The organism is Streptomyces sp. NPDC044003 (assembly GCF_056435185.1).
The window spans coordinates 335,160-392,432 of the sequence record NZ_JBWKFA010000003.1 but is presented as its reverse complement, the minus strand read 5'-3'; the positions used below and the strand labels follow the sequence as shown (position 1 = coordinate 392,432).

47 protein-coding genes, 1 tRNA gene, 6 pseudogenes and 2 riboswitches (2 of these 56 running past the window's edge) are annotated in these 57,273 nt (G+C 72.2%); of the genes and pseudogenes, 22 read left to right on the top strand and 32 right to left on the bottom strand.

Going from position 1 to position 57,273, the window contains the following annotated elements; genetic code table 11:
* From AC07AW_RS13870 to AC07AW_RS13860, 3 genes are all read left to right on the top strand, one after another.
* Nucleotides 1-3,022, top strand: partial view of a glycoside hydrolase family 2 TIM barrel-domain containing protein gene (locus AC07AW_RS13870; RefSeq protein ID WP_478815657.1) — the 3' portion only. 44 nt of this gene lie to the left of the window's left edge; only the last 3,022 of its 3,066 coding nucleotides appear in the window; its start codon lies off the left edge, out of view; the stop codon is at nt 3,020-3,022.
* Nucleotides 3,023-3,066: 44 nt separating this feature from the next.
* The gene (locus AC07AW_RS13865) at nt 3,067-5,604 is read left to right on the top strand and encodes a glycoside hydrolase family 3 protein (RefSeq protein WP_478815656.1); all 2,538 of its coding nucleotides are present in this window, start codon (nt 3,067-3,069) and stop codon (nt 5,602-5,604) included.
* 79 nt (nt 5,605-5,683) lie between these two features.
* Nucleotides 5,684-7,372, top strand: coding sequence for an FAD-binding dehydrogenase (locus AC07AW_RS13860; protein ID WP_478815655.1), 1,689 nt, complete (start codon nt 5,684-5,686; stop codon nt 7,370-7,372).
* A gap of 117 nt (nt 7,373-7,489) precedes the next feature.
* Here AC07AW_RS13860 and AC07AW_RS13855 read toward each other — a convergent pair whose 3' ends face one another.
* The 3 genes from AC07AW_RS13855 to AC07AW_RS13845 all read right to left on the bottom strand — a co-directional run bounded on the left by AC07AW_RS13855 (nt 7,490) and on the right by AC07AW_RS13845 (nt 9,125).
* Entirely contained in the window at nt 7,490-7,921 is a 432-nt protein-coding gene (locus AC07AW_RS13855; protein WP_478815654.1) for a spore germination protein GerW family protein, read from the bottom strand.
* A gap of 87 nt (nt 7,922-8,008) precedes the next feature.
* The gene (locus AC07AW_RS13850) at nt 8,009-8,344 is read right to left on the bottom strand and encodes a sulfurtransferase TusA family protein (protein WP_478815653.1); all 336 of its coding nucleotides are present in this window, start codon (nt 8,342-8,344) and stop codon (nt 8,009-8,011) included.
* 109 nt (nt 8,345-8,453) lie between these two features.
* Entirely contained in the window at nt 8,454-9,125 is a 672-nt protein-coding gene (locus tag AC07AW_RS13845; protein ID WP_478815652.1) for an ArsR/SmtB family transcription factor, read from the bottom strand.
* A 97-nt stretch (nt 9,126-9,222) separates the two neighbouring features.
* Between AC07AW_RS13845 and AC07AW_RS13840 the strand changes: the two genes are divergently transcribed.
* The 3 genes from AC07AW_RS13840 to AC07AW_RS13830 all read left to right on the top strand — a co-directional run bounded on the left by AC07AW_RS13840 (nt 9,223) and on the right by AC07AW_RS13830 (nt 13,425).
* Entirely contained in the window at nt 9,223-10,602 is a 1,380-nt protein-coding gene (locus tag AC07AW_RS13840) for an MBL fold metallo-hydrolase (protein ID WP_478815651.1), read from the top strand.
* Nucleotides 10,599-11,873, top strand: a complete 1,275-nt coding sequence (locus AC07AW_RS13835) for an MFS transporter (RefSeq protein ID WP_478815650.1) — start codon at nt 10,599-10,601, stop codon at nt 11,871-11,873. The genes AC07AW_RS13840 and AC07AW_RS13835 overlap by 4 nt, the downstream gene beginning before the upstream one ends.
* A 94-nt stretch (nt 11,874-11,967) precedes the next feature.
* Entirely contained in the window at nt 11,968-13,425 is a 1,458-nt protein-coding gene (locus AC07AW_RS13830; protein ID WP_478815649.1) for an NAD(P)/FAD-dependent oxidoreductase, read from the top strand.
* Nucleotides 13,426-13,468: 43 nt separating this feature from the next.
* On the opposite strand, the gene AC07AW_RS13825 is transcribed toward AC07AW_RS13830, so the two are convergent.
* A complete protein-coding gene (locus AC07AW_RS13825) occupies nt 13,469-14,956 on the bottom strand; it encodes a membrane-associated oxidoreductase (RefSeq protein ID WP_478815648.1) in 1,488 nt (495 codons plus the stop codon).
* Nucleotides 14,957-15,228: 272 nt separating this feature from the next.
* Here AC07AW_RS13825 and AC07AW_RS13820 point away from each other — a divergent pair, with 272 nt between their 5' ends.
* Nucleotides 15,229-16,068 (top strand): class I SAM-dependent methyltransferase, encoded by an 840-nt coding sequence (locus tag AC07AW_RS13820; RefSeq protein WP_478815647.1) that lies wholly within the window; start codon nt 15,229-15,231, stop codon nt 16,066-16,068.
* Nucleotides 16,069-16,296: 228 nt separating this feature from the next.
* On the opposite strand, the pseudogene AC07AW_RS13815 reads toward AC07AW_RS13820, so the two are convergent.
* Together AC07AW_RS13815 and AC07AW_RS13810 are read right to left on the bottom strand one after the other, a co-directional pair.
* Nucleotides 16,297-16,389: pseudogene (locus AC07AW_RS13815) on the bottom strand (hypothetical protein); the annotation flags it as partial.
* Nucleotides 16,390-16,433: 44 nt separating this feature from the next.
* Nucleotides 16,434-16,760, bottom strand: a complete 327-nt coding sequence (locus tag AC07AW_RS13810; protein ID WP_478815646.1) for an MFS transporter — start codon at nt 16,758-16,760, stop codon at nt 16,434-16,436.
* Between the two features lie 283 nt (nt 16,761-17,043).
* Between AC07AW_RS13810 and AC07AW_RS13805 the strand changes: the two genes are divergently transcribed.
* Nucleotides 17,044-17,117: transfer RNA gene (locus tag AC07AW_RS13805), tRNA-Ala, on the top strand.
* A 133-nt stretch (nt 17,118-17,250) separates the two neighbouring features.
* On the opposite strand, the gene AC07AW_RS13800 is transcribed toward AC07AW_RS13805, so the two are convergent.
* Nucleotides 17,251-18,270: a S66 peptidase family protein gene (locus AC07AW_RS13800; protein WP_478815645.1), complete on the bottom strand. Its 1,020-nt coding sequence runs from the start codon at nt 18,268-18,270 to the stop codon at nt 17,251-17,253.
* 31 nt (nt 18,271-18,301) lie between these two features.
* A pseudogene (locus AC07AW_RS13795) lies at nt 18,302-18,514 on the bottom strand (IS630 family transposase); the annotation flags it as partial.
* A 39-nt stretch (nt 18,515-18,553) separates the two neighbouring features.
* On the opposite strand from AC07AW_RS13795, the pseudogene AC07AW_RS13790 reads away from it, so the two are divergent.
* Nucleotides 18,554-18,857 (top strand): annotated as a pseudogene (locus tag AC07AW_RS13790) (transposase); the annotation flags it as partial.
* A gap of 90 nt (nt 18,858-18,947) precedes the next feature.
* Nucleotides 18,948-19,325: a nuclear transport factor 2 family protein gene (locus AC07AW_RS13785; RefSeq protein WP_274346434.1), complete on the top strand. Its 378-nt coding sequence runs from the start codon at nt 18,948-18,950 to the stop codon at nt 19,323-19,325.
* Between the two features lie 71 nt (nt 19,326-19,396).
* Here AC07AW_RS13785 and AC07AW_RS13780 read toward each other — a convergent pair.
* The 3 genes and pseudogenes from AC07AW_RS13780 to AC07AW_RS13770 form a co-directional block, all read right to left on the bottom strand.
* Nucleotides 19,397-20,303, bottom strand: a pseudogene (locus tag AC07AW_RS13780) (IS630 family transposase); the annotation flags it as partial.
* A 257-nt stretch (nt 20,304-20,560) separates the two neighbouring features.
* On the bottom strand, nt 20,561-20,815 hold the full coding sequence (locus tag AC07AW_RS13775; protein WP_478815644.1) for a hypothetical protein: 255 nt from the start codon (nt 20,813-20,815) through the stop codon (nt 20,561-20,563).
* Nucleotides 20,816-20,922: 107 nt separating this feature from the next.
* Nucleotides 20,923-21,633 (bottom strand): alpha/beta fold hydrolase, encoded by a 711-nt coding sequence (locus AC07AW_RS13770; RefSeq protein WP_478815643.1) that lies wholly within the window; start codon nt 21,631-21,633, stop codon nt 20,923-20,925.
* A gap of 128 nt (nt 21,634-21,761) precedes the next feature.
* Here AC07AW_RS13770 and AC07AW_RS13765 point away from each other — a divergent pair, with 128 nt between their 5' ends.
* Both AC07AW_RS13765 and AC07AW_RS13760 read left to right on the top strand, forming a co-directional pair.
* Complete coding sequence (locus AC07AW_RS13765) at nt 21,762-22,334, top strand: TetR/AcrR family transcriptional regulator (RefSeq protein WP_478815642.1); 573 nt, start codon at nt 21,762-21,764, stop codon at nt 22,332-22,334.
* Nucleotides 22,335-22,437: 103 nt separating this feature from the next.
* The gene (locus AC07AW_RS13760) at nt 22,438-22,692 is read left to right on the top strand and encodes a hexameric tyrosine-coordinated heme protein (protein WP_478815641.1); all 255 of its coding nucleotides are present in this window, start codon (nt 22,438-22,440) and stop codon (nt 22,690-22,692) included.
* 109 nt (nt 22,693-22,801) lie between these two features.
* On the opposite strand, the gene AC07AW_RS13755 is transcribed toward AC07AW_RS13760, so the two are convergent.
* From AC07AW_RS13755 to AC07AW_RS13740, 4 genes are all read right to left on the bottom strand, one after another.
* Nucleotides 22,802-23,089 (bottom strand): hexameric tyrosine-coordinated heme protein, encoded by a 288-nt coding sequence (locus tag AC07AW_RS13755; RefSeq protein WP_478815640.1) that lies wholly within the window; start codon nt 23,087-23,089, stop codon nt 22,802-22,804.
* Nucleotides 23,090-23,109: 20 nt separating this feature from the next.
* A complete protein-coding gene (locus AC07AW_RS13750) occupies nt 23,110-23,517 on the bottom strand; it encodes a tautomerase family protein (RefSeq protein WP_478815639.1) in 408 nt (135 codons plus the stop codon).
* A 23-nt stretch (nt 23,518-23,540) separates the two neighbouring features.
* Nucleotides 23,541-24,350 carry an MBL fold metallo-hydrolase gene (locus tag AC07AW_RS13745; RefSeq protein WP_478815638.1) on the bottom strand — a complete coding sequence of 270 codons (810 nt, stop codon included), beginning with the start codon at nt 24,348-24,350 and terminating at the stop codon, nt 23,541-23,543.
* 136 nt (nt 24,351-24,486) lie between these two features.
* Complete coding sequence (locus AC07AW_RS13740; protein ID WP_478815637.1) at nt 24,487-25,419, bottom strand: LysR family transcriptional regulator; 933 nt, start codon at nt 25,417-25,419, stop codon at nt 24,487-24,489.
* A gap of 342 nt (nt 25,420-25,761) precedes the next feature.
* On the opposite strand from AC07AW_RS13740, the gene AC07AW_RS13735 reads away from it, so the two are divergent.
* Entirely contained in the window at nt 25,762-26,904 is a 1,143-nt protein-coding gene (locus tag AC07AW_RS13735; RefSeq protein ID WP_478815636.1) for a DUF2254 family protein, read from the top strand.
* A 104-nt stretch (nt 26,905-27,008) separates the two neighbouring features.
* Here AC07AW_RS13735 and AC07AW_RS13730 read toward each other — a convergent pair whose 3' ends face one another.
* The 3 genes from AC07AW_RS13730 to ctaD all read right to left on the bottom strand — a co-directional run bounded on the left by AC07AW_RS13730 (nt 27,009) and on the right by ctaD (nt 30,727).
* Nucleotides 27,009-28,292 (bottom strand): globin domain-containing protein, encoded by a 1,284-nt coding sequence (locus AC07AW_RS13730; RefSeq protein WP_478815635.1) that lies wholly within the window; start codon nt 28,290-28,292, stop codon nt 27,009-27,011.
* 324 nt (nt 28,293-28,616) lie between these two features.
* Nucleotides 28,617-29,039: a hypothetical protein gene (locus AC07AW_RS13725; RefSeq protein WP_478815634.1), complete on the bottom strand. Its 423-nt coding sequence runs from the start codon at nt 29,037-29,039 to the stop codon at nt 28,617-28,619.
* Nucleotides 29,036-30,727: an aa3-type cytochrome oxidase subunit I gene (gene ctaD / locus AC07AW_RS13720; protein WP_478816235.1), complete on the bottom strand. Its 1,692-nt coding sequence runs from the start codon at nt 30,725-30,727 to the stop codon at nt 29,036-29,038. Before ctaD ends, AC07AW_RS13725 begins: the two co-directional genes overlap by 4 nt.
* A 331-nt stretch (nt 30,728-31,058) precedes the next feature.
* Here ctaD and AC07AW_RS13715 point away from each other — a divergent pair, with 331 nt between their 5' ends.
* Entirely contained in the window at nt 31,059-32,750 is a 1,692-nt protein-coding gene (locus tag AC07AW_RS13715) for a sensor histidine kinase (protein WP_478816234.1), read from the top strand.
* Between the two features lie 36 nt (nt 32,751-32,786).
* Here the strand turns inward: AC07AW_RS13715 and AC07AW_RS13710 are convergent, their stop codons facing one another.
* The 3 genes from AC07AW_RS13710 to AC07AW_RS13700 all read right to left on the bottom strand — a co-directional run bounded on the left by AC07AW_RS13710 (nt 32,787) and on the right by AC07AW_RS13700 (nt 34,979).
* Nucleotides 32,787-33,521, bottom strand: coding sequence for a response regulator (locus tag AC07AW_RS13710; RefSeq protein WP_478816233.1), 735 nt, complete (start codon nt 33,519-33,521; stop codon nt 32,787-32,789).
* A gap of 290 nt (nt 33,522-33,811) precedes the next feature.
* Nucleotides 33,812-34,453, bottom strand: coding sequence for a vitamin K epoxide reductase family protein (locus tag AC07AW_RS13705; RefSeq protein WP_478815633.1), 642 nt, complete (start codon nt 34,451-34,453; stop codon nt 33,812-33,814).
* Nucleotides 34,434-34,979: a hypothetical protein gene (locus AC07AW_RS13700; RefSeq protein ID WP_478815632.1), complete on the bottom strand. Its 546-nt coding sequence runs from the start codon at nt 34,977-34,979 to the stop codon at nt 34,434-34,436. Before AC07AW_RS13700 ends, AC07AW_RS13705 begins: the two co-directional genes overlap by 20 nt.
* Before the next feature lie 218 nt (nt 34,980-35,197).
* On the opposite strand from AC07AW_RS13700, the gene AC07AW_RS13695 reads away from it, so the two are divergent.
* Entirely contained in the window at nt 35,198-35,668 is a 471-nt protein-coding gene (locus AC07AW_RS13695; RefSeq protein ID WP_478815631.1) for a pyridoxamine 5'-phosphate oxidase family protein, read from the top strand.
* A gap of 149 nt (nt 35,669-35,817) precedes the next feature.
* Here AC07AW_RS13695 and hemG read toward each other — a convergent pair whose 3' ends face one another.
* Nucleotides 35,818-37,215 carry a protoporphyrinogen oxidase gene (gene hemG, locus AC07AW_RS13690; protein ID WP_478815630.1) on the bottom strand — a complete coding sequence of 466 codons (1,398 nt, stop codon included), beginning with the start codon at nt 37,213-37,215 and terminating at the stop codon, nt 35,818-35,820.
* Nucleotides 37,216-37,412: 197 nt separating this feature from the next.
* A riboswitch (cobalamin riboswitch) is annotated at nt 37,413-37,637 on the top strand.
* 51 nt (nt 37,638-37,688) lie between these two features.
* Here hemG and AC07AW_RS13685 point away from each other — a divergent pair.
* Entirely contained in the window at nt 37,689-38,132 is a 444-nt protein-coding gene (locus AC07AW_RS13685; RefSeq protein ID WP_478815629.1) for an acyl-CoA thioesterase, read from the top strand.
* Between the two features lie 12 nt (nt 38,133-38,144).
* Here the strand turns inward: AC07AW_RS13685 and AC07AW_RS13680 are convergent, their stop codons facing one another.
* Nucleotides 38,145-39,557: a short-chain fatty acyl-CoA regulator family protein gene (locus AC07AW_RS13680; protein ID WP_478815628.1), complete on the bottom strand. Its 1,413-nt coding sequence runs from the start codon at nt 39,555-39,557 to the stop codon at nt 38,145-38,147.
* A gap of 325 nt (nt 39,558-39,882) precedes the next feature.
* On the opposite strand from AC07AW_RS13680, the gene aceA reads away from it, so the two are divergent.
* The 6 genes and pseudogenes from aceA to AC07AW_RS13650 all read left to right on the top strand — a co-directional run.
* Complete coding sequence (aceA, locus tag AC07AW_RS13675; protein ID WP_478815627.1) at nt 39,883-41,178, top strand: isocitrate lyase; 1,296 nt, start codon at nt 39,883-39,885, stop codon at nt 41,176-41,178.
* A 118-nt stretch (nt 41,179-41,296) separates the two neighbouring features.
* A complete protein-coding gene (gene aceB, locus AC07AW_RS13670; protein WP_478815626.1) occupies nt 41,297-42,889 on the top strand; it encodes a malate synthase A in 1,593 nt (530 codons plus the stop codon).
* A complete protein-coding gene (locus tag AC07AW_RS13665; protein WP_478815625.1) occupies nt 42,886-43,776 on the top strand; it encodes a 3-hydroxybutyryl-CoA dehydrogenase in 891 nt (296 codons plus the stop codon). The genes aceB and AC07AW_RS13665 overlap by 4 nt, the downstream gene beginning before the upstream one ends.
* 171 nt (nt 43,777-43,947) lie before the next feature.
* A riboswitch (cobalamin riboswitch) is annotated at nt 43,948-44,172 on the top strand.
* 162 nt (nt 44,173-44,334) lie between these two features.
* Nucleotides 44,335-46,653: a 5-methyltetrahydropteroyltriglutamate--homocysteine S-methyltransferase gene (gene metE, locus AC07AW_RS13660; protein WP_478815624.1), complete on the top strand. Its 2,319-nt coding sequence runs from the start codon at nt 44,335-44,337 to the stop codon at nt 46,651-46,653.
* A 328-nt stretch (nt 46,654-46,981) separates the two neighbouring features.
* Entirely contained in the window at nt 46,982-47,152 is a 171-nt protein-coding gene (rpmF, locus tag AC07AW_RS13655; RefSeq protein ID WP_478815623.1) for a 50S ribosomal protein L32, read from the top strand.
* Nucleotides 47,153-47,154: 2 nt separating this feature from the next.
* Nucleotides 47,155-47,253: pseudogene (locus AC07AW_RS13650) on the top strand (GTP-binding protein); the annotation flags it as partial.
* Here AC07AW_RS13650 and AC07AW_RS13645 read toward each other — a convergent pair.
* From AC07AW_RS13645 to AC07AW_RS13605, 9 genes and pseudogenes are all read right to left on the bottom strand, one after another.
* Nucleotides 47,240-47,845 (bottom strand): hypothetical protein, encoded by a 606-nt coding sequence (locus AC07AW_RS13645; RefSeq protein WP_478815622.1) that lies wholly within the window; start codon nt 47,843-47,845, stop codon nt 47,240-47,242. The pseudogene AC07AW_RS13650 and the gene AC07AW_RS13645 overlap by 14 nt on opposite strands.
* A gap of 285 nt (nt 47,846-48,130) precedes the next feature.
* The gene (locus AC07AW_RS13640) at nt 48,131-50,356 is read right to left on the bottom strand and encodes an RICIN domain-containing protein (protein ID WP_478815621.1); all 2,226 of its coding nucleotides are present in this window, start codon (nt 50,354-50,356) and stop codon (nt 48,131-48,133) included.
* A gap of 110 nt (nt 50,357-50,466) precedes the next feature.
* Nucleotides 50,467-51,303, bottom strand: coding sequence for a class II fructose-bisphosphate aldolase (locus AC07AW_RS13635; protein WP_478816232.1), 837 nt, complete (start codon nt 51,301-51,303; stop codon nt 50,467-50,469).
* Nucleotides 51,304-51,480: 177 nt separating this feature from the next.
* Nucleotides 51,481-52,218, bottom strand: a pseudogene (locus AC07AW_RS13630) (1-phosphofructokinase family hexose kinase); the annotation flags it as partial.
* Nucleotides 52,215-53,195 (bottom strand): ROK family protein, encoded by a 981-nt coding sequence (locus AC07AW_RS13625; protein WP_478815620.1) that lies wholly within the window; start codon nt 53,193-53,195, stop codon nt 52,215-52,217. The gene AC07AW_RS13625 and the pseudogene AC07AW_RS13630, both read right to left, overlap by 4 nt.
* Entirely contained in the window at nt 53,188-54,153 is a 966-nt protein-coding gene (locus AC07AW_RS13620; RefSeq protein ID WP_478815619.1) for an SIS domain-containing protein, read from the bottom strand. The genes AC07AW_RS13625 and AC07AW_RS13620 overlap by 8 nt, the downstream gene beginning before the upstream one ends.
* A gap of 115 nt (nt 54,154-54,268) precedes the next feature.
* Complete coding sequence (locus tag AC07AW_RS13615) at nt 54,269-56,098, bottom strand: glycoside hydrolase family 35 protein (RefSeq protein WP_478815618.1); 1,830 nt, start codon at nt 56,096-56,098, stop codon at nt 54,269-54,271.
* On the bottom strand, nt 56,095-56,970 hold the full coding sequence (locus tag AC07AW_RS13610) for a carbohydrate ABC transporter permease (protein ID WP_478815617.1): 876 nt from the start codon (nt 56,968-56,970) through the stop codon (nt 56,095-56,097). Before AC07AW_RS13610 ends, AC07AW_RS13615 begins: the two co-directional genes overlap by 4 nt.
* A protein-coding gene (locus AC07AW_RS13605) for a carbohydrate ABC transporter permease (protein ID WP_478815616.1) crosses the window boundary here: on the bottom strand, nt 56,967-57,273 show its 3' portion. Its footprint extends 671 nt past the window's final position; the window shows 307 of its 978 coding nt (coding positions 672-978); its start codon lies off the right edge, out of view — the gene reads right to left on this strand; it ends in the stop codon at nt 56,967-56,969. The genes AC07AW_RS13610 and AC07AW_RS13605 overlap by 4 nt, the downstream gene beginning before the upstream one ends.

Genomic DNA, 57,273 nt, shown 5'->3' with positions numbered 1-57,273 from the left:
GACCGCGATCGGCCGTGAGCCGATGCACGCCCTCATCCACCACGACCGGGTGGACCTCGACGGGACCTGGGACTTCGAGCTCCTTCCGGCGCCGGACGCGACGCCGGCCGGACGGTGGCGCCCGCTGACGGTGCCCGGCGCCTGGACCATGCAGGACGTCGGCGACGCACCTCACTACACCAACGTCGCCATGCCGTTCGCGGGCCGGCCGCCGTACCCTCCGGCCGCCAACCCGACCGGCGTCCACCGGCGCACCTTCACCGTCCCCGGGCACTGGCACGGCGATCGTGTGGTGCTCCACGTCGGGGCCGCCGAGAGCGTGCTGCTCGTCCGCGTCAACGGCCACGAGATCGGCATGAGCAAGGACAGCCACCTCGCGGCCGAGTTCGACGTCACCGACGTCCTGCGGCACGGAGCGGAGGAGAACGAACTCGTCCTGACCGTCGTCAAGTTCTCCGACGCCGGCTACATCGAGGACCAGGACCAGTGGTGGCACGGCGGCATCACGCGCGGCGTCCACCTCTTCCGTACGCCGATGACCCGGCTGGCAGACGTCCGGGCCGTGGCCGACTTCGACGCCGCCACCGGTACGGGCCTGCTCTCCCTGACCGTCCACGTCGTCGACCGGGACGGGCCGCTCGCCGAAGGGCTGCGGCTGCGCGCGCGGATCGCCGACGCGGAGCGGACGGCGGACGTGCCCGTACGCAGCTCCCGCGTGCTGCCCGGCACCCTCCCGCTCTCTCCTGAACTGGCCGGTGCGACCGACGTGTTCGGCCTGTACAGCGCGCGGGCCGTCGGTCACGGCTTCCCCGAGGTACTGGAACCGCTGGCCCGCACGATGCTCTCCGCGATGTTCCCGGTGCCGGAGGGCAAGGTCGACATGGAGATCTCCCTCCCTGACGTCACTCCCTGGTCGGCGGAGCGGCCCGCTCTCCACTCCCTGACGGTCGAACTCCTCGACGCGGACGGGGAGATCATCGACTCCACCGTCCTCGACGTCGGCTTCCGCCGGGTCGAGATCTCCGGCAAGGACCTCCTCGTCAACGGCCGGCGCGTCTGGATCCAGGGCGTCAACCGGCACGACTTCCACCCGCGCACCGGCCGCACGCTCACCCGAGCCGAGATCGCCGCCGAGCTGCGCCTGCTGAAGCGGTACAACGTCAACGCGATCCGTACCGCCCACTACCCCAACCACCCCGACCTCCTCGAACTCGCCGACGCCTACGGCTTCTACGTCTTCGACGAGGCCGACATCGAGGCCCACGACTTCGCCTCGGAGCTGTGTGACAGCCCCCGCTACCTCGGCGCCTTCCTCGACCGCGTCTCCCGGATGGTGCTGCGCGACAAGAACCACCCGAGCGTCATCGCCTGGTCCCTGGGCAACGAGAGCGGCAGCGGCGTCAACCACGACGCGGCGGCCGCCTGGGTCCGGGGCTACGACCCGACCCGGCCGGTCCACTACGAGGGCGCCATCACCACCGACTGGTACGGCGGTCACCGGCAGACGGACATCGTCGCCCCCATGTACCCGACGGTCGACGCGATCCGGGCGTACGGACTCGACCCGCGCGCCGACCGGCCGCTGATCATGAGCGAGTACCAGCACGCCATGGGCAACTCCAACGGCTCCCTCGACGCCTACTGGCACACCATCCGCACCACGCCCGGCCTCCAGGGCGGCTTCGTGTGGGAGCTGTGGGACCACGGCCTCGACCCCGACGGCGACGGCCGCCACCGCTACGGCGGCGACTTCGGCGAGGAGATCCACGACGGCAACTTCTGCGTCGACGGCCTCCTCTTCCCCGACGGCACCCCGCATCCGGCGATGGAGGAGCTGCGCCATGTCTTCTCCCCCGTGACACCGACCGGCTACGACCTCGCCGCGGGCACGGTCGGGGTGCGCAACGAACGCGCCTTCGAGACCACGGCCGACCTGCGCTTCCACGCCCTCGTCGCGTCCACGGACGGCGACGGCCCCGCCCACCGGCTTGACGTGCCTCCGATCCTCCCCGGACACGGCGCGCGGATCCCCCTCCCCGAGGCGCTCGCCGACTCACTCCGGCACTCCCCCGCCGCCCTCGCCCTCCGGGTCGTCGTCTCCACGGACACGACGACCGAGTGGGCACCCGCCGACACGGAACTCGCCGTCCTCCAGCACGTCGTACGAGAGCCGGGCACTGCCGCCGTCGAGGCGCTCGCCCTCCCCCGTGACGCCTGGCCGGTCCCCCTGGACGTCGATGCGGACGGACTGCTCCGTCACCCCCTGCTCGTCTCCCCGCCCCGCCTCGCCTTGTGGCGGGCCCTCACCGACAACGACAAGTCCCGCTTCGTACGGGGCCGTCTGGAGGCCACCGGCCTGCACGCGCTCACCCGCACGGTCGAGGGGGTGGAGCGGGCCCCGGACGGATCGCGCGTCCGGATCACCGCCGCGTACACGAGCGCCACCGGCCACACCGTCCGGCACGAGCAGACCGTGGTCCGGGAGGACGACGGCGCTCTCCGTTTCGAGGAGCGCGTCGACATGCCGGCGACGCTCCCCGACATCCCCCGGCTCGGCATCGTCCTCGAACTCCGCGACGGGTACGAGCACGCCGGCTGGCTCGGCGACGGCCCCCACGAGAACTACCCGGACCGCCGCTCCTCCGCGCTCCTCGGCCGGTGGTCCGCGCCGATCGACGACCTGGCGGTGCCGTACCTGCGGCCCCAGGAGAACGGCGGCCGGGGCACCACCCGGCTGCTGACCCTCACCGGTGCCGAAGTCCCCGACGCCACCCTCACGTTCGAGCAGGCGCAGCAGATCAACGTGGCGCGGTGGACCACGGAGGAGCTGGCCGAGGCCACGCACGCGTGGCGGCTGAAGCCCCGAGCCGGGACGGTCGTCCACGCCGACCTCGCCCATCGCGGCCTCGGCACCGCGTCCGTCGGCCCCGACACCCCGCCCCGGTTCCGCGTGGGAGCCGGCACCCACACCTGGACCTGGCGCCTGCGGACCGGCGCCGCACCCACGACCCAAGGGAAGTGACCGTGGAACACCGAGACCACACCACCGTCGCGCAGGAAGTGACCGTGGAACACCGAGACGACGCCACCCTCGCGAAGGCAGAGACCGTGGAGCACCACAATCGTGCCGCCGTCGTCGACGCCGCGCTCGCGCGCCTCGACCTCGACGCCAAGACTCGGCTCCTCGCCGGACAGGACCTCTGGTCGCTGCCCGCCCTTCCCGAGATCGGCCTCGCCTCGCTCGTCATGTCGGACGGCCCGATCGGCGTACGGGGCGTGGCCTGGAGCGCCGACGACCCCTCGCTCGCGCTGCCGAGCCCCACCGCGCTGGCCGCGACCTGGGACCCGGCGCTCGCGCGCCTGGCCGGGCGGCTCCTCGCGCAGGAGGCCCATCGCAAGGGCGTCCACCTGCTGCTCGCGCCCACCGTCAACCTCCACCGCTCCCCGCTCGCGGGGCGGCACTTCGAGTCGTACTCCGAGGACCCGTTCCTCACCGCACGGATCGGTACGGGGTACGTGACCGGCCTCCAGGAGAGCGGTGTCGGGGCGACGGTGAAGCACTTCGTCGCCAACGACGCCGAGACCGAGCGCTTCACCGTCGACAACCACGTCGACGAGCGGACCCTGCGCGAGCTGTACCTGGCCCCGTTCGAGGAGATCGTCCGGGACGCACGCCCGTGGGCGCTGATGTCCGCGTACAACTCCGTGAACGGCTCCACCATGACCGAGCACCGGGACCTCCAGGTGGGCGTCCTGCGCGAGGAGTGGGGCTTCGACGGGGTCGTCGTCTCCGACTGGCTCGCCGCCCGCGACACCGTGCGGGCGATCGAGGGCGGGCTGGACGTGGCCATGCCCGGCCCGCTGACCGTGTTCGGGGCGGCGCTGGCCGCCGCCGTGCGGGACGGCCGCGTGTCCGAGTCGGCCGTCGACACCGCCGTACGCCACGTCCTGACGCTCGCGGCCCGCCTCGGTCTGCTCAAGGGTGCGGCGCCCGAGGTCCCCGAGGGGGACCGACCGGCCCCCGTCGACGGGCGGGCCGTGGCCCGGGAGATCGCCGCCCGCTCCTTCGTGCTGCTCCGCAACGAGGGGCAGGCCCTGCCGCTGGACCTTGCCGCCGTCCGCAGGGTCGCCCTGATCGGCCGGGCGGCCCGCGACGCCCGCTTCCGCGGCGGCGGTTCCGCGACCGTGTACCCGGAGCACGTCGTCGCGCCCCTGGAGGGCCTGCGCGACGCGCTTCCGGAGGATGTCGCCCTCACGTACGCCATGGGGGCCGACCCGGACGACGGACTCGGCGTCGCCGCCCAGGGGTTCCGGCTGCGGGCCGTCCTGCGCGACGCCGCCGGCACGGTCCTCGCCGAGCAGCCGCTCACCCTCGGCCGGGTGCGCTGGATGGACTCGGTGCTGCCCGGGGACGCCGACTACGACGCGCTGGAGACGGTCGAGCTCACCGGTACCTTCACGCCGCTCGACAGCGGCGTCCACCGCTTCGGCACGGGCGGCACCGGCGACTTCCGGCTCACGGTCGACGGGACGGTGGTGTACGACGGGGCCGACCCGGACGGCGCCGACCCGATGGAGGTGCTGACCGGGCGTCCCGTCGCCCGGGGCACCATCGCTCTGGAGGCCGGCCGGACCGTGGAGGTCAGCCTGCTCCACCGCGCGCCGAAGGTCGCCTTCGGCCCGATCCGCGGCGTCGCCTTCGGCCTCACCCACGGCGCCCCCGAACGCGACGGGGACCGGCTGATCGAGGAGGCCGTCGCCGCCGCCCGGGACGCCGACACGGCGGTCGTCGTGGTCGCCACGACCGAGCTCGTCGAGTCCGAGGGCTTCGACCGGGCGAGCCTGCGGCTGCCGGGCCGTCAGGACGAGCTCGTCGCCCGTGTCGCCGCCGTCAACCCCCGTACCGTTGTCGTGGTCAACTCCGGCTCCCCCGTCGAGATGCCGTGGCGGGACGAGGTCGCCGCCGTCCTGCTCACCTGGTTCCCCGGCCAGGAGGGCGGTGCCGCCCTCGCCGACGTCCTCCTCGGCCTGGCGGAACCGGGCGGCCGGCTCCCCACCACCTGGCCCGCCCGGCTGGAGGACGCCCCCGTCACCCGCGTCACCCCCGAGGACGGCGTCCTGCCGTACGACGAGGGCCTCTTCGTCGGCTACCGGGCCTGGGAGCGGCACGCCGCCGCCCCCGCGTACCCCTTCGGCCACGGTCTCGGCTACACCACCTGGGAGTACCTGGCCCTGGAGGCCGCCGAGGGGCGCGCCCGGGTCCGGCTCCGCAACACCGGTGCCCGGCCGGGCCGGGAGACCGTCCAGCTCTACGCCGAGCCCGTCACCCCCGCCGAGGACCGCCCCGCCCGGCGGCTCGCCGCTCTCGCCACCGTCACCGCGGAGCCCGGCGAGACGGTCGACGTCGAGATCGCGCTCGCGGACCGGACCTTCCAGGTCTGGGACGAGGAGGCCCGGGCCTGGGCCGTCGCCCCCGGCCCGTACCTCCTGCACGCGGCGCGCGGCGCGGCCGACCCCGTGCTGACCACACGGCTGACCACCCCGCTGTCCGTCCCACCGTCCGTCCCGATGACCACCCCGCTGTCCGTCCCCGGACGGCCCTGAGACCGCCCCGGGCGCCGGAACCTGACAGCCGGCGCCCGGGGCCCCTCCCTCCCCCACCGCACTCCTGGAAGGACCGCTCGTGCAAGCCGATGTCATCGTCGTCGGAGCCGGACTCGCCGGACTCGTGGCCGCCCACGAGTTGACCTCCCGAGGCCGGAAGGTCGCCCTCGTCGATCAGGAGGGACCGGCCGACCTCGGCGGCCAGGCGCACTGGTCCTTCGGCGGTCTCTTCCTCGTCGACTCGCCCGAGCAGCGGCGGATGGGGGTGAAGGACTCGTTCGAGCTCGCCTGGAGCGACTGGCAGGGCAGCGCGGGCTTCGACCGCCTCGCCGACCCCGGCGACGAGGACACCTGGGGCGTCCGCTGGGCACGCGCGTACGTCGACTTCGCGGCCGGCGAGAAGCGCTCCTGGCTGGCCGGGCACGGCGTCCGTTTCCTGCCCACCGTCGGCTGGGCCGAACGCGGCGGGTTGCGCGCCGACGGCCACGGCAACTCCGTCCCCCGCTTCCATGTCACCTGGGGCACGGGGCCCGCCGTCGTCGCACCGTTCGTCCGCAGCGCCCACGAGGCCGCCGCCGCGGGGCTGCTGCGCTTCCACCACCGCCACCGCGTCGACGAACTCGTCGTGACGGACGGCGTCGTCCACGGTGTACGGGGCACCCTCCTCGCCGACGACCCGGCGCCGCGCGGCACGGCCACCAACCGGGACCGGGTGGGCGACTTCGAACTCACCGCCCAGGCCGTCGTCGTGGCCACCGGAGGCATCGGCGCCGACCACGAACGCGTCCGCCGCCACTGGCCCGAGCGCCTCGGCACGCCTCCCCGGCACATGGTCACCGGCGTCCCCGCGTACGTCGACGGCCGGATGCTCGACATCAGCGCCAGCGCCGGCGCCCGGCTCGTCAACCGCGACCGGATGTGGCACTACACGGAGGGCCTGCGGAACTGGGACCCGGTCTGGCCGGGCCACGGCATCCGGATCCTGCCCGGGCCGTCGCCCCTGTGGCTGGACGCCCTCGGGCGCCGGCTCCCCGACCCGTGCCTGCCGGGCTACGACACGCTCGCCACCCTGTGCCATCTGCGGACGACCCCCGACATCGCGGCGTACGACCACTCCTGGTTCATCGTCACCCAGAAGATCATCGCGAAGGAGTTCGCGCTCTCCGGCTCCGAACAGAACCCCGACATCACCGGCAAGGACCTCACCGCTTTCCTCCGCACCAGGCTGCTCGGCGGATCCGCGGCCCCCGCCCCCGTCGAGGCGTTCAAGCGGCACGGCGCCGACTTCGTCGTCGCCGACACCCTCACCGAGCTCGTCGACGGCATGAACGCACTGACCGAACGTCCGCTGCTCGACACCGGCCTGATACACCGCCAGATCGAGGCCCGCGACCTCCAGATCGCCAACCCGTTCAGCAAGGACACCCAGATCCAGGGCATCCACAACGCCCGCCGCTACCGGGGCGACCGCCTCGGCCGCGCCGCCGCCCCGCACCGGCTCCTCGACCCCGCCGCAGGCCCGCTCATCGGCGTCAAGCTCCACATCCTCACCCGCAAGACCCTCGGCGGCATCCAGACGGATCTCGACTCCCGCGCCCTCGCCGCCGACGGCACCCCGGTCGCCGGCCTCTACGCGGCCGGCGAGGCGGCGGGCTTCGGCGGCGGAGGCGTCCACGGCTACAACGCCCTCGAAGGCACCTTCCTCGGCGGCTGCCTCCTCACCGGCCGCCAGGCCGGCCGCGCGGCGGCACAGGCCGTCGGATCATGACCGTCGACAACCCGCCGCTACCGGGGCCTCGCGTCTCGGGTGGCCCCGATCCACTGCGGGCGCAGGATGACGACAGCGGCTGGTCTGCCGTCCTCCCCGCGGCACGGAGAGCCGGGGTCAGCTCGTTCGGCGCAGGCGCGCCTCTGCGAGGCGCCGGGCGAGCCCCGGGGCGGCGACGGCTGCCAGGGCGGCGGCAAGCGGCACGGCGACGCGTGCCCAGCGGGTGCGGACGGGGTGGTAGGTGGCGGCGCCGTCCTTGATGACGACGAAGCCGCGGGGCCGGGCCACGGCTCCGCCTCCCCCGCCTCCGCCTTCGCCCTTCTCGGCCGGTCCGGCCTCGCGGCCGACGCCACCGCCGAAGCCGAAGACGATCTCGGCGACCGGGATGACGGTGACGCCGCCGCTGGTGACGGGCTCACCGAAGACGGCCCTCACCGAGGCCCTCGCGCCGAGCTTGTCGGCCAGGCGCTCCAGCAGCGCGACGGAGGCGTCGGCAGCGGTCATGTCCGGCAGCGAGGTGTGTCGTGCTGCTTCGTTCGGGCTGGTCATCGGGTGCCTCCCGGGTACGGGCGCGGGGCGGTGTCGAGGAGGTGCGGCGGGTGGGACGGCCAGGTCGGACGTCGGCGTGACCGAGTGTCAGGGTTCGCTCCTGTGCCACGGCGCGTCGGACCTGGTGGGGTGGGCGTCGGCGGACAGCCGCAGAGCGTACACCGGCCCGTCCCCGCCGGTGGCGACGGGGCCGAGGTAGTGGTGGCCGGTCATGTGGCACCAGGCGGGCAGGTCGAGCGGGGCCGCGGGATCGGTGGCGAGGACGTGGACGACCGTGCCCGGCCCGGCGCCGTCGATCTGCTGGCGAAGGCGGAGCAGGAGGGTGACGCAGAGCAGGCCGGTCCCGTCGACGGCGATGTCCGGCGTGGGGCTCCCGGGGTCCGCGACGGTCGCGGTCGCGGTGACGGACCGCGTCGGAGGCACGGGCAGGGAGCCAAGGGAGCCCGTGGTCATCCGAGGTCCCCGGGGTCCGCGGCAGTCGCGGTGACGGACGGCGTCGGAGGCATTGACAGGGAACCAAGGGAGCCCGTGGTCATCCGAGGTCCCCGGTGTCGACGGGCATCTCGGCCAGGCGCCATTCGAGCATGCCGTCGTCGAGGCGGATCGCGCGACGCCCGTGGGCGGTCAGCAGCCGGACGGCGTCGTAGGCGAGGACGCAGTATTCGCCACGGCAGTAGACGACGGTCTCGGTGCCCTCGGGCAGTTCGCCGATGCGGTCGGCGAGTTCGTCGACCGGGATCGAGAGCGCGCCGGGGATGTGTCCGGCGAGGTATTCCTCCACCGGCCGCACGTCCAGCACCACCACGTTCCCGGCTGCGACGCGGGCCCGCAGCTCCTCGCGGGTGACTTCCGCGGCACCGTCGTCCCCGAGGTACGCCTCGCGGGCCGCGGGCACGGCCGCCTGGTGGTTCTCGGCGACCTTGCGCAGCAGTGCGAACAGCTGGGCGACGTCTTCGCCGGCGAGCCGGTAATGGATACGTACGCCTTCCCGGCGGGTCGCGACGAGTCCGGCCTGCTTGAGCGTCTGCAGGTGCGCCGAGGCGGTCGTCAGGTTCAGCCCGGCCGCCCTCGCCAGCGCGTCGACGGTGCGCTCGCCCTGGGCGAGCAGATCGAGCAGCTCCAGACGTTTCCCGCTGGCCAACGCCTTGCCGCTGGCCGCGAACGCGTCGTAGAGCTCCGCCTTCGAGCCGGTGGTGGTCTTCACCAAGACATCCTCCATAAATCCATGGAATATTGTAAGTGATGAGGGACGCTGTGACCACACGCCCGTTCGCCTCACAGTCGATCTTGGGAGAACCACCGTGGGCTTCACCGACGACCACCTGATTCCGCTGGTCGACAAGGGTCTGGGCAACAGCGCCTACCTCGTCGACCTGGGCGACGGCCGCGCCCTGGCCGTCGACGCCGCCCGCGACCTGCGGGCCCTGCACGCCGCCGCCGAGCGGCGCGGCCTGACCGTCGCGTACGCGGCCGACACGCACCTGCACGCGGACTTCCTCTCCGGAGCCCTGCAGCTCGGCCACGACCACGGCGCCACGGTCCTGGCGTCCGCCGCCGGCCGCCGCGCCTTCGCGCATCAGGGCCTGGCCGACGAGGACGAGGTCGACCTCGGCGGACTGACCCTGCGGGCGCTGGCCACCCCCGGGCACACCGACGAACACCTCTCCTTCCTCCTGCTCGACGGCGACCGGGAGCTCGGGGTCTTCACGGGCGGCTCGCTGATCGTGAACTCCGCCGCCCGCACCGACCTCCTCGGCGCCGACCGCACCGAGGAGCTGGCCCGCGCCCAGTACCGCTCCCTCAAGCGGCTGACGCGGCTGCCGGACGCGACCGCCGTGTGGCCCACCCACGGCGCCGGCTCGTTCTGCTCCGCCCCGACCGGCAGTGAGCGCACCACGACCATCGGCGCGCAGAAGCAGGCGAACCCGCTGCTCGCCGCACCCGACGAGGAAACGTTCGTCCGGCGGCTGACCGACAGCCTGGGCACCTACCCCGCCTACTTCGACCGGCTGGCCGAGGCCAACCGGCGCGGTCCCGCGGTCCTGACCGGCACCCCGCTGCTGCCCGTCCTCACCCCCGGGCAGGTCGGCGCCCTGCTCGCCGACGGCGGCTACGTCGTCGACGTCCGCCCGGCGACCGACTACGCCGGCGGCCACATCCCCGGATCCGTGTCCATCCCGCTCCGCGGCCAGTTCGCCACCTGGCTGGGCTGGCTCCTGCCCGACACCGCCCCGATCGCCTTCGTCACCAGCAAGGACCAGGACCTGAACGAGATCGTCTGGCAGGCGTACAAGATCGGCTACGAGCGGCTCGCGGGCCGCCTCGCCGGCGGCATGACCGCCTGGCTGGCCGACGGCAACCCCCAGACCGCCACGCCGTTCGTCACGGCCGATCGCGCCGCGGACCGCCCCTACCTCGACGTACGACAGGAAGGGGAGTTCATCGCCGGCCACGTGCCGGGCGCCACGCACATCGAGCTCGGCAGCCTGACCGCCCAGGTCGCCGGCGCCCCCGTCGGGGCGGTCGTGGCCTGCGCCCACGGCCAGCGCGCCATCACGGCCGCCAGCCTGCTGGAACGTGCCGGGCACACCGACATCGCCGTCCTCGACGGCGGACCCGCCCAGTACGCCGCCGCCCAGGGGCAGCGGCTCGTCGAGGGCGCGGAGGACACGCGCCGGTGAACGCCACCTCCACGACCACACCCACCGACGCCTCAGGGCGGCCCGTCCGGCTCGGACTGGGGGAGAACCGGCTCCAGTTCACCCTCCTCGTCATCGTCAACATGTGCGTCGGCGGCCTCGTCGGGCTCGAACGCACCACCGTCCCGCTCATCGGCACCGAGACCTTCGGCCTGACCAGCGACCTCGCCGTCTTCTCCTTCATCATCGCCTTCGGCCTCACCAAGGCCCTGACGAACCTCGCCGCCGGCGCGCTCACGGCGCGCTTCCGCCGCAGACAACTCCTCGTCGCCGGCTGGCTGATCGGCATACCCGTCCCCTTCGTTCTCGCCTGGGCGCCGTCGTGGGGCTGGATCGTGGCCGCCAACGTCCTGCTGGGTGCCAACCAGGGCCTGACGTGGTCGATGACCGTCAACATGAAGATCGACCTGGTCGGGCCCGCCCGCAGGGGCCTGGCCACCGGCCTGAACGAGGCCGCCGGCTACACCGCCGTCGGCGCCACCGCCCTGCTCACGGGCTACCTCGCCACCGCCTACGGCCTGCGCCCCGTACCCGAACTCATCGGCGTCGTCTTCGTCGTCGCGGGCCTCGCCCTGGCCCTCGTCGTCCGTGACACCGCCGCCCACGTCGCCCTCGAACTCGCCCAGCACCCCAAGCCCCTGCCCGCCGGGGAGCAGACAGGTCTGGCCGCCACGTTCGCCCGCACCTCCTGGCGTGACCGCTCGCTACGCGGCGCCAGCCAGGCCGGCCTGGTCAACAACCTCAACGACGGCCTGACCTGGGGAGTCTTCCCGCTCCTGTTCACCGACCACGGCCTGGGGCTCGCCGCCGTCGGCCTGATCAAGGGCCTCTACCCGATCCTGTGGGGCATCGGTCAGATACCCACCGGCCACCTCGCGGACCGCATCGGCCGCAAACCCCTCATCGTCACCGGCATGCTCGTCCAGGCCGCCGGCTTCGTCCTCGCCCTCGCCCTCCTTGACACCCCGCTGCTCGCGGGCGTCCTCTCCGCCGTCGCCCTCGGCATCGGCACCGCCATGGTCTACCCCGCCCTCATCGCCTCCGTGTCCGACCACGCCCACCCCGCCTGGCGTGCCAACGCCCTGGGCACCTACCGCTTCTGGCGCGACATCGGCTACGCCGCCGGAGCCCTCGTCGCCGGTCTCCTCGCCGACGCCTTCGGCCTCGACGCCACCGTCATCGCCGCCGCCGCACTCACCGCCGCATCGGGCCTCCTCGCCGCCCGCTGGATCACCGACCGCACGGCGGCCTGACCCACACCGCGCGTGACCTCCGGCAGCGGCACGGCAGGTGTGCTCCGGAACGCGGAGGGAAGCCTGTGAGGCGACGCGTACGGGAGGGGAAGCTGTGGCGGACGTGGACGTCGACGTGGTGGTCGTGGGCGCGGGGGTACTGGGCAGGTCGGTCGCGTACGCCCTGGCCTGTGCCGAACCGGAGTTACGGATCGTGTTGTCGGACCGACGCGGTCCCGGCGCCTCGCGGGCAGCGGGCGCCATGCTCGGCGTGCTGGGCGAGGTGACGGCGGCCGGCATGCGGACCCGGCACGGCGAACTCCGCCTGAGGATGGCGGTGGAGGCCGCCGCGCGCTGGCCGGCCTGGCGCGAGGGCGTACGGGAACGGGCCGGGGCGGCGGCTCCCGCGGACGGGTTCGGGGCGGGGACGTACGTCGTGCTGAACACGGTGTCCGGGCCGCTGGACGAATCGGCGGTCGAGGCCATGCACGCGGCCGGCGCCCGCTACGGACTGCCCGTCGAGGAGAGCGCCGTCCCGGACCTCCCCGCGTACCGGCCGCTGGACAACGACCGGGCGCTGCGGGCCGTCTTCCTGCCCCAGGAACGGTTCTTGGACGCACGACGCTGGCTGCAGAGCCTGGACGCGGCGCTCCGAGCGCTGCCGAACGTGCACCGCACCGGGACCGGCCGGCTGCGCACTCACGCAACCGGGTACGAACTCGCCACGCGCGCGGGCACGTTCAGGGCGGGCCGGGTCGTCGTCGCGGCCGGTGCGTGGTCGAGCGCGCTCCTGGAACGTGTCGACCCGGAACTGCCCGTCCTGCCGGTGGTCGCGGCGGAAGGCAGCGCCGTCACCCTCCGCCCCACCGCCGCCGCCCTCGTGCCGCCGGTGGTGTTACGCACCCCCAATCGCGCGTACGCGTGCGGGCTCCACGCCGTCCCGCAGGCCGACGGCACCTGGTACCTCGGCGCCTCCGCCGCACCCGCACTCCACCCCGGCGACGCACCGACCGCCGGCGCGCTGCACTTCCTCCTCGGCGCGGGTCTCGGCCAGCTGCACCACGGTCTGACGAGCGCGAGGATCGACCGGATCCACCATGGCAACCGCCCTGTGGGCCTCGACGGACACCCGCTCCTGGGGAACGCCGGACGCCCCGGCCTGTGGGTGGCCACCGGCACGCACCGCGACGGCCTGCACGCCTCCCCGCTGATCGCCCAGGAACTCGCCGCCGAGATCCTGCACGGCGAACCGAGCCCCTGGCTCGCCCCGTGGCAGCCGAACCGGAAGCCGATCTCCGACTGGACGACCGCCGAGGCCGTCGAGGAGGCGGCGGCCCACCACGCGGCCCTCGCCGCCGAGTCCCGCATGCGCCCACCGCTGACCGGCGACTGGCCCGGCCTGCTCGCCGGCGCCTACCGGCAGCTCATGGAGCAGACGTACGCACGGATGCCGGACGTCTACGTCCTCCCCCCGGAGCTCGCCCCGCTCGGCTACGAACACGGGCCAACCCTCGCGAAACTCGCCCAGCGCCACCTCGACCGCCTGGGGGGCGGGCAGAGCCCCTGCCACTGAGTGCACCCGGGCTTCGCACCGCACCGGGTAGGACACCTCAGTCTCACGGACTCCCTCCGGGGCCTCCCCCTCGGCTGATGGTCCGGGTCACGCCGGCGAAGACGGTCGTGGCCAGCACCCACCCGGCGACGACGAGCGCGTAGGAGAGCGTCTGGTACCAGCCCTTCGGGGCGAAGGCGCCCTCCTGGCCGAAGGAGATCACCGGCAGCAGCAGGTCGAGCGTGAAGAACACCGGGTTGAAGTCGGGGGTCTCGTCCGCCTTGAGCGGGGGCGGGTGGTGGAGGCCGTAGACGACCGATCCGACGGCGAGCAGGGACAGCAGCCAGAAGCCCGCAAGCAGCGGGCGGAAGCCGTAACCGACCGTGACCTCCTGCAGATGTCCCCAGACACGGCCCTGCCAGGGGAGGGTGCGGCGGTGCCTGCGGAGCTTGGCCAGCTGGACGACGCGCGCGGCGCGGTCGTCGCCGACCCGCAGGAAGGAGCCGGCGAGCTGCTCGTAGCCGTGCGGCAGATATCCCTCGCTCTCGCTGTCCAGCATGGGAAGACGGCGCTCCGCGGGCTCGTGCGGGGTGAGCGTGGTGTAGGAGAGCCCGTTGAACATCACCTGGTCCGGCAGCACGTCCGGTTCGAGGAACAGCACGTCGATCTGCGTGCGCCGCAGGTTCAGCATGCCTTCCATGGGCGGTCCCTTGCGCAGCCAGAGCTCGCCGATGGCGCAGCTGCTCGCGCGCAGGGCCGCGTCGCCGGGGTTCGACAGATGGGCGTACGACAGGTCGAGCCGCCCCGGGACACGGGCGCCCCGGAGACCGATCCAGCCTTGTGTGCGTACGTTCCGCATGAGGAGGTCGCTGCCCACGACGAGCGTCTCCGCGTCCAGAGCGGGGCCACCGGGGTTGTCGAGCCTCGCGTCGTCGAGGGTGACCGATCCGGCGACCGAGGCGCCGCTGAGACGCACCTCGCCGTGCGCGCGCAGTCGGGGGGCCCACAGGTTGTCGCCGATGGTCGCGTGGCCGAGGCGGAGCGCGGGCCACTCGGTGATGTCCGGCGGGGTGATCTCGCATCCGTCCATGAACAGCGCCCCGTCGATGCGCGCCCCGCCGAACCGCACCAGCCCGCGGAACCGGCAGCCGGACATCTGCACCATGCCCTCCACCCGCACGCTGGCAGCCGCCAGACCGGGCAGGACGGAGCCGTTCAGGGTCAGCTGGAGCAGCCTGGCGGCGTAGAGGAGGGGCGTCTCCTCGAAGTAGCAGTCGCTCAGCCGCAGGGCGTGCTCGATCGTGCCGTACGCCAGATCGAGGGTTCCGGTGATCCGCGCGCCCGCCAGCTTGAGGGCGGGTATCTCCCCGTGCTCCACCGGGCCGCTGAGGAGCAGGCTCCGCAGCACCTCGGCGCGGACGGTCCGCTCAGGGCCCCAGTCCGCTCCCTGTGCCGCGTCCTCGCCGTCCGCCGCACGGAGGTCGACGGAGGCACCTTTGGGGAAGGCGTGCCACACCCTCAGCTCGGCAGGAGAAAGATCATTCGTATCCACCTGCCGGGACTCTGGCGCCACGGCCTCAGGCTGTCAACACCGCGTCGGGTGGGGTCGTCGAGGACAGGGCCCTGGGTCCTGGGTCCGCAAGCCGGCCCACACGCTTCGCCGTCGCCGCCGGCGGGGCCGGGGCGGCTCCTTCCATGACCCGAATGCCCCAGGCGCGGCGCGCCCCGCCCGTACGGACCGGAGGATGGGAAGAACCGGCGGCAGCGCTTCCGTACCGCCGCCGCCGCACTTCCCCAGCAGCACTCCGCGGAAAGGGGTCCGTCATGACGTCGAGAGAGTCGCTCGACGACCCCTCCGGGGGCCGTTACGGCGAGGACGTGTTCCGGCCCGAGCAGCCCGGCGAAGGTGAGCGGATCGATCTGGGGGCGCTCGCGTACGACGATCTCACCCTGACGCGGCTGCGCGCCCTGGGCGCCGGGCCGGGGTGGCGCTGCCTGGACGTCGGTGCCGGTACGGGCACGGTCTCGCGGCGCTTGCTGCGCGAGGCGGAGGTGGCGGGCGTGCTGGCCGTCGACCGGGATGTGCGGTTCCTCGCCGAGCGGCCCGTACCCGGCCTCGACGTGCTCCAGGCCGACATCACCGCCCCGGACTTCGCGCCGGGCCGGTTCGACCTGGTCCACGCGCGGTTCGTGCTGATGCATCTGCCGGAGCCCGAGCGGATGGTGTCGGCACTGGCCGGGCTGGTGGCGCCGGGCGGGATTCTGGTGCTCAGCGACGCGGTGGATCTGACCAGCGACCGTACGGGGGCCGACACGCCGTACGCCGCGGCGATGCGCGCGATGTGGCAGGGGCTGCGCGCCTCCATCGGCACGGACGTCTCCTGGGTGCCGTCGTATCCGCAGCTGCTGCGCGCGGCCGGCCTGAGGGCGGTCGGCGCGGAGATGTACGTGCCGCCGCTGCTGCGGGGAAGTCCGATCAGCCGTTTCTGGGCGGACACGTGGGAGCGGAGCCGGGCGTCGATGGTCGCCACCGGGCTGATCGACGGCCCGGGCATCGACGCGGCGGCCCGCTACCTGGACTCGGACGCGTGCGCCGCCTTGTCCGCCGGAATGCTCACCGCCTGGGGCCGCAAACCGGGCCCGCCGAAGACCCCGGCGCAGTGACGCCCCCGGGACCGTGACGAGCGCCGTACGGTACGGAGGGCCGCCACCACCCTCGCGGGCCGCGCGACCGACCGAACCGGCAGGACATCTCCAAGCGTGCGGGAGCGCTCCCCGACGCTCCTGGCCACCCGCATGGAGGACGGCGGGCCGCTGTCCCGTAACTCGCAGGATGACGCCGCGCCAGTCGGTGACGGCCGCCAACTGTCCGCCGAGTACCGGCCCGATGATCGGCGCGAGCCCGCCGATCATGGTCAGCCGGCTGTAGTAGCGGACGAGCTTTCCGCCGGAGTAGAGGTCGCGGCCCGCGGCCTGGGCGATCACAATGCCCACCGCTCCGGCGAGCCCCTGGAGGAACCGGGCGGCGATCAGCGTCCCACCGTCGGGCTCACCGCGCCCAGCACCGCCGTGACGAGGTACGCGGCGACGCCGACCAGCAGCGGGCGGCGACGGCCGAGCCGGTCCGACAGCGGCCCCGCGACGACCTGCCCCAGGGCCGGGCCCCGCAGGCAGGCGGTGACGGTCAGCTGTGCGGTCGAGGTCGCCGCGCCCAGATCACTGGTCAGGGCGGGCAGGACCGGGAAGTACCGATCCATCGAGAACGGCCCGAAGACGGTGAGCAGCGCGAGGACGACGGCCAGGGCGCGGGCGACCTTCCGCTCGCGCGGGGCGTTCGGGAGCACGGCGGTGCGCACAGGACTCCCAGGGAAGAGGGTTGCTCCGGCTCGGCGGACGAACCGCCGCACTCGAGAAGACCGTTCTCCGCGGGGAAGAGGGAGTTTCCGTCGAAGGGTGTACGGGCAGTACATGCCGGTCGCGGATCGGTGCCGCTCCGCGCCCTGGACGCCCGAGGTGCGGGACTGCCGCCCCGGGCGCTCCTCGTACCGATGTCTGTGATGCCGTCACGCCTTGCGGTCTGTCGGCCCTCGATTATTCGAGGCGGCGGAGTGATGACGCTCGTATGATCCCTGACGGGATGGGGCTCGTAGCGCAGGGGTTGTCGCGCCTTCACCGCATGTGGGAGGACGCCGGTTCGAATCCGGTCAGCCCCATCCTGCTCATTCTCCGACGGGCACCTTCCCGGCAGGGCTGTCGATGACACCCGGACTCAGCGGCGGCGGTCACGAAAGCGTGAGTTGGCCCCGGGGTGCTGCCGGGGGCCGTCGGTTCGCTGATCCGCAGTGCTCAGCTGACCGGTCCCGTCATTGCGTGCGGCGCTACCGCCGGTTCGAGCAGCGACAACGTTCGCTGCTGCGCATCGAGGCCGACGCGGATGCCGACCGGCATCGGCAGATTCGGGCCGGCATGGCCGAACTCGACGTTGCCGAGGACCGGGATGTCACGGTGGCCGAGGACGTCGAGGACGATCTCGGGCAGGGTCGGGGACGCGCCGGGCTCGAGTCCACTGATCTCGCGCGGAACGCCCACGATCATGCCGGAGATCCGATCGAGGATGCCGCAGTGTCGCATTACCTGCAGATAGCTCCACACGTGCGATGCCAGGCCGCCCGTCTCCTCCCAGAACAGCACCGCACCATCGAACCATTCGAGTGGCAGCGCGAAAGGCGTCGCCTGTGCCAGCACGATGCGATTGATCACCCCGCCGATCAGCCGGCCTTCGACACGACCAGGACGCCAGCACTCCCACGACGGGCTCGCAGGCAGCGCACCGACCGCCTCGGTGCCGGTCAGCAGCCTGGAGTAGAGCTTCTCGAGTTCCGCCTGGCGCGCCACGGACGCAGACTGCCAGTGCCCGCCGAAGCCGGGGACGGCCATGTCGGCATGGAACCCGACCAGACCCGTGCGCGCATAGAGCACCAGATGCAGCAGTGAGATGTCGCTGTAGCCGAGGATCGGCTTGGGGTCGGCCCTGATCGCCTCGACGTCGATCAGGTCGAGGTAGCCGAGCGCCGTCTGGCCGCCGTCACTCGCGACGATCGCGCGCACCTCGGGATCACGCAGAAGACCATTGAGCTCCCCGGCGATCTCCGCCGGCGTGGCCGCGCTCCACCAATGGCGGCGTCCTGCTTCGAGTAGCGGAGCCTTACGCACGCGGAATCCCATCCGTTTGAGCACCACCACCGTCTGCTCGACGGCGGGCTCGTAAGCGGCCGGCAGCGGACCGGACAGCGATGCGATGACAACGAGATCTCCGGGCCTCAGGGCACGCGGTCGAAGCAGTTGAGGCAATGCAGAACCGGTCATGGCGTCAGTGTCGCCGGTGCCATTGGTAGGGTCACGCGATTTTCGCCGGTCGTCCGCCCCAGCGGATGCCCTTCTCGCTGCGGATGCGGGCGCGTTCGCGGCGTTGGGCGGTCAGGACGTCGGGGTGGCGGGCGTTGGCGTTGCGCCGGCGCAGGTAGGCGTGCAACGCGCGGGGCTGGACCGTGTGGTTCGGGTGCTTCGAGTTCGCGAGGGTGAACTGCCGCAGTGGCCCGAAGTGCGCCTCGCCGCAGGCCAGGCGGGCGACGCCCCAGCCTTCGAGAACGTCATGGCCGGCATCCGTGTTCCGCGAAGCGGCCCAGGAAGACCGAGGACCCGACCCGACACCGTGCCGGCGGACCGCGCGTACTCATCCCGCGCGATCCGAAATCACCTACGCCGACGTGGAATCCGCGCTGTCATCCCCCCAACCGTCCGACCAGATTGGCCACCGTCTGCGGCGAGGCCGCGTCGGCGGTCGCCTACCGGCTTTCGACGCCGAGGCGCATAAACAGCGCAATAGGGTCGAGCGATGCATCAATCGGCTGAAGCAGTGGCGCGGCCTGGCCATGCGAACGGACAAGTTCGCCATCGCCCAGTGCTGCGACCGGGATGGTTCACCGCGATCGGAAGGCGGCTCGTGGGACGAGCGCACGCGAAACGGCTGGTATTACTGGGGCATGCAGGAAGAGACCGCACGCTCCGCGATCGACACGTTCATCTCCGCGTTCAACGCCTCGGACGACAGCTATGTGACTGCCCTGCTCTCCCAGGCCCTGACCTCAGACGTGGTCTTCTGGGGGCCGTTGGGCCGCAGCGAAGGAATCGCGGCGGTCGAGCAGTTCGTGCTGGACATCCGGCGCCACCCGGCGGGGACCGGCACGATGGTGCGCTGCTCAGCGGTGGACATGCCTGACGAGTGGGCCCGGTACCAGTGGGTCTTCACCACGCCTGATGGAGGCCCCCGGCTGGCGGGAACGGACGTCGTCCATCTGCGACGGAGCCTCATCGACCAGGTCATCGTCTTCGCGGGGGAGATTGAGCCGTCCGCCTCCTGAGTCATCCTTCTGTCGCTGTCCTTCTCCTGAACTTGCCCCTTCGGCGTTCGGGAGCTGCGGTTCGCGGTTGGTCAGGCTGCGGTGTTGAGGGGGCGTCCGCCCCAGCGGATGCCCTTTTCGCTGCGGATGCGGGCGCGTTCCTTGCGTTGGGCGGCGAGTACGTCGGGGTGGCGGGCGTTGGTGTTGCGCCAGCGCAGGTAGCGGTGCAGTGCCTGGGTTTGCGCGGGGTGGCTGCGGCGGTGGGAGTTGGCCAGGGTGATGTAGATCGGGCCTCCGCCGGGTCGGGCGGCGCGGATCGACTTGAGCGCGGCCAGGGTGTTGGCGGTGCCCTTGCGGCGGCGGTTGACGCCCCACAGGCGGTCGTCGCCCACGGAGTAGCAGCCGTGGAGGTAGGTGACGCCGTGGGTGCGGCGGTAGGTCGCCGGCAGCCGGTTTGGCTTGCCCTGCTTCGCCCAGCAGGAGCCTGCGGTGGGCCGCATCCCCAGGGGCCCGAACTCGTCGAAGGCGAAGACCCGGTCCGGGAAGCGTTCCAGCACCTGCTCGATACGGTCGAGCTTGGCGTCGCGATCAGGGTCGGGTGACTCCTTCCAGGTCTTGGTGCGCTGGAAGGTGATGCCACGGCGCCGGAGCAGGCACCGTAAGGCTTCACGGCCGATGCGGATGACACGTCCGTGCACTTCCCAGGTAGGCGGCGAGTTTGCGGATCGACCAGCGGGTGAAGGGCTGGCCGAGCTTGCTGGGGCGAGTGGTGGCCGTCCGCATGACGAACTCCTCGTCATCACGACTGAGTAGGCGGGGACGGCCTCCCGCCCACTGAGGGTCCAGGCAGGTCAGGCCGATCTCGTTGAAGCGGTGGATCACATCGCGCACGGTGTCCTCGTCGGCCTGGACCAGCTGGGCGATCACCGGAACCCGGTTCCCACCCGCCAAGGCGAGCAGCATCATCGCGCGCCGGTAGGGCACCGAACTCGTGCCACCGACGCCGCCGACGCACCCGAGGAAGTGAACAGCGACGCCTTCGGCGCCTGGCTGTTCAAGATCAAGCCGGCGGTCGGTGCCGGCACCGACAACCTGCTTGACGCCGACGCCTACGCGAAGTGGATCGGCTGATCTCACTGCGCGACCCCTCCGCTGCCCTGGCCGACGCTCCGGAGAGCCTCGGGCAGCCGTAGGACAACGGGATTCTCGTGCGCAGACCCACGGCGAGGAGACCTGCCAACGGGCCGCGGACCGGGTCAGGGCCGAAGGCCGTTGCCGTAGGCCGGCTCACCGGTCGGCTTCCCCAGGGCGGCGGTCGTCTCCGCGGCCTGGGTGGCGGCCCAGGCGGCGAGGAGACGGAGACCTTCCCCGGAAAGGGGAGCCGGGTTCGGCGGTGCCCACTGGCAGCCTCCGCCATGCCCGAAGCGATCGGCCTCCTCGTCGACCCGGACGACGTCGCCGAGCAGTACTGGGACCTGTACTCCCAGCGCGACCGCGTCGAGCAGGTTCACCCCCCAGCCGGCCGTCGCCCGACCGGCATCAGGACCGCGCCCCCTCCGAACTGCCTCGGCCGCCGGATCCGTGGATCCGGCGGCCGAGGCAGTGGGGATGAGCTTGATCAGCGGGTGGCCTTGGCGGCCTCGATGATCAGGTCGGCCACCGCGTCGGGCTGCGAGATGGACACCGCGTGCGATGCCTCGACGCGCACGATGTGCGATCCGGCGCGCTCGGCCATGAACTCCTGGGCCTGGCCGGGGATGGCGTTGCCCTGGGTCGCGACCACGGCCCACGAGGGCAGGGTGCGCCAGGCCGGCGGGCCGGACAGCTCGGCGGTCAGGGCCTGCACGCGCACCGAGCGCTGGGTGACCGCGAGGACGTCGGTGGTCTCGGTGGGCAGGTCGCCGGCGATGACGTCCTGGTAGTGCTCGGGCAGGATCCGCAGCTCCGGCTCGCCCTCGTACTCGGTGGCGATGGTGGTGTCCGGGCCCATCTTGGCGCCGGGGAAGCGGGAGGCGTTCTCCAGGGCGCTCTCGCCCTCGTCGGGCTGGAAGGCGGCGACGTAGACCAGGGCCTCGACGTTGGACGCGTCGCGGGCGGCGCGGGTGATGATCGCGCCGGCGTAGGAGTGGCCGACCAGGACGACCGGGCCGTCGACGCTCTTGGCGACGGTGGCGGCGTACTGGGCGTCGGACTCCAGGCCGCGCAGCGGGTTCGACACGGCGAGGGTGGTGTAGCCCTGTCCCTGGAGCTTGGCGATGACTCCCTTCCACATGCCGGAGTCGCCGAAGGCGCCGTGGACCAGGACGATCGTGGGGGTGGTGGTGCTCATGGGGGTTCCGTTCCTCTACAGGTAGAACGATCGGTCTTTCTGCAAGAAAGACTAGTCGTTCTCCCTAGGGTGCGCAACGTGGGGCAGGCGAGGTCATAGAACGACTGGTCTTTCTTTACAATGGGCGCATGACGACCGCCCCGGAGCTCCATCCCAAGGACCGGCTGCTGAACACCGCGTCCCGCCTCTTCTACACAGAGGGCATCCACGCCGTGGGCATCGAGCGCCTCGTCACCGAGGCCCAGGTCACCCGCGCCACCTTCTACCGGCACTACCCCAGCAAGGACGACCTCGTCTCCGCGTACCTCAGGACCACGGCCACGGGGATCCGGGACTCCGTCGCCCAGGCTCGGGAAGGCAAAGAGCCGCGCGAGGCGCTTCGCGCCGTCATGGCGGTGCTCGGCGACTCGACGCTGGAGGACGGCTTCCGCGGCTGCCAGTTCCTCAACGCCGCCGCCGAATTCCCCGACCGCGACCACCCTGTGCGCGCGGTCATCGACGACCAGCGGTCATGGCTGTTCGGGGTCCTGCGCGACCTCTCGGCCGACATGGGCCACCCCGACCCCGACCACGCCGCCCGCACACTGGTCCTGCTCCACGACGGCGCCTTCCAGGCCGCCGAACTCGACAATGCCAAGGCCGTCCGCGAAACCCTCCGCCGCGCCGTCGACGAGCTGTTCCCCGCCCCGGACGCCGCCTGACGGAACGGCCGCGCATCACCGGCCCGCGTCACGGGTCACTCCTTCGGCCCCATGGCGCGTGTCAGGGGCCATCGGGGATCAGGCCGGGAGCCACATTGGCGTCATGAACCGAGTACCCGACGAAGGCCTGGTCCTGGTCCCCGGCAACTCCCTGATCACCGATTCGCCGGAAGAAGGACGCGCCCTGGCTCTGACACTGGCCCGCCACACCGTGCACAACATCCAGCCCGATCTGGACGTCCTCAAGGGTGGCAGGCCGAACTACTCCACCACCCCGGAAAGCCTCATGCACGCCACGCAGGTGGTGGCCATCGAGTTCCAGACGATCGCAGCTGCCAACAATTACTGGCGGCCCTGACGAGCGGCACGTCAGCGCTGATCCGCGTACATGGGGCGTTGCCGGCTCACGGGGGCGCCGCCTCGTGTCGCCACCCCCACGGCTGGAGGGGACGTGCCGGATCGGGTGGTCAGCGCCAGTAGTCGTTGGCGGCGGCGATGGTGGCGAACTCGGTGGCGACCACCTGGCCTATGGCGATGAGAGAGTCGGGGTCCTCCGCGTAGACCGGGCGCAGCCGCGTGCGGACCTCGGCGTCGGGCTGAGTCGCCTTGATGACGAGACGGGCCATCTTGAGGGCGAGCTCGCGGCCCTCCTGCGGGGTGGCGGTCTTGAGGGAGTTGCGGGGGACGAGTTCCATGGCGATGCTCCTGCGGGTGGGAACGGTGGTGGCGGCCGCCCGGCCGTCGTGGGGGCGCACGCGGAGTGGGGTGGGCGCGGTCAGCGGCCGGGTACGGCGAGGTCGCCCTCGACGTACTGGGCGCGGCCGTCGGCGAACGACCAGTCCTCGGGCCCGTTCTCGAAGTAGCTGATGAACAGGTCCTTGCCGTCGACGCCGACTTCGGCGAGCTGGGCGGCGAGCGTCTTGTACAGGTGCTGCTTGTCCTCGGTACTGCGGCCGCGCTGCGTGAAGATGTGGATGATGACGGTGCCGGTGTCCGTGCGCTGGAATCCGAGTCCTGCGTCGAGGGCGATGATCTCGTCCGGGTCGTGCCGGCTGACGATCTGGAAGCGGTCGCGCTCGGGGATCTTCAGGACGTCGATGAGGGACTGCTGTACGGCGTCGGCGATGGCCTTGACGGCCTCGGGGCTGCGGCCGCGGATCAGGTCGATGCGTACGAGGGGCATGGGAAGCTCCTTCAAGGGAGGGGTCAGGGCTTGAGGGGGAGCCAGGTGCCGTGGTCGGCGATGGCCAGGACGGGGGTGAGGCCCGCGTCGTCGAAGGCACGCTCGATGGCTTCGCGGCCTTCGGTGAAGTGGGCCCAACCGGTGTAGTGGGCGGGGATGTTGACGGGGGCTCCGAGGATCGCGGCGGCCGCGGCGGCACGGATGCTGTCGAGGCTGACGGGGCGCTCGCGGAACTTGCCGGGGACGCGGGCGGCACCGGCGTGGAGGACGGCCGCGTCGATGCCGGCGGTGCGGCGGGCGATCTCGGTGACGGTGCCGACCGAGGCGTTGTCGCCGCTGAGGTAGACGGTGGGCAGGCCGTCCCCGGTGAGGACGAAGCCGATGACCTGGCAGTTGACGTCTCCGTCGGGGTCGCGCTCGCCGTCCTCGGGTCCGTGGACGGCCGGCACGGCGGTGACGGTCAGCTCGCCGCCGTCCGGGCGTCTGAGGGTGTGGGTGTCCCAGGCGGCCAGGCCCTTCGCCGGGGAGCCGAGGCGCTCGGCGCCGCTGGTCGTGGTGAGCAGCAGCGGGGCGGCCAGGGCGAAGGCGCGCCCGCGGTCGTCGAGGTTGTCCGCGTGGTTGTCGTGGCTGACCAGGACCAGGTCGACGTCCGCGAGCCGGTCCTCGGTGACGGCCGGGCCTTCGGTCTTGGTCAGGTAGCCGTACGAGCCCGGCGCGTCGAAGGTCGGGTCGGAGACGATGCGCAGTCCGCCGAGGTCGAGAACGGTCGTGGGGCCGCCGACCACCATGGCCGAGCCGTCGTGACGAGGGAGAAGAGGGGAAGGGGATCCCATGGTGCCGGGCTCCTTGGTCGGGGTGGAAGGAAGGGGCCGTCGTGGGCGGAGCCGGGTTGTCCGGCCGCTCCGAGCCCCTCCGCCGTCGACCGTAGGGAGATCGAGCCGGTAAGCGGAAATGCCGCTCCGGTTGCTGCTATGCCTCACCTGCATGGATGCAGGTCGCGGCCGCCTCCAGGGCCGCTTCGAGGAAGCGGCGCAGCAGCGCCGACCCCGTGCCCGTGTCCGGGCGGTAGGCGAGGCGGACCGGGCTGGGCGGTGCGCCGGTCACCGGCAGGAAGCGCAGCGCGGGGTGGTGGATGCGGCGTTCGGCAACCTCGGGGACTATGCCGATGCCGCGCCCCGCGGCCACGGATTCCAGCCACTCGTCGAAGTTCGCGGTCTCCACGTACCGCCGCGGTCCCCCTCCGCTCGGCCAGCACCAGGGGCCGGTCGTGCCGCTGACGGTGTTGACGACCAGGGTCCACTCATGGGCGTCCTGCCAGCGCAGAGCCTCCGGGGCATGGCTGCGGGAGGCTTCCCGCCCGTCGCCCGGGGCTTCTTCGCGGGCGTGGACAGCGACGCGCCGCTCGTCGTACAGGTGCACCGTTCGCACGGTGGCGCCGACCGGTCTGCCTCCGCGTACCAGGGCGACGTCGACGGCCTGGCGGTCGAGGGCGTCCAGCGGGTCGTCGCAACGCACCAGGTCGACCCGCGCGTCGGTGGCGCGCTCGAAGCCGGCGATGGCGTACTGGGCCCAGGGGTCGGGCAGCAGCCAGCTGAAGCCGAGCCGGACGACGGACGCGTGGTGCGCGGCGGCCACGGCTGCGTCGAACGCGGCGAGGGTGCGCTCGGCGTGGACGAGGAAAGCGGCGCCCGTGTCGGTGAGTGCGACGCCGCGCGACGAGCGGTCGAGCAGGCGCACCCCGAGGCCCGTCTCCAGCTGGGCGACGGTGCGGCTGAGGGCGGGCTGCGTGATCAGCAGCTCCTCGGCGGCCCGGGTGAACGAACGGTGCCGGGCCACCGCGGCGAACGCCCGCAGGTGCCGCAGTTCGATGCCTGACGCGCCCGCGTGGCCGGAGGCGTTCATTGCTGCCTCACGCTATGCCTGGGACACATGAATGCAGCGTAACCGGCATTTCTCGCCGCCGCGTAGGCGGCCTGGCGTCGATCGGACCAGCACGACGTGCGGCCGGCTCCTGGGCGAGGCGGCGGTCGTACCGGAGCCGGACATCGGCTGAACCACGGCATGTCGCCTTGCATCGGTGCGTCCGTGGCCCGAGCGTTTCCTCGCTGCGATCGTGCGCCTGATCGGAGACTCCCTGTGGACGCCCCGCCGACGATGCAGTTCGGTCCGGACCGGTCGGCCGAGCGGGTGGTACGGCCGCGGCGCGCACTCCGCGCGGGCGTGTCTCAAGTGTTCGCCGCGGCCGTGGGGCTCGCACTGGGGCTGGCCCTTCCCGGGATCAGCGGCGGGTACCAGGTCGCGGCGCAGCGGGCCGTCGACGTTCTGAAGGGCATGGGCGTCGGCGTACTGAGCGTCGCGACGCTGATCTTCTCGCTGCTGTTCCTCGTGGTGCAGTGGGCGGCGGGGAACTTCAGTCACCGGCTCGTCCTGTTCCGGTACGACCCGGTGGTGTGGCGGGTCTTCGCCCTCGTGGTGGGGATCCTGGTGTTCTCGGTCACGGCGATGCTGGCCATCGGCTCGCACCGCACCGTGTCCGTGGCCGTGCCCACGACGGCCCTGGTGCTGACAGCGGCCGCTCTCGTACTGGTACGGCGGCTGCAGTTGATCGCCCTGCGCTCCATCCAGCTGTCGCACGTCCTCGACGACGTACGCAAGCGGGGGCGCGACGTCCTCCAAGCCCTGTACGCGTCGGCGGACGATACGGACGACGCCACACCGGACGCCGGTGGGACACACCACCTGCCGGAGACGACGGCGACCGTCGTCTGGGCCGGTGACACCGTCCTCGTGACGCAAGTGGACCTGCTGCGGCTGGTACGGGTGGCGACGCGGGCGGACGCGGTGGTGGTCCTGAAGGTACCGGTGGGGTCCACTCTCCACCCGGGGGACGTGGTGGCCGAGGTCCGCGGTGGCCGCGTGCCCGACTCCGAGGTGACCGCGGCGGTGATCGGAGGCCTTGAGCGTACGTTCCACCAGGATCCGACGCTGGCCTTCCGGCTCCTGTCCGACATCGGGCTGCGCGCCCTCTCCCCCGCGATCAACGACCCCGCGACGGCCGTCCAGGTCCTGGACGCCGTCGAGGGCCTGCTCCGGCCGATCGCGTCGGCAGACCTCGGCGACCGGACGATCGCCGACGAGCAGGGCGCCGTGCGGGTGGTGATGTGCCTGCCGTCCTGGGAGGACTTCGTCCGGGTCGGGTTCGACGACCTGTGCCGTGCGGCCTCGGACGCTCCGATGGTGCTGTCCCGCGCCCGCGAGTTGCTCCGCCGGCTGCGCGCGACGGCACAGCAGGGACGCCACCGTGCTCTGGAGGAGCGTCTGGCGTGGGTGGAAGAGGAGTTGGCCGCACGGCATCCCCCGTTCCTGCGTGAGGCCGCCGGCCGTTGAACCGCGCAGGGGCGGTGAGGCCCGGGGCCACATCGCTAGTGCGCCCGTTCGGCGCACGGTCACCAGGCATGGCGACCGGGTCTCGGGCCCCTCGACCGAGGCGGCTATGCGATGCGCGCGCTGGTACTCCAGGACGGCAGGGGGGAAGACGTCCCGTCGACCGGGTCGTGGTGGATGCGGTCCACGGGCGTGTTCATCGCCGTCAGCCCCTCCACAGTGGCGGCGACCATGCCGGGCGGGCCGCTCACGTAGGAGACGTGTCCGGACCAGTCGCCGTGCCGGGCCAGCGCTTCGACCAGCGGGATGTCACCGGCGGCGCCGGAACCCTCACCGATGACCGGGACGATGCGCAGCCAGGGGTGGCGAGTCTCCAGCTCGGTGAGGGCAGCCGTGTCGTACAGATCGTCCAGCGTGCGCGCGCCGAGAAACAGGTGCGCGCTGTGGCCGTGCGGGCGGCGCGAGGCCAGCTCGTCCAGGAGTGCCTTGGCCGTGGCCCATCCTGTGCCACCTGCCACGATGAGTACGTCGCGTGTCGGGCCGTCCAGCGTCATGGTGCCCTGCGCCGGCCCGATGCGCAGCGGGTCACCGACGCGGGTGTGCGCCACCAGCGCGTCGCTCACCCCGCCCGGGCCTGTACGGCGGATGTGGAACTCCAGCTCGCCGTCCGTCCGGGGCGCGCAGGCCATGGAGTACGGCCGCCAGGCGTGGGGCAGCAGCGGGGACTCCAGCCTGGCGTACTGCCCGGCCCGGTAGGGAAACGGTTCCGCGGTGCGAGCCCGGAGGACGGCGACGCCGGAACCGCACACCCGGTGTTCCGTCACCGTCGCGTTCCAGCAGGCGGGCTCGGCCAGCGCCTCGTGCGCGCCACCGACCATGGCGGCCACGGCGAACCTCACCATCCGCACCCAGGCCTGCTCCAGCTCCTCGACCCATCGGTCGCCCGCGCTGCGGCGCAGGGCGGCGGTGAGCGCGGACTCGAACACCTCGTAGTGCACGGGCCGCACCCCCAGCTTGCGGTGGTCGCGGCCGAGGCGGGCACAGAAGTCGGCCACCTCGTCCGGCCGGTCGAGGTGTTCGATCAGGTACCAGAAGGCCCGTTCCAGATGAGCCTGCTGGAAGTCCATCGAGTCGGGGAACAGCCCCCGCAGATACGGATGCTGCTCGAACATCGCCTGATAGAGGTGCGCGATGAGGTCACTGAAGGGGGTCACCGACGACAGATGGCGATGGATCGTCTCCTGGTCGTCGATCCCGTCGAACGCGCGCACACCTCCCTCCGGCCCGGCGGCCCCGCGCGAGGAGAGCAGCCGCCGGCGCAGCCGCATCGCGTCCTGGCGCGCCAGGAGCGCGTGGTACTCGTCGTACGCGTGGCCAGTGATGGTGCTCAAGTACGTGCTCTCTCTCCGTGCGATGTCCCGCGCCCCGTACCCGGTCGTGTCGGAGCAGGCCGGCGGCCGGGGCCGGCGCGCACGCGGGGCGATGACGCACCGCGAGCGGGGATGTCCGCCGACGCCGCCCCGGTGGTAGCGGCAGCACCGTGCCTATGGCGGGAAGCGACGTCAGTCTTGCACCGCTGACATGCCGCCGTCCGGCCCCAACGGACAGGGCCGTTCGGCCCTTTCGCCCGCCGTGCGCACGAGGGGGCGGACCGGCCGGCGAGGGTGGTGGTGCGGTGCCGGGGTCACCGCACCACTCCCTCCGTGGCTCGGGCCTCAGGCCGGCAGGAGCAGTGCGGCCACCACGGCGACGGCCAGGCCCGCGCCGAGGCCGAGGGCGACGGCGTACCGGGCCGGGCGGGGCGTCTTGCGGGGCGGGGCGGAGTCCAGGGCCGACCAGCAGGCGGCGTCCTCCCGTTCCTCGCGGTGGCGCCGAACCACCGCGCTCGCGCGCGCCGTGGCGCTCGCGGCGACACCCGCTGCCGCCACCGCGAGGAGGAACGGAGCGGGGACTCCGACGAGGAGCAGCAGGGCGGTCACACCGGCCGTCGTCCAGCCGGTGACACAGGCCGTCGCGGCCAGGCGGCGGGAGACGGGTCGGTCCGCGCCGGCGCGCAGGTCGACGAGCGCGGGGACGTACCAGACGCACCCGGAGGCGGTCACGGCACCGACACCCAGCGCCAGGACGGCTGCGCTCACCGGACGTCCGCCGTCGCGTCGGACCGGTTCTCCAGCCGGTCGAGGGCGACGATCTCGGGGTGGTGCAGGTCGAACGCGGGGGATTCGGAGCGGATCTTCGGCAGGGTGAGGAAGTTGTGCCGGGGCGGCGGGCAGGACGTCGCCCACTCGAGCGAACGGCCGTAGCCCCACGGGTCGTCGGCCTCGACCTTCTTCCCGTAACGGCCGGTCTTCCAGACGTTGTAGAAGAACGGCAGGAAGGACAGGCCGAGGAGGAACGAGCCGATGGTGGAGACGGTGTTGAGGGCGGTGAAGCCGTCGGCCTCCAGGTAGTCGGCGTAGCGGCGGGGCATTCCCTCGGCACCGAGCCAGTGCTGGACGAGGAAGGTGGCGTGGAAGCCGGCCGTGAGGGTCCAGAACGTGATCTTGCCGAGCCGTTCGTCGAGCATTTTGCCGGTGAACTTGGGCCACCAGAAGTGGAAACCGGCGAACATCGCGTAGACGACGGTGCCGAACAGCGTGTAGTGGAAGTGCGCGACGACGAAGTACGAGTCGGAGACGTGGAAGTCCATCGGGGGCGAGGCCAGGATGACGCCGGTCAGACCACCGAAGGTGAAGGTCATCAGGAAGCCGGTGGCCCAGAGCATCGGGGTCTCGAAGGACAGCGAGCCCTTCCACATCGTTCCGATCCAGTTGAAGAACTTCACGCCGGTCGGTACGGCGATGAGGAACGTCATGAAGGAGAAGAACGGCAGGAGCACGCCACCGGTGACGTACATGTGGTGCGCCCACACGGTCACCGACAGGCCGGCGATCGCGATGGTCGCGGCCACCAGGCCTATGTATCCGAACATCGGCTTGCGGCTGAAGACCGGGACGACCTCGGAGATGATGCCGAAGAACGGCAGGGCCAGGATGTAGACCTCGGGGTGGCCGAAGAACCAGAAGAGGTGCTGCCACAGCAACGCGCCGCCGTTGCCCGGGTCGAAGACGTGGGAGCCGAACTTCCGGTCGCATTCGAGAGCGAAGAGCGCCGCCGCGAGGACCGGGAAGACCATCAGCACGAGCAGGGACGTGAGGAGTACGTTCCAGGTGAAGATCGACATCCGGAACATCGTCATGCCCGGGGCTCGCATGCAGATGATCGTGGTGATGAAGTTGACCGCGCCCGCGATCGATCCGAAGCCCGAGAGCGCGACGCCCATGATCCACAGGTCGGCGCCGAGGCCGGGCGAGTGGATCGCGTCGGAGAGCGGCGCGTAGAGGAACCATCCGAAGTCCGCGGCCCCACCGGGGGTGAGGAAACCGCCGGCGGCGATCAGCGAACCGAACAGGTACAGCCAGTACGCCAGCATGTTGAGCCGGGGGAAGGCCACGTCCGGCGCACCGATCTGCAGCGGCATGATCCAGTTCGCGAAGCCGGTGAACAGCGGCATCGCGAAGAGCAGCAGCATGATCGAGCCGTGCATGGTGAACGCCTGGTTGAACTGCTCGTTCGACATGATCTGCGTCCCGGGCCGCGCCAGCTCCGCCCGCATCATCAGGGCCATGACACCACCGATGACGAAGAAGAAGAGGGCGGAGCAGAGGTAGAGCGTGCCGATCTGCTTGTGGTCGGTGGTCGTCAGCCACCCCACCCACGAGGGCCGGGCCGACCGAGAGGGGCCCTCTGCGGGCGATTCGGGAAGACCTGTCTCCCTGGCCTTCATCTGAGTACTGCGTGCCTCGTCCACCGGACGACGACCTCCACTTCCGCGTGTAGTGCCAACGGGCCGGGAAGCGTCCTCGTACGGGGGATTCCTCGGGCGCTTCCCGGCCGCCGCCACATGATCGTCGGCGGGCACCGGGGCCCGGATAGGGTCGAACAGTCCTTCCGCGTACTGCGGGGCAGGGCCGAACGGCCCTCTCTTCACCGCTCGCACGCGACGTACGCTGCAACGCGTACAACCCTCCGAGAGTCAACGAGAGCCGACAGCACACATGCCTGACACTCCGCCGCACGAGCCCCCGCCCTGGCCTCGCCTCGACGTCCCGGACCGGATGCACGGCCTGCTCACCGCGGTCATGGATCTCGGCCGCGATCTCGAACTCCCGCAGGTGCTGCGGAGCATCGTGGAGGCCGCCGTCAGCCTCACCGACGCCGAGTACGGGGCCCTCGGCGTGATCGACGACCGTCAGAAGCTGTCCCAGTTCCTGCCGGTGGGCATGGCCGACGACCTCGCCGCAAGGATCGGTCCGGCGCCCTGCGGCCACGGCATCCTCGGCGAACTCATCAGCAACCCCACCCCGCTGCGGCTCACCGACCTCACCCGGCATCCGAGCAGCTTCGGCTTCCCTGCCCATCACCCGCCGATGCGCACCTTCCTGGGAGCGCCCATCCGGGTGCGGGACGAGGTCTTCGGCAACATCTATCTCACCGAGAAGCGGGGCGGCGGCGCCTTCGACGCCGACGACGAAGCGGTCCTCACGACGCTGTCGATGGCGGCAGGTGTCGCGATCGACAATGCCCGCCTCTACCACGACAGTCGTCGCCGGGAACACCGCCTCGAGGCCCTGGGCGAGATCACCCGAACCCTGCTCGCGGGCACGGACACCGACAAGGTGCTGCGCCTGATCGCCCGACGGGCCATGGAGGTGGCCGACGCCGATCTCGCCGCCGTGCTGCTCCCCTCCGGGCCGGCCAGGCCGGCGTCGACGGGTCCCCTTTCGGCCGGTCCCCTGTCGGCCGGCTCCCCGTCGGCCGGCTCCCCGTCGACCGGCGATCTGACCGTGCGTGTGGCGCACGGTGACACCGCCGAGATCGTCCACGGAGCCGTTCTCCCGGCGTCCGGTTCGCTGGCGGGCCTCGCCGCGAGCATCCGCGGGCCGGTCGTCACGACGGACGTGCGCACCGACCCCCGGGCGCTGCCGCTCGGCGGGACGGCCGGAGACGAGCACGGTCCCGTCGTGGCCGTTCCCCTCCCTGTCGACGACGCCGTGTGCGGTGCCCTGCGGCTGAGCCGGAGAGCCGGGCGACCGGGCTTCGACGCCACCGAGACCCTGCTGATCAGCGGTTTCGCCGATCAGGCGGCGATCGCCCTCGAACTCGCCCGGCGACGGGCCGAGTCCGAGGAGCTGGCCGTGCTCCACGACCGCGACCGCATCGCCCGCGACCTGCACGACGTCGCCATCCAGCGGCTGTTCGCCACGGGCATGACGCTGCAGAGCGCGACCCGCGTCGTCGACCATCCGGGAGCTGCGGAGCGGATCACCCGCGCCGTGGACGATCTCGACACCACGATCCAGATCATCCGGTCGACGATTCTCCAGCTGCGCACGACCGACGACGACCGCGGCGGACCCGCGCTGCGTCGGCGCATGGCCGAGACGGTCCAACTGGCCGCACAGCACCTGGGGTTCGCTCCGGCACTCCGGATCCTGGGGCCGGTCGACACCGGTGTCCCCGAGGCCCTGGCCGAGCACGTTCTGGCGGTGACGGCGGAGGCGCTGAGCAACACCGCCCGGCACGCCCGGGCAGGACGGGCCGAGGTGGTGCTCTCGGTCACGGACTCGGCCGATCGTCTCGTGCTCACGGTCACCGACGACGGTGCCGGTCTCGGGGCGGCCACCCCGACGGGCGGGCTGGTCAACATGCGCTCGCGCGCGACGCAGTCCCGGGGAACCCTGCACCTGGAGGAACCCCGGGACGGTGGCACGCGGGTCACCTGGACCGCGCCGCTGTCCGCCGACTGAGCCCGCGCCGCCCTCCTGGGGAGAGCGTCCCGCGCGTCACTGAGGGTTCCCCTGCGGCTCGCGGAGCCGCTCGGCGATCATCGCCGCCTGGATCCGCCGCCCCACTCCCAGCTTGCCGAGAATCGACGACACCCGGTTCTTCACGGTCTTCTCCGCGAGGAACAGCCGCTCGCCGATCTGCCGGTTCGTGAGGCCCAGGCCGATGAGGTCGAGGATCTCCAGTTCGCGGGGCGAGAGGCGGTCCAGCGCTCCGGGCGCGGCCGTCTCGGGCGCGGGCTCCGGGCCCCGGATCCGCGCCATCACGCGGCTCGTCATCCGAGGGTCGAGCAGCGACCTGCCGGTGGCCACCGTGCGGACGGCGGCGACCAGGTCGGAGCCGCCGATCTGCTTCAGCACGTAGCCGGCCGCGCCGGCCATGATGGCGTCGAACAGGGCCTCGTCGTCGTCGAAGGAGGTCAGCATGAGACAGGCCAGGTCCGGCAGCTCCGCCCGGAGTTCTCGGCACACCTCGACGCCCTCGTGGTCACCGCCGGTCGCGCTGCCCAGGCGTACGTCGAGGACGGCGACGTCCGGTCGCGCGGCGGGGATCCGGGCGAGCGCCTCGCGGGCGGTGGCCGCCTCGCCGACGACTTCGATGTCGGGTTCGGCTTCGAGCAGATCGCGCACACCCCTGCGGACGACCTCGTGGTCGTCGAGCAGGAAGACCCGCACCGGTGCGGCGGTGGGGACGCCGGCGGTCGGGGCGGGCGGAGGAAGAGGACGGGGCTTCACCGAGAACTCCTGGACGAAGGGCGGTACGTCCGCCACGACAGCGGCGGTTCCGCGGCCGTGCCGAAGCACGGCCGCCCGCGAAACGAGCGTCAGTATGGCACCGGCCCTTCGGGGCCGAAGGGCCCTGGTCCGGTAGGGCCGTTCGGCCCTGTCCGGCGGTCCGCTCCCCGTGGTCGACTCGCCTCCGCGACCCGGGGTGCCGGCCCCGGTGCGGCCCGGCCGTCCCCCAGGGCCGTGGCCGGTACACCCGGGCCGCGGCAGGTGGTCCGGCACGGTCTCACCCCACCGGCTCACCACAAGCCCCGCCAGTAGTCCCAGAAACGGGTCGCGATCAGCAGCAGCACGCTCGCGCACCAGACGGCCGGCACGACCCAGTGGAACTCCGCCACCACGGCGACCACCGACCTGGGTGCGCGCACGATCCCGTGCCTGAGGTTGTGCACCGTCGTGTACCAGAACATGACGATCGTCGCCGCCCAGGCCAGGCTGCACCAGAGGCACAGGGCGCCGATCTCGTAGAGCGCCTGGCTCATCAGCCACATGCAGCAGCCCACGCCGAGCAGAGTCCCGAGGTGGAGCCCGAGCCAGAACCAGCGGCGGTAGCGGGCCCCGGCGAGCGCGCCGGCACCGATCGCGACGACGACGGCGTACGCGACAAGGCCCAGCATCGGGTTCGGGAAGCCGAACACCGACGCCTGCTCGCTGCGCATCACGTCGGTGCAGGAGAGCACCGGGCTGAGATTGCAGGACGGCATGAAGCCCGGGTCCTGGAGCAGGAGGAACTTGTCGAGCGTGATCACGAACGAGGCGAGGAGACCGAGCCCCCCGGTGATCACCAGGAGCCACGCGAACGTGCGGGTGGATCCGGTGGTACGGCCGATGGCCGCCTCCGTACGAGAGGCGGTGGCGTGGTCACGCAGAACGCTGGTCATCTCGGACTTCCCTCGCGGTGGGCAGGTCTGGGGCCGGGGCTGCCGGGTGTATGCCCCCGCGGGTCGCTCCCACCGGCCACACGACCTCCACCGTCACTCCGCGCGCCCGTGCGTACGCGACCATGTGCGCGGTGGCGTCACGCCCGTTGGACGGCGAGCCGTCCCAGACGGCCAGGAGTCGCCCGCACTGGTCGATCAGCGCTTCGTCGGCGCGCACGCAGGCGTCGCGGTCGCCCGGGTCGTAGGCCAGCAGTCGGACCTGCTCGGCCAGCGCCATCACCTCCCGGGCCGGCTCCAGGTCGAGCGGGGGCAGCGCCGCGGGCACCGCGCCCTGCGCGGGCAGGAGTACGACGAGCCGCCGGCCCGTTGCCCGCACCGCTCGCCCGAATGCCGCCGAGAGACCGGAACCCACCCGGACGAGACCGGACGCCGGATCCCCGAGCCGCTCCATGCGCAGGCGCAGCTCGCGTTCCACGGTTCTCAGCGTGTCCGGGGGCAGGTCGGCATGTCCCACCGCCGCGATCATCGATTGCCCTCGCCTCCTCGCCCTCCGGGCGTTCGTCGGTCGTTCCTTCACCGGGCCGCTCCGGCCCGAGCTCAGTGAACCGGGCCCGGTCACCGGGCCGACAGGGGCCGAACGGCCCTTCCAGGCCTCGGTCGTGTGCCCTGTACTGAGGGGCATCGGGGCCGCCGGTCCCGCCCCGCGCCGGCCGCGCGACACCAGCGAACCCCCGGGAAGGCACCGTGCACGACAAGGCAGCCCATCACGTGAAGGACCCAGGGGACAGAGCCGGCGCGGAGCCGCGGCGCAGCGTCGAACTGGACCCCGGCGAGGCCCTGCGGCTCCTCTCCGGGACTCCCGTCGGCCGGATCGTCTTCACGCGGCACGCGCTGCCCGCGATCCGCCCCGTCCACCACATCGTGGACGGGGGCGACATCGTCATCGGCACCCACGAGGACTCCGCCCTCACGAGCGGAGCCCAGGAGGCGGGCGCCCTGGGCGTGGTGGTCGCGTACGAGGCCGACGACATCGACATCGACGGCCGTCTCGGGTGGAGCGTCGTGGTGACCGGATACTGCCGCCTGGTCACCGACCCTCAGGAGACCGCGCGTTACAAGGCGGCGCTCCGTCCCTGGACCGACCAGCACATGGACCAGGTCGTCCGCATCCGCCCGGACCTGGTCACGGGCATCCGCCTCGTCCGCGTCGAGTGACCTGCCCGACAGCGCAACGCTCCGGGACCTGTCCGGTCCCGGAGCGTTCTGCTGTGGGGGCGCCCGCATCGCGCGGGCCGGGTGCGGGAGAGAAGACGAGTGGCACTCGGTCCTGCGGGCCGCCCCGACGGCTCAGGGCTCCCCCGCCGTCACGCGGCTCCCAGCACCTCGTCGGCCGCGCTCCGGCCGCTGGCCACGCAGTGGGCGATGCCCACCCCGTCGTACGCCGCTCCGCACAGCCGTATCCCCGGCAGCTTCGCGACCGCGTCCCTGGCTCGCTCGATCCGCGCGGTGTGGCCGACCGCGTACTGCGGCAGCCCGTCGTGCCAACGGCTGACCTTGACCGCCGCGGGCGCCGCGGTGAGCCCCAGGACGGCACCCAGGTCGTACCGGGCGGCTTCGACGAGTTCGGTGTCGTCCAGGTAGAGAGCCTGCTCGTCGCCGTACCGGCCGATGGAGGTGCGGAGGACGAAGAGGCCCGGTGCCGTCTCCCGCAGCCAGCGCCACTTGTGCGTGAGCAAGGTGGCGGCCTTGATGGTGCGCCCCTCGACCGGCGGGACGAGAAAGCCGCTGCCTCCCGGCAGGACGGGCAGGTCCGCGCGGCGGAACGCCATGGTCACGAGGGCGGGTGAGGCGTACTCGATGCCGGACAGCTCCGTCGCGGCGGCGGGGCTCTCGGGTTCCAGGAGCTGTGCGGCGGACCACGCGGGCGCGGCGATCACGACGCCGTCGGCGAGGAACCGGCGGTCGGGGGTGGAGATCAGCCATCCGTCTTCGGTGCGGCTCAGGGCGCGGGCCGGGCTGTCGAGCAGGATCTCCCCGCCTCGGGCGCGTACGGCTTCGGCGACCGCGCCGGGCAGCCGGCCGATGCCACCCGTGATGCCCATGAAGACCGGCCCCGCGGGCGCGGCGCCCGAGGGGTTCTGTCGGAGGGAGGCGACGGCGTCGAGCAGTGAGCCGTGCTTCTGGGCCGCCTCGAAGAGGGCCGGTACCGCCGCACGCAGGGAGATCCGGTAGGCGTCGCCCGCGTACACGCCGTCGAGCAGGGGCTCCAGGAGCCGGTCGACGACCTCTCTGCCGTATCGCTCGGCCACGTACGCGCCGATCGCGATGTCCCCTCCGACGGGGGTAGGCGGCAGGGTGCGGTCCTCCTTCATGCGCGCGATCCCCTCCGGGGAGATCAGGCCCCCCAGAGCCGCCCAGTCGCCCGGTACGCCCATGACGTGGCCCTGGGGCATGACGTGGAGGGTGTCACGGCTCCACACGGCGGCCGAGGTCGTCACGGCCGGCTCCAGGCATTCCCCGAGTCCGACGGCGCGCGCCAGGTCGACCGCCTCGGGCCGCAGCGCGAACAGGGCCTCCGCACCGAGGTCCACGGGCACGCCCGCGATCTCCCCCGTTCGCAGTTTCCCGCCGAGCCGTCCGGACGCTTCGAGGAGGGTCACACGGGTCCCGGTTTCGACGAGCCGGTGGGCGGCGGCGAGACCGGAGACACCTCCTCCCACGACGACGACGTGTCCCGGATCCGGTGTGGTCTGACGACCCATGTGCGTGCCTTTCGCGCGAGAACTGCCGGTGGACCTCCGACCCGTGCACCGGAGCGTCGGTGGGCCGGAGGTCCCTCAGCAGTGAACGCGAACGGCGCCCCCTGGCAGTAGGGGCCGAACGGCCCCATCGGCGCGGGCCACGCGGTACCGCGCACACCGGGTCATCGGTCCTCGACAGGGGTGTGACCTCGCTGCCGTAGGCTGGCGGGGCAGCTGGTTCGCCCCGTCCTCCAGGCGGGAGCGTCGTAAGAGGGAACCCGGTGGGAATCCGGGACTGCCCCGCAGCGGTGAGCGGGAACGACCGCCGTCATACGCACTGGGTTCGGGAAGGGCCTGGGAAGCGACGGTCAGTAGGTGTCCGCCGGTCGAACCCGGTGGGCGTGCCCGCGAGTCCGAAGACCTGCCCGTTGCCCGCACGCCGGCACCCCGCGCGTGCGGAGAAGCCCTGCCGCGACTCGCGAAGGAGAGTTGACGTGGCCGATCGCACCGTCACCAGCCCTGCCCGTACGACGAAGACGCCGGACGACTCCCGGGTGGTCCTCGCCCACATCATGAGCGACCACGACACGAACCTGTACGGCACCATCCACGGCGGCGTGATGATGAAGCTCATCGACGATGCCGCCGCGGCCGCCGCCGGGCGGCATGCCGACGGACCCGCCGTCACCGTGTCCGTCGACCGGATGACCTTCCTGGCCCCGGTACGGGCCGGGGATCTGCTCAGTGTGGAAGCCGGACTGGAGCGTGCGGGCCGGACGTCCATGACCGTCGGCGTCCGTGTCACCGCCGAGCGGTGGAACAGCTCCGGCCCCGCCACCGAGGTCGCCACCGGGCTCCTCACCTTCGTCGCGATCGACGCCGAAGGAACGCCGCGTCCCGTACCCACGCTCGACGTCGTGCTCCCCGGCCTGTCCTGACACCCCGCTCCGTCACCCCGATCGGGTGTCCTCCACGGCGTACGGCACGAAGGAGCCGGCGTTCTCGTCCACGGCGAGCGTGCGGCCCACGGGCGGCAGTGCCCGCTGGGGGCAGTCGAGGCGTTCGCAGACGCGGCAGCCCATGCCGATCGGGGTGGCGGCGGCCTTGTTGCCGAGGTCCAGGCCGTCGGAGTAGACGAGCCGCGAGGCGTGGCGGATCTCGCAGCCGAGGCCGATGGCGAAGGTCTTGCCGGGTTCGCCCCAGCCGCCGCGGTGGCGGGTGACGGTGCGGGCGGTCCAGAGGTAGCGCTGTCCGTCGGGCATCGCGGCCACCTGGACGTGGATGCGGCCGGGCGCGGCGAACGCCTCGTACACGTTCCACAGCGGGCAGGTCCCCCCGGCACGGGAGAAGTGGAAGCCGGTCGCGGACTGGCGCTTGGACATGTTACCGGCCCGGTCCACGCGGACGAAGGAGAACGGGACGCCGCGCAGCCGGGGGCGTTGCAGGGTGCTGAGGCGGTGGCAGACGGTCTCGTAGCCGAGGCCGAAGCGGTCGGTGAGGCGCTCGATGTCGTAGCGGGTCTCCTCGGCTGCGGCGTGGAAGGTCCGGTACGGGAGGACCAGCGCGGCGGCGAAGTGGTGGGCGACGCCGATGCGGGCCAGGGACCAGGTGGTCGAGCCCTCCTCGTAGTCCTCGGAGGCGTACGCGCTCAGCAGGTCGGCGTGTTCGAGCAGGGCGAGCTGCGTGGCCATGCGGAACGCCTGCCGGCCGGGGCGCAGCCGGGGTGAGAGGTGCAGGATCCGGGTGGCGGGGTCGTAGCGGTGGAGCTGCGTGTCGGCATCGGTGGCGATGCGGATCCCGTGGCGTTCGTCGAGGCGCGTGGCGAGGGCCTGCCGTACCTCGCCCCGGCGGATGCCGATCTCGTACGCCAGCTCTTCGGCAGCGCAGTCGGCGTCGTGCAGGTAGTTGCGGCGCCGGTAGAAGAACTCGCGGATCTCCTCGTGAGGCGTGCGGCCGACGGTCGGAGTGGACTCGGCGCGTCCTGCGGTGAGTTCGGCGAGGCGTTCGGTGAGGGTGCGGTGTCCCCGGCTGAGGTCCAGCAGGAGCGTGGCCACCTGGGGAAGGCGCGAGACGAGGTCCTTGAGGTCGGAGGCGGAGAGCGCGTCCCGGTCGAGGTCGTCGGCCAGCGCCTCGCGCAGGTCGGCCAGGAGCCGGACGGTGTCCCGTTCGGAGAAGAACTCCGGGTCGACGCCGAACGCCTCGGTGACGCGCAGCAGGACGGAGACGGTCAGCGGTCGCCTGTCGTTCTCCAGCTGGTTGAGATAACTGGGCGAGAGCCTGAGGGCCTGGGCCAGTTCGGCCTGGCCCATCGTGCGGTCCTCGCGCAGCCGCCGCAGTCTCGCCCCGGCGTAGACCTTGCTCACGCGTGCTCTCCTCCCAGGTCGATCAGACCGATCAGACCGATCAGACCGATAGGGCCACACCTTAAGGCACGAGGGGATTCGCAGACTTCGCAAAGTCGCGGGAAAAACTTCGCAGAACTTGGCATTCGGGCACGCTTGATGGCACTGGGTGCCAGTGCCAGAGTCGCACCACGGCCCGTCGATCAGGCAGGCAGGTGAGGGGAATCGGGGCGCGGCTCATGCCCTGACGTCGTAGGAACCCGGTTGCTCTCGGCCGGTGCCCGGCGGGCCGCCCACACCCTCTTCGCAACTTCGCAGAGTCCGACACCGTACAGGAGAGACCACCATGGCGCAGGCAGGGACATCCGCAGCGGCACAGACCGCCGACGAGCTGGCGCGACGCTGGGCCACGGAGCCCCGCTGGAAGGGCATCGAGCGCACCTACTCCGCCGAGGACGTGATCCGGCTCGCGGGCAGCGTCCGCGAGGAGCACACCCTGGCCCGGCGCGGTGCCGAGCGGCTGTGGCGGCAGCTGCACGAGCTGGACTACGTCCACGCGCTCGGCGCACTGACCGGCGGGCAGGCCGTCCAGCAGGTCAGGGCAGGCCTCCAGGCGATCTACCTGTCGGGCTGGCAGGTCGCCGCCGACGCCAACCAGGCCGGCCACACCTACCCCGACCAGAGCCTCTACCCGGTCAACTCCGTGCCGCAGGTGGTCCGTCGGATCAACAACGCGCTGCTGCGCGCCGACCAGATCGCCACCGCCGAGGGCGGCACGGACACGACGGACTGGCTCGCCCCGATCGTCGCCGACGCCGAGGCCGGCTTCGGCGGTCCGCTGAACGCGTTCGAGCTGACCAAGGCGATGATCGCGGCCGGCGCGGCGGGCATCCACTACGAGGACCAGCTGGCCTCCGAGAAGAAGTGCGGCCACCTCGGCGGCAAGGTCCTCGTCCCCACCTCCCAGCACATCCGCACCCTCAACGCGGCCCGGCTCGCGGCCGACATCGCCGACGTGCCGACCCTGATCGTCGCCCGCACCGACGCTCTCGCCGCCAACCTCCTCACCAGCGACGTCGACGAGCGCGACGCCGAGTTCGTCACCGGCGAGCGTACGGCGGAGGGCTTCTACCGGGTCCGGAACGGCATGGCCCCGGTCATCGCCCGCGGCCTCGCCTACGCCCCGTACGCCGACCTCATCTGGGTCGAGACCGGCACCCCGGACCTCGCCCAGGCCCGCGAGTTCGCCGAGGCGATCCACGCCCGGTACCCGGACCGGATGCTGGCGTACAACTGCTCGCCGTCCTTCAACTGGAAGGCGGCGCTGGACGACGACCAGATCGCCAAGTTCCAGCGGGAGTTGGGCGCCATGGGCTACGCGTTCCAGTTCATCACCCTGGCCGGCTTCCACTCCCTCAACCACGGCATGTTCGACCTGGCCCGCGGCTACGCCGAGCACGGCATGACCGCCTATGTCGACCTCCAGGAGCGCGAGTTCGCCGCCCAGCAGCACGGCTTCACCGCCGTCAGGCACCAGCGCGAGGTCGGCACCGGCTACTTCGACCTGGTCTCCACCGCCGTCAACCCGACCTCCTCCACCACGGCGCTGAGCGGCTCCACCGAAGAGGAGCAGTTCCACTAGGACGTCCTGCCCCGGGCGGCGGTGTGCACCGAGCCCCGCCCGGTACGCCGCCCTGCCGAACCGGGGGCCGGCGGTCCACGTCCGCCCGCCCCCTTCCCTCCCAGCCCAGGAGCATCCGATGACCATCAGTGCCCCGCCCCACCGGCTTCGCGTCCTCGCCGCGCCGGGCGAGCGTCACGAGGAGATCCTCACCGCCCCCGCCCTGGAGTTCGTCGGCCGGCTCGTCGCCGCGTTCGGCGCACGCAGGCAGTGGCTCCTGAAGGAGCGGCGCCGCCGCGCCATCCGGCTCGCGACCGGCTCCCCGCTCGACTTCCCCCTCGCCACCTCGGCCGTGCGCGCCGACTCCTCCTGGCGGGTCGCCCCGCCCGCGCCCGGCCTGACCGACCGCAGGGTCGAGATCACCGGCCCGCCCGAGCGGCGGATGGCCGTCCACGCGCTCAACTCCGGGGCGCGCGTCTGGATGGCCGACTTCGAGGACGCCACCGCCCCCACCTGGGACAACGTCATCGGCGGCCAGCTCACCCTGCTCGACGCGATCGAGCGGCGCCTCGACTTCACCACGCCGGAGGGCAAGGAGTACCGCCTCGGCGAAGACCTCGCCACCATCGTCGTCCGGCCGCGCGGCTGGCACCTCGACGAGGAACACCTGTCCTTCGACGGCGCTCCGGTACCCGCCTCCCTCGTCGACTTCGGCCTGTACTTCTTCCACTGCGCCCAGCGGCAGATCGACGCCGGGCACGGCCCGTACTTCTACCTCCCCAAGCTGGAGAACGCCTACGAGGCCCGGCTGTGGAACGACGTGTTCGTCCTCGCGCAGGACCTCCTCGGCATCCCCCAGGGCACCGTGCGGGCGACCGTGCTCATCGAGACCATCACCGCCGCCTTCGAGATGGAGGAGATCCTCTACGAGCTGCGCGAGCACAGCTCCGGCCTCAACGCCGGCCGCTGGGACTACCTGTTCAGTCTCATCAAGACCTTCGGTCACCGCACCGACTTCCTGCTGCCCGACCGGGCGAAGGTCACCATGACCGCCCCCTTCCTGCGCGCGTACACCGACCTCCTCGTACACACCTGCCACCGGCGCGGCGCCCACGCCATCGGCGGCATGGCCGCCCACGTCCCGAGCAAGGACCCGGACGCGAACGAGGCCGCTCTCGCCAAGGTCCGGCTCGACAAGGAACGCGAGGCCGAGGACGGCTTCGACGGCTCCTGGGTGGCCCACCCGGCACTCGTACCGGTCTGCCGCGACGTCTTCGACGGCGTGCTCGGCGATCGCACGGACCAGATCCACCGGACGAGGGACGACGTGGAGACGACGGCGACCGACCTGCTCTCCGTGCGCCGGATCAGCGGCCCGCCCACCGAGGAGGGCGTGCGCACCAACATCGCCGTCGCCCTGCGCTACTTCGACGCCTGGCTGCGCGGCCAGGGGGCCGTCGCCCTCCACGGCCTGATGGAGGACGCGGCCACCGCCGAGATCGCCCGCGTCCAGATCTGGCAGTGGCTGCGGCACCGGGTGCTCGACCGCGAGACCGTCCTGCGGATCACGGACGAGGAACTCGCCAGGTTCGGCGCGGAGTATCCCTGGGCGGCCGTCGACCGGGTGCGGGAACTGTTCGAGGAGACCGCTCTCGCCATGGAACTGCCGTCCTTCTTCACCCCCTCCGCGTACACGCGCCACCTCGTCCGCATCCCGGAGCCGCGGGCGTGAGCGGGAACATCCGGCGCGTGGGCGTCGTGGGCGGCGGACAGATGGGCGCCGACATCGCAGAGGTGTGCGCCCGGGCGGGGCTCGACACCGTCCTGCGCGAGGTGACCCGTCCGGCGGCGCGGGCCGCCCGGGAGCGGATCGCCGTCTCCCTCGAACGAGCCGTACAGCGGAACAGACTCGACCGTGTCTCCGCCGAGGCCGCCCTGAGCCGGATCACCGCCACCGCGGAACTGTCCGACCTGGCGGACCGGCAGCTGGTGGTCGAGGCCGTCACCGAGAACGCCGCCGCCAAGACCGAGGTGTTCACCGCGCTCGACAAGATCGTCGCCGATCCGGCGGCGATCCTCGCCACCAACACCTCCTCGCTCCCCGTCATGCGCCTCGGCATGGTCACCGGCCGCGCCGACCGGGTCGTCGGACTGCACTTCTTCAACCCCGTGCCGGTCCTGCCGCTGGTGGAGGTCGTGACCACCCTGCACACCTCGCAGACCACGGCGAGGACGGTGACGCAGTTCGCCACGGACACCCTGGGCAAGACCGTCGTCCGCTCCGCCGACCGGGCCGGATTCGTCGTCAACGCCCTCCTCGTCCCGTACCTGTTGTCCGCGATCCGGATGACCGAGTCGGGCTTCGCCACCGCCCCGGACGTCGACCGGGGCATGGAACTCGGCTGCGCCCACCCCATGGGCCCGCTCCGGCTGGCCGACCTGATCGGTCTCGACACGGTCGCCTCCATCGCCGAGTCGCTCCACGACGAGTTCAAGGAACCCCTGTACGCCCCGCCGCCGCTGCTCCTGCGGATGGTGGAGGCGGGCCTGCTGGGCCGCAAGACCGGTCGCGGGTTCCACGTGTACGACCGGGAGGAGAGACCCGGTGGCCCGGGCTGACGACCCTGGGCGGCACCGCGGAACATCGGATGAGGGTCCGACGGTCCGCGTGGGGAGGGCGGGAGGCGATGTGGCGCTTCCCGCCCTCTCGCCGTGCCACGCTCCCACCCGCGTGTCCGACCTCACCGTCCGGATTCTGGACTTCGCCGTGCCACAGCGGTCGGTCCTCGTAGTGTGGTGCGCGCAGCTGGTTCGCCCCGTCAGCCAGGCGGGATGCGTCGTAAGAGGGAACCCGGTGGGAATCCGGGACTGCCCCGCAGCGGTGAGCGGGAACGACCGCCGTCATACGCACTGGGCCCGAACGGGTCTGGGAAGCGACGGCCAGTAGGAGTCCGCCGGTTGATCCCGGTGGGCGTGCCCGCGAGTCCGAAGACCTGCCCGTTGCCCGCACGCGGACGGTTCCGCGCGCGGACATCCCGGTGACCTCGAGGGCGGGTCGGCGTACATACCAGGCGGACGATCGTGCCTTGCCACGCGCGCGTCCCGTCCGGTCCGTCACCCCTTCGCGCTCTCCCCGTTCCCGGGATCTCAGGGATTCATCTCGCGAAGGAGATCTCCGTGACCACGAAGTCCGCAGCCGCGGCAGCACGGGCCACCGTGTACGGCTACCCCCGCCAGGGACAGGGCCGGGAACTGAAGAAGGCGATCGAGGGGTACTGGACGGGCCGGGTCACCTCCGCCGCCCTCCACGCCACCGCCACCGAGCTGCGCGCCGCGAACTGGCGACAGCTTGCCGAGGCGGGCATCGACGAGGTGCCCACGGGCGACTTCTCGCTGTACGACCACGTCCTCGACACCACCGTCATGGTGGGCGCGATCCCCGCACGCCACCGCGAAGCCGTCGCCGCCGACGCCCTGGACGGCTACTTCGCCCTGGCACGCGGTACGCAGGAGGTCGCCCCGCTGGAGATGACCAAGTGGTTCGACACCAACTACCACTACCTGGTGCCGGAACTCGGCCCGGACACGAGCTTCACGGCCGACTCCACCCGGCAGGTCGCCGAGCTGAAGGAGGCCCTCGCCCTCGGCCTCGCCGCCCGGCCCGTCCTGGTCGGCCCCGTCACGTACCTGCTGCTCGCCAAGCCCGCACCTGGGGTCTCCGTCGCCTTCCAGCCGTTGACCCTGCTCGACCGGCTGCTTCCCGTGTACGCCGAGGTGCTCGCCGACCTGCGGGCGGCGGGGGCCGAGTGGGTCCAGCTCGACGAACCGGCCCTCGTCCAGGACCGCACCCCGGCCGAACTGAACGCCGCCGCACGCGCCTACCGGGACCTCGGCGCGCTCACCGACCGGCCGAAGCTGCTGGTCGCCTCCTACTTCGACCGGCTCGGCGACGCCCTGCCCGTCCTGGCCAAGGCACCGGTCGAGGGGCTCGCGCTGGACTTCACCGGACCAGCCGCCGCCAACCTCGACGCCCTCGCCGCCGTCGGCGGCCTCCCCGGCAAGCGGCTCGTCGCCGGCGTCGTCGACGGCCGCAACATCTGGGTGAACGACCTGCAGAAGTCCCTCGCCACCCTCGGCACCCTCCTCGGTCTCGCCGAGCGGGTGGACGTCTCCGCCTCCTGCTCCCTCCTCCACGTGCCGCTCGACGCGTCCGCCGAGAAGGACGCCGACCCGCAGATCGTGCGCTGGCTCGCCTTCGCCCGGCAGAAGACGGCCGAGATCGTGACCCTGGCCAAGGGCCTGTCGAAGGGCACCGGCGCGATCGCAGGGGAACTCGCCGCCAACCGAGCCGCCCTCGCCTCGCGCGCCGACTCCCCCCTCACGCGTGACCCGGTCGTACGGGCCCGTGCCGCCGCCGTCACCGACGCCGACGCGCGGCGCTCCCAGCCGTACCCGGAGCGGGCCGCCGCCCAGCGGGCCCACCTCGGCCTGCCGCCGCTGCCGGTCACCACGATCGGCTCCTTCCCGCAGACCGACGAACTGCGCGCCGCACGCGCGGACCTGCGAGCCGGCCGGGTCGACACCGACGGCTACGAGGAGCGCATCAGGGCTGAGATCCAGGAGGTGATCGCCTACCAGGAGAAGGCCGGGATCGACGTCCTCGTGCACGGCGAACCCGAACGCAACGACATGGTCCAGTACTTCGCGGAGCAGCTCCACGGCTACCTCGCGACGCAGCACGGCTGGGTCCAGTCGTACGGCACCCGGTACGTCCGACCGCCGATCCTCGCCGGCGACATCTCCCGGCCCACGCCGATGACGGTCCGCTGGACCTCGTACGCCCAGTCCCTCACCACCAGGCCGGTCAAGGGCATGCTCACCGGCCCGGTCACCATGCTCGCGTGGTCCTTCGTCCGCGACGACCAGTCCCTCGCCGACACCGCCCGCCAGGTCGCCCTCGCCCTCCGTGACGAGGTGAACGACTTGGAGGCCGCCGGCACCGCGGTCGTCCAGGTCGACGAACCCGCGCTGCGCGAGACGCTGCCCCTGCGCGCCACCGACCACGCCGCGTACCTGGCCTGGGCGACCGAGGCCTTCCGCCTCACGACCAGCGGGGTGCGGCCGGACACGCAGATCCATACCCACATGTGCTATGCCGAGTTCGGCGACATCGTCCAGGCCATCGACGACCTCGACGCCGACGTCATCAGCCTGGAAGCCGCACGCTCCCACATGCAGGTCGCCCGCGAACTCGCCGCCCACGGCTACCCGCGCGCGGCCGGGCCCGGCGTCTGGGACATCCACTCCCCACGCGTCCCCAGCACCGCGGAAGCCGCCGATCTGCTGCGCAAGGGCTTGGAGGCCATCCCCGCCGAACGGCTCTGGGTCAACCCCGACTGCGGCCTGAAGACCCGCGGCTGGCCGGAGACCCGCGCCTCCCTGGAGAACCTGGTCACCGCTGCCCGGCTCGTCCGCACTGAGCTGACCGCTTCCTGACCCACGCACGGCCCGGGGGCCGGGGCGCCTGAGCGCATCCCGGCCCCTGAGCACGCGGGTCACACGCGCCGGCGACCGCGCGTTCCCCGGCGGATACGACGCGCGGCCACGGCAAGGCGCCGAGCAGGGCGAGCCGATCACCGCGACGGTGACCGCAGTCCGGCAGATCGAGGCCACCGACACCCTCCTGGTGGCGACGACCCCAGCAGCCGGCCTCCGGTCCAGAGAGGGTGCCGCCGCTCTCGTACGCCACCTCAAGCCACATTGATAATGGGACCCATTTTCATATAGCCTCGGCGCACCGTCCGCGAGACCGAGGAGTCCTCCCATGGCCGTTCCCAAGCGGAAGATGTCCCGCAGCAACACCCGCCACCGCCGCGCCCAGTGGAAGGCGACCACGCCCCAGCTGGTGCCGATCACCGTCGACGGCTCCGTCCACCAGGTCCCGCAGCGCCTGGTGAAGGCGTACGAGCGCGGCCTCATCCACCCCGAGGGCTGATCGTGACGTCGCGCGACCGCCTGCCGGTGACCGTTCTGTCCGGCTTCCTCGGCGCGGGGAAGACCACTCTGCTCACGCGTGGACGCCCTACCGGCGTTCGAGCGTGACCACCTCGAACTCCTCAAGGCCGCAGATGGACACCCCCGTCCTCGTGACCGCTTCGCCGCGGGCCGCCGACTGCTTGCCGCGGGAGGCTGCCAGCGCGGCCTGATCGGTGTAGAGCACACCCACGCTGCCGCGGCCCCTGGCCCTGTCGAGGAGCATCGCCGCGCTCTCGAAGCCCGCAATGGCCTGCACCTTGGGCAGCGTGGCGCTCCGGAACGTCTCCACCAGCAGGTCGGCGTCGGTCGGGGCGACCTCGAACCGGGTCAGGCGGAAACCCGCGCCGGGCTCGACCTGCGCAGGAGGGGTGAACACCGCCGCCTCCCAGCTGTCGACCGTCATGGTGTCCGCGAACGGCGCCAGCATCGTCGCGCGTCGCTCCTTGAGCTGATCGTCGCTGTTCCGCAGCGCCTTTTCGCTCTCCCACCAGGAACCCGTGAGGATCTTGCCGAGCTCACGGTCGGTGAACAGGGCGAAGCCCCGGTATCCGGACTGACCGGCCAACGCCCTGGGGGCCTCCTCGCGGAGGGCGTCCACGCACGCGTCGATCTTGGCGGGATCACCGATGGCGTAGATGGTGCGAACGTACATGGGGGTGCGCTCCTGTTCATCGGGCCGAAGCTCGCCGGGACGGCGGTCTCGTTCTCGCCGCTTCCATCCGAGGCTCCCGCACGCCCGGGAGCAACGCGGACGGACCGTTCGGGCGAACAGCAGGAGGGCGCGACCGACCGGAGAGAATTCTGCGGACAACACTCACCCGGCTGCGCGGCGCAGCCGGGTGAGTGTGCTGCCGCCTGTACCACCAGCGGACGAAGACCCTCCTTGTCTCGTACTCCCCGAAGAAGCGCGGCTTCTTCCAGAGGGACCAAAGGGAGGTCAGCCGATGGTCCACCTCTGGAGGGTCGAGCCGGTGTCCCGCTGCTGGGTCACCAAGGAGCCGTCGGACGTGGAGGCGGTGGTGAGGAGCAGGCCGCTCTTCAGGGAGGCGACGGTGTACGTGCCGTCCGGCTTGCGGGTGGCCGTCCAGCGCTGGTTGGTGCCGCCGGTGCACGACCACTGGACGACCTTGGCGCCCGCCTTGGTGGAACCGCCGCTGACGTCGGCGCAGAGACCGGACTCGACGTTCCTGATCTCGTACGAGCCGTCGGGCTGCTGGGTGAACGTCCACTTCTGGTTCGCGCCGCCGGTGGGCGTCCAGGTGACGAGCTGGGTGCCCGCGGTCGTGCTGTGGTCGGGGTCGTCGAGGGCCTTGCCGGCCGCCACGAGGGTGTGGACGCCGTCGAGGTTGGCGGGGGCCGTCCCCACCGCGGTGAGCGTCAGCGTCTGCTCGGCAGCGGTGCGCGAGCCGCCGACCGCTCCGCCGGTTCCGGTCCAGAAGCGGGCCGGGGTGGTCTCGGCGAGCCGGGTGGAGTCGGCGGACATGCCGATGACCAGTCCGCTGTAGCGGTTGACCAGGCGGTACGTGCCGGTGGCGGCGCCGTCGGAGGAGGACGTTCCGGGGATGACGAACCACTGCTGGCCGACCGTGGGGCCGTTTACTCCCGGCTCGGTGACGGTGGGCCGGGTGCCCCACGCCCGCTGGGCGGTGGACGCCGAGTCGACGCCCAGGAGGCCGCCCGTCGCGGCGTTGGCGATGCGGTAGGAGCCGTCGCCGTTGCCGCTGAAGATCCACGTCTCCAGAGCCGATCCGGTCGCGGTGGCCTGTGAGGTGGTGGTGGAGCCGCCGCTGACCTGGGCGAGGACGCGACCGCCCGTCTCGGCGATCCGGTAGGTCCGGCTGGTGTCGACCGGTGCGGCCGGCGCGGAGGTGCCGATCGAGAGGTTGAGGTACTCGCCGGAGGAGCCGCCCGAGCATCCGAACGAGCAGTAGGAGCGGAAGTTCTTGCCGACGATTCCGGAGCTCGTGCGGTTCACCCCGTCGAGGAACCAGCGGTACCAGGACGCGTTGGTGTAGCTGCCGGTGTCACCGATGAGGCGCCACTGCTGGGTGGCCAGGTTGTCGGTGGCGTAGAACTGCTGCGGCGCGGTTCCGTCCTGGTTCACGGCCTGGGGCTCGCCGATGTACAGGCCGAGGTGGGCGTTGTACGTGATGTCCATGACGAAGAGGGGCGACGTCGGGGGCATCGTGCCCGCCGCGACCTGCTGGCTGACCGTGCCGGCGTTCGCGGGGTCGTACTCCTTGGTGGTGGGGGTGTAGCCGGTGGTGCTGGAGGCGTCGACCGGCACCATGTTGCTCTCCTGGCCGCCCACACCGGGCTGGGACCAGGCGCCGCCGTACCACTTCTGCCAGGAGCCGGGGGCCATCTTGGCGGAGATGGGGGCGCGGGCGACGTGGGCGTGGAACGCCTTCCAGCTGCCGCCCTTGTCCACGACGCGGGAGCCGTAGAAGACGTAGAAGTAGCCCGAGGCGGTGTCGACGAACAGCCGCGGATCGCCGTCCCCGTAGTCGTAGGTCTGCTGCGGGAACGCGGCGGTGTCGCCCCGCCTGGTGCTGTACGGAGAGGTGATGACGTGGTTCTTGATGGTCCACGTCCGGCCCTGGTCGGTGGAGACGGCGTAGTCGATGCCGTCGTAGTGGATGCCGTCCCCGAAGGGCTGGGGGGTGAACTCGTTGTGGACGAGCCCGTACCAGTCTCCGGTGTCGGGGTCGACCCACACTCCGGCGAGGTCGCAGTAGTTCCGCTGGGCGTAGCCCGATCCCGTGGGCGCGTAGGTGGATTCGACGCCTGTGGGGCTGTTGTTGCAGCGCCAGGTGGTGTCGTTGTTCTTGTCGTTGCCGTTGGCGGGGTTCACGGCGTCGCTGATGGCGGACCGGGTGGCGGTGTCGAAGTCCGCGCCGCTGTAGAAGGTCCAGCGGCGGCTGTCATTCGCTCCGTAGAGCGCGTGGGCCTGCTGGTAGTAGAAGGTTCCGTCCTTGTCGATGTAGCCGGCGGCCGGGGTGTCGTCCGGACGCGTCCAGGACCCCTTCGAACCGACGGTCACGCTGTAGGTGGCGTCGGGCGTGGCCGCCGACACCTGTGGGGCCGTCAGTGTGCCGCCGGCTGCCACGGCGAGCACCGCCGCGGCGACGGCGCCCGCGAATCTTCTCCGAGAGGCTGACACAGCTCCTTCTCCTTCTTCTCGGTCCCGGCCGCACCTGTCGCGCAGCCGGAGTGTGGGGGGATGGCCCGACGTGGCGCCGGGCGGGGGCGGCCGGAGCCGTCCCCGCCGGGTCAGGCGCCGGCGAGCACGTCGAGCAGCCGGGCGACCTCGGCCGCCGTCGCCTCACGGGCCGGACCCAGGTAGGTGCGCGGGTCGGCCGTCGTGGGGTGGGCGGCGAGGTCGCTGCGGACGGACGCGGTGAAGAGCTTGTTGAGGTGGGTGGAGATGTTGACCTTGGTCATTCCGGCGGCGACGGCCTTGGCGAGGTCGGTGTCCGACACCCCTGAGGAGCCGTGCAGGACCAGGGGGATACCGAGGGACGCGCGCAGGCGGGTGATCAGGTCGAAGCCGAGGACGGCGTCCCGGGTGTGCATGGCGTGGGAGCTGCCGACGGCGACGGCGAGCGCGTCGACGGCGGTCGCGGCGGCGAACTCCCGTGCCTCGTCCGGGTCGGTGCGTACTCCGGGCGCGTGGGCGCCGTCCTTGCCACCGATCTCACCGAGTTCCGCCTCGACGAAGACGTCGGCCCGGTGGCAGGCCTCGGTGACGGCCCGGGTCGCGGCCAGGTTCTCCTCGTACGGCAGCCGTGAGGCGTCGAACATCACGGAGGTGAAGCCGAGCGCGACGGCTTCGTGGACGAGTTCGGGGGTCTCCGCGTGGTCGAGGTGGACCGCGACGGGTATGTCGGCGGTCCGGGCGAGGGCCAGGGAGGCGAGGCCGATCGGGGCGAGGGAGCCGTGGTAGCGGACGGTGTTCTCGCTGATCTGGAGGATCACCGGCCGGCCGGCGCGGCTGGCTCCGGTGACGATGGCCTCGGCGTGCTCGATCTGGAGGACGTTGAAGGCTCCGACGCCCCGGTTGTCCGCGTAGGCGGCGCCGATGATGTCGTCAGTGGGGGTCAGGGGCATGGAAGGTCTCCACGGTCGTGGTCGTGCGGAACCGGTCGTAGAGGCCGGCGTCGAACTCTCCGGCCGCCGGGCAGGGCACGGCGGCCGCCGAGAGCGCCACGGCCTCGCGCAGCGCGTCCGTGGCCACGGCTCGCCGGCCGCGAGTCCTGCGGCCAGTGCGGCGACGCAGGCGTCCCCGGCCCCGGTGGGGTTGCCGTGGAGCCGGGCCGGGGGCACCGCCCGCCAGTGGCCGTCCGGGGTCACCGCGTGCAGCCCGTCCGGCCCGAGGGAGGCCACGACGGCACGGGCGCCCCGGGCGCGCAGCTCCGCTGCCGCCGCGCCGATGTCCGCGAGGCCGGTGGTTTCGCGGAGCTCCGCCGCGTTGGGCTTGACCACGGTCGGTCCGGCGTCGAGCGCGGCGAGCAGGACGGGCCCGCTGGTGTCGAGGACGGTGGCCGCCCCCGCACCGGCCGCGGTACGGATCAGCTGCCCGTACGCGTCGGGCGGCAGGCCCGGTGGGACGCTGCCGGACAGGACGACGACCCGTGCCGTACGGACCAACTGCTCGAAGCGGTCGGAGAAGGCGGCCCAGACGGCCTCCCCGACGGGCGGGCCCGTCTCGTTGAAGACCGTGGCGTCGCCGTCCTGACGGGAGACGACGTTGACGGTACGGCGGGAGTCCCCGGGCATCGGCACGAGTTCGTCCCGGAGCCCCGAGGCGCGCAGGTCCTCGCGCAGGAGCATGCCGGTCGGTCCCCCCGCGAGCCCGGTCACCGTGACGGGGTGACCGAGCGTGGCGAGGACGCGGGCGACGTTGACGCCCTTGCCGCCGGCCCGCTGGCGTGCCTGGGAGACGCGGTGGGAGGTGTGCGGCGTCAGTGTCTCGACCGTGTAGGTGACGTCGAGGGCGGCGTTGAGCGTGACGGTGAGGATCACCGCATCACCTCCGGGAGTGTCGTGGGGGGCGCGAGCCGTCCCCGCGCGGCGTACGCGGCCCGCCACGCCGCGAGCCCGGCGCCCAGGCAGCCCGCCTCGTCGCCGAGGGCCGCGCGCACCAGCTCGGGGCGCCGCTGGAAGGTGAGGCGACGATCCATTGCGACCCGCAGCGGGTCCATCAGCAGTCCGCCGGCCTCGGACAGCCCGCCGCCGATGACGACCAGCTCGGGGGCCAGCAGCGAGGTGAAGGCCGCGAGGGCGGTCGCCAGTGCCTCGACCGCCCGGTCCCACACCGCCAGGGCCACGGGGTCGCCCTCGGCCACCAGGACGGCGACGCCGGAGGCCCCGTCGACCGGTCGGCCCGAACGTGTGGTGTAGGCCGCTGCGATCGCGGCGGCCGAGGCGATGGTCTCCAGGCAGCCGCGCGCGCCGCAGGCGCACGTTTCGCCGCCGGGCTCGACGACCACGTGTCCGGCCTCGCCCGCGTATCCGCCGGAGCGGACCGGACGGCCGTCGACGAGGACGGCCGCCGCGATGCCCGTACCGATGGGCAGGAACATGACATCCCGAAGACCTCGGGCGGCGCCCAGGGTGCACTCCGCGGCACCACCGGCGCGCACGTCGTGGCCGAGCACGACGGGCAGGCCGCTCGCCTCGCCGAGGACGGCGGCGAGGGGCAGATCCCGCCAGCCGATGTTGGCCGAGTACCGCGCGATCTGCGCCTCCTCGTCGACGATCCCGGGCACGACGACCCCGGCGGCAGCTGGAGATGCCCCGTGGATGGCCGCGCGAGCCGCCAGCTCCCGCAGCGCGTCGCCGATCGCGGCGACGACGGCGTCCGGGCCGTGTCGGCGTGGTGTCGGCCGGCGCAGCCTGCTCACCGGGCGCATCGTCCGGTCGAGGAGCGCGCCCTTGATCGAGGTGCCGCCGACGTCGAGCGCGATCACGCAGGACGGTGGCTCGGCGCGGTCAGCCATGGCCGTCGGTCAGCACGACGGAGCGGGTCAGGTTGCGGGGGCGGTCGGGGTCGAAGCCGGAGGCCTCGGCACGGAGCACCGCGAGGCGCTGGGCTCGTACCAGATCGGCCAGCGGATCGAGTGCGTCGGGCCGGTCGCCGGACCGGGAGACGTACGTGCCGCCGGTGCGGGCCACGTCCTCGGCCAGACCTCGCGGGGCCGGGCCGAACACCCAGACCGCGCGTCCGGGGCCGGTGATGCTGACCGGACCGTGCCGGTACTCCATCGCCGGGTACGCCTCGGTCCAGGCTCCGGCTGCCTCGCGCATCTTCAGCCCGGCCTCCAGCGCGAGGCCGTAGGTCCAGCCGGTGCCGAGGAACGTGACCTGTTCGGCAGAGCGGAGTTGGGCCGCCAGAGGGTCGGTGACGGCCCGTTCGGCGTCCAGAGCCGCCTGCTCCAGCGGTCGTACGCCCGGCAGGAGCGCGTCTTCCGCCTCCAGGTGGGCGCGCAGCAGGGCGAGCGCGGTGGTGGCGAAGCGGGTCTGCACCACGGACTGCTCGTCGGCGTAGTCCAGGACGGCGACGGCGTCGGCGGCGGTCATGACCGGCGTGGCGGGGTCGGCGGTGAGCGCGGCCGTGGGCACCGTGCCCTTCAGCCGGCCCAGCAGGTCGAGGACCTCGGTGGTGGTGCCGGAGCGGGTGATGGCCAGGACCCGGTCGTAGCGGCGGTCGGCCGGGAACTCCGAGGCGGCGAAGGCGTCCGTCTCTCCGTGTCCGCCGCTCTCGCGCAGTTCGGCGTAGGCCGATGCCATGAACCAGGAAGTGCCGCAGCCCACGACCGCCACGCGCTCGCCCCGGCGGGGAAGGACGTCGAGGTGGCCGGGTACGGAGGCTGCGGCCCGTCGCCGGCAGTCGGGCTGCGAGGCGATCTCCCGGACGGTGTGGGACTCGGTGCCGGATACCGGTGCGGTGGCGGACACGGTGGAACTCCTTGGACGTGCGGTGGGCCGTCGCCTGGTGGTGGCGGCCGGGAGGGAGAACGGCAACGGGGTGCGGATGACGGTGCCGGACGTGCGTCGGCCCGGCACGGGTCACTCAGTCGAACGTCTCGACGTATTCCTCGGGCGCACCGAGCTCCGGCCGGTCGCACAGGACGATGCTGTCGCCGAGACGTTCGAGCTCCAGCACGGTGAGGGTGTTCTCCCCCGCGCGCAGGAACGGGTGGGGCAGGTAGAGCGTGGTCTGCGGGCCGATCTCCCAGTAGCGCCCGAGGAGGCTGCCGTTGACCCAGAGGAAACCCTTGCCGAAGCCCGGCAGGGCGACGAACGTGTCGGCCGGCTCGTCCACGTCGAGGCGCGCGGAGGCGAATCCGGCGGTCCCGCCGGGCGGGGCCAGCGAGACGGCGCGGGCGGTCTCCTCCGGGGTCCAGGTGTCGAACGGGAGCCGGTGCATCGTCCAGTCGTGCACGAACCGTCGGTCCACGCGTACCCCGCCGAGGATTCCCTTGCCCTGGCCGAGCAGCGGACCGTAGTTGATCCGTCCCTGGTTCTCCACCAGCAGTTCGAGCCGGACCCGTTCCCCGGTTCCGGTCACGGTGCACGACGAGGTCTCCCGGTCGAGTACGGCGACGGGGGCGCCGTCGACGAACACCTGGGCGCGATCGTGCAGACCCGAGACCGTCAGCTCGTGGGTACCGGCGGGCAGCTTCGGGCGGGCGGTGTAGAGCACCAGGCCAGAGGGCTGGCCCAGTTCCTCGAAGGAGAGTGGCACGGGTGAGCGCACCGGCTCGGTCACCGTCCGCAGCGCGTCCAGGAGTGCCGCGCCGGGCGTCACCGGGAGAGTGCGGGGCGCAAGGAGGGGCGGGTCGGCGGGCAGCGGGCGCGGCTGTGCCGTGTCGCCGAGTGCGGTCAGCTTCTCCCGTAGAGCGAAGAACTTCGGTGTCAGCGCGCCGTGTTCGGCGATCGGCGCGTCGGAGTCGTAGCTGGTGATCGTCGGCTGGAGGCGATCGCCGTCGTGGTTGGCGCCCGCCCACAGGCCGAAGTTGGTTCCTCCGTGGGCCATGTAGAGGCTCACCGAGCCGCCGGCGTCGAGGATGCGGCCGACGTCCTCGGCGGCGCTCTCGGCCGACCGTACGTGGTGCTTCTCGCCCCAGTGGTCGAACCAGCCGTTCCAGAACTCGGCGCAGACGAAGGGCTCGTCGGGACGGCGCGAGCGCAGCAGCTCGGCCGCCTGCTCGGGGCGCGAGCCGAAGGTGGTGGTGGCCAGTTCGCCGGGGACGGTGCCGCCGTCGAGCATCAGCGGGGTGGGCCCGTCGGCGGTGTAGAGCAGCTCGGTCACGCCACGGGCGACGAGGGCGTCGCGTACCCAGCGGACATAGGCGTGGTCGTCGCCGTAACTGCCGTACTCGTTCTCGATCTGCACGGCCACGACGGGGCCGCCCTGACTCGTCTGGAGGGCCGCGATGCGGGGTATCAGCGCGTCGAACCAGCGCCCGACCGCCTCCAGGAAGGGTGCGTACGAGGTGCGGGGCCGCATACCCGGCATGCCGGTCAGCCAGGCGGGGAGTCCGCCGTTGTCCCATTCGGCGCAGATGTACGGGCCGGGGCGCACGATCACGTCGAGCCCGGTCTCCTGCGCCAGGCGGACGAACCGGTCCAGGTCACGCCAGCCGTCGAACCGGATGTCGCCCGGGGTGCGCTCGTGGAAGTTCCACGGCACGTACGTGTCGACCGTGTTGAGGCCGAGGGCCGCGAGGCGCTGGAGGCGGTCGGCCCACTGCTCGGGGTGGACGCGGAAGTAGTGCAGCGAACCGGACAGGACGCGGTGCGGCCGGCCCTCGCGCAGGAGGGTGCCGTCGGCGTGGGTCAGCGCGGGCGCGGGGTGCGCGGTGCCGGCGGGCTCGGTGAGGATGTGCGCGGTGGTCATTTGACGGCTCCGGCGGTCATACCCGCGCGCCAGAAGCGCTGGAGCGCGAGGAAGGCGATCAGCAGGGGGACGACGGACACCAGGGATCCGATGACGACCAGCGGCGGCGGCACCGCGACATGGCTCGCGTTCCAGCCGACGAGCCCGACGGTCACCGGCTGCAGCCGGTCGTCGCCGAGGACCATCGCGGGCAGCAGGTAGTTGTTCCAGATCTCCACGAACTGGAACAGGAAGATGGTGACGAGGGCGGGCGTCATCATCCGGACGACGACGGACCGGAAGATGCGGAACTCGCCCGCGCCGTCGAGTCGGCCGGCCTCCAGGACCTCGTCGGGCACGGTCTGCGCGGCGAAGACCCGCGCCAGGTAGACACCGAAGGGGCTGACGACGCTGGGCAGCAGGACGGCCAGCGGGTTGTCGATCAGCTGGACGCCGGAGAACATCAGGTACAGGGGAAGGGTGAACAGCACCTTGGGGACCAGGACGGCGGCGAGCACCAGACCGAAGATGAGGCCGCGGCCGGGGAAGTCGAACTTGGCGAGGGCGTATCCGGTGAGCGCGGAGAACGCGGTGCCGAGCAGCGCCCCCGTTCCGCAGTACAGCACGCTGTTGAGCATCCAGCGCCAGAAGATGCCGTCGTCCTGGCTGCTGAGCCGGGCGAGGTTGTCGACGAGGCCGAAGCCGTCGAACCACAGACCGCTGCCGCTGAACTGCTCGCCGAACGGCTTGGTGGCCGACACCAGCAGCCACCACAGAGGGAAGAGGAAGTAGAGGGCCGACAGGCCGAGCAGCGCCGTCACGGCGACGCGGCTCACCGGGCTCGTGTCGCGTCGCGGCCTGAACAGGGACTCCCTCGCGTGGACGGTGCTCATGCGCGCTCTCCTCGGTCGGTCAGCTTGAAGAACACGAAGGACACGACGCCGACCAGCAGGGCGAGGACGACCGACTGGGCCGCGGCGTACGGGTAGTTGCCCGCGGCGACGGCGCTCTGGGCCGACATGATCGGGGTGAAGGCGGAGGAGACCGAACCGGCGGAGACCGGCTGGAGCACGGCGGGCTCGTTGTACAGCTGGGCCGAGCCGATGACGGAGAAGACCGCGGTGAGGACCAGCGCCCCGCGCACGGCCGGGATCTTGATGCTCCAGGCGATGCGGAACGCCGACGCGCCGTCCATG

Coding starts and splice junctions, on each gene's coding strand:
- AC07AW_RS13855 (WP_478815654.1), bottom strand. CDS start 7,921: ATGACCAGCCCGAACGAAGCAGCACGACACACCTCGCTGCCGGACATG.
- AC07AW_RS13820 (WP_478815647.1), top strand. CDS start 15,229: ATGACGTCGAGAGAGTCGCTCGACGACCCCTCCGGGGGCCGTTACGGC.
- AC07AW_RS13800 (WP_478815645.1), bottom strand. CDS start 18,270: ATGACCGGTTCTGCATTGCCTCAACTGCTTCGACCGCGTGCCCTGAGG.
- AC07AW_RS13785 (WP_274346434.1), top strand. CDS start 18,948: ATGCAGGAAGAGACCGCACGCTCCGCGATCGACACGTTCATCTCCGCG.
- AC07AW_RS13770 (WP_478815643.1), bottom strand. CDS start 21,633: ATGAGCACCACCACCCCCACGATCGTCCTGGTCCACGGCGCCTTCGGC.
- AC07AW_RS13765 (WP_478815642.1), top strand. CDS start 21,762: ATGACGACCGCCCCGGAGCTCCATCCCAAGGACCGGCTGCTGAACACC.
- AC07AW_RS13760 (WP_478815641.1), top strand. CDS start 22,438: ATGAACCGAGTACCCGACGAAGGCCTGGTCCTGGTCCCCGGCAACTCC.
- AC07AW_RS13750 (WP_478815639.1), bottom strand. CDS start 23,517: ATGCCCCTCGTACGCATCGACCTGATCCGCGGCCGCAGCCCCGAGGCC.
- AC07AW_RS13745 (WP_478815638.1), bottom strand. CDS start 24,350: ATGGGATCCCCTTCCCCTCTTCTCCCTCGTCACGACGGCTCGGCCATG.
- AC07AW_RS13740 (WP_478815637.1), bottom strand. CDS start 25,419: ATGAACGCCTCCGGCCACGCGGGCGCGTCAGGCATCGAACTGCGGCAC.
- ctaD (WP_478816235.1), bottom strand. CDS start 30,727: ATGAAGGCCAGGGAGACAGGTCTTCCCGAATCGCCCGCAGAGGGCCCC.
- AC07AW_RS13715 (WP_478816234.1), top strand. CDS start 31,059: ATGCACGGCCTGCTCACCGCGGTCATGGATCTCGGCCGCGATCTCGAA.
- AC07AW_RS13705 (WP_478815633.1), bottom strand. CDS start 34,453: ATGACCAGCGTTCTGCGTGACCACGCCACCGCCTCTCGTACGGAGGCG.
- AC07AW_RS13700 (WP_478815632.1), bottom strand. CDS start 34,979: ATGATCGCGGCGGTGGGACATGCCGACCTGCCCCCGGACACGCTGAGA.
- hemG (WP_478815630.1), bottom strand. CDS start 37,215: ATGGGTCGTCAGACCACACCGGATCCGGGACACGTCGTCGTCGTGGGA.
- aceA (WP_478815627.1), top strand. CDS start 39,883: ATGGCGCAGGCAGGGACATCCGCAGCGGCACAGACCGCCGACGAGCTG.
- aceB (WP_478815626.1), top strand. CDS start 41,297: ATGACCATCAGTGCCCCGCCCCACCGGCTTCGCGTCCTCGCCGCGCCG.
- rpmF (WP_478815623.1), top strand. CDS start 46,982: ATGGCCGTTCCCAAGCGGAAGATGTCCCGCAGCAACACCCGCCACCGC.
- AC07AW_RS13645 (WP_478815622.1), bottom strand. CDS start 47,845: ATGTACGTTCGCACCATCTACGCCATCGGTGATCCCGCCAAGATCGAC.
- AC07AW_RS13635 (WP_478816232.1), bottom strand. CDS start 51,303: ATGCCCCTGACCCCCACTGACGACATCATCGGCGCCGCCTACGCGGAC.
- AC07AW_RS13625 (WP_478815620.1), bottom strand. CDS start 53,195: ATGGCTGACCGCGCCGAGCCACCGTCCTGCGTGATCGCGCTCGACGTC.
- AC07AW_RS13615 (WP_478815618.1), bottom strand. CDS start 56,098: ATGACCACCGCGCACATCCTCACCGAGCCCGCCGGCACCGCGCACCCC.
- AC07AW_RS13610 (WP_478815617.1), bottom strand. CDS start 56,970: ATGAGCACCGTCCACGCGAGGGAGTCCCTGTTCAGGCCGCGACGCGAC.